Below are 57671 nucleotides of genomic sequence, written 5' to 3'. Positions count from 1 at the left end.
GATGGCGAGGTCATAGATCATCTGCGCGTAATCATGCACCGCAAAGGCACTGATCGAGGCACCCGCCAGCTTGACCAGATAAGCGGGGCCACCCAGTTCTTTCAGGCCCTCATCTTCGGCCATGAAGGATTTCAGCGTCACCGGAGAGGCCAGCGCATTCTTGGCTATGCGGTTGGCTGCGACCTCGTAGATGCGGGCATGGACCGGGTCATAGAAATGCTCGGACCCGATGATCGAGGCCACTCGGTCATACAGGTCATTATTGGTCAGGATCGCACCCAGAAGCTGCTGCTCGGCCTCAATAGAATGCGGCATGGTTTCGGCATTCTGAATCTGTGCTGCTGCCTGCTCGATGCTGCTAATCTCGTTCATTTTGTTCCCGCTGCCCGTTCCGAGGTTCTACACGCGAAATATCACTGCAATCCATCTGGAAATCCCTGTGGCTAACTTGGGGTAAGACCTTGGGATAACTTTCCAGATGGGTTGGATATCTGAATGTGTATAGCTTATTATGTATGAATTGGAGGAAAAGTCACCAGATATCGTGCGCACTTCGCCGATTCTTCTGGTCTTATCCCCAACTTGTCCACAAGAAGTTTACGTGGGTTTATGTGCTTCCTGCCAGCCGCGCGGGTCGTTCAAGAAGGCTTCGACGCCCTCAAGTGTCTCCTGATCAAAGGCTTTCTGCGCTTTGGCTTCGGCCAGAACGTCCCACCAGGTGCACAGGTGGTGCAATTGCACGCCGTGGTCGCCCAGGGTCTTCTCGGTCTCGGGGAAGATGCCATAGTAGAAAATCACCGCCGTATGCCCACAGGAGGCACCGGTTTCGCGGATCGCATCCACAAAGGACAGCTTCGAACCGCCATCGGTGGTCAGATCCTCGACCAGTAGCACACGCTCGCCTTCGCTCATAGCGCCTTCGATGCGGGCGTTGCGGCCGTAACCTTTGGGTTTTTTGCGCACATAAGTCATCGGCAGGGCCATGCGTTCGGCGACCATGGCGGCGAACGGGATGCCCGCAGTCTCACCACCTGCAATATTGTCGAACGCCTCGAAGCCTGCGTCACGCAGCACGGTGACGGTCAGGAAATCCATCAGGGTCGAGCGGATGCGCGGGTACGAGATCAGCTTGCGGCAGTCGATATAGGTCGGGCTGGGCAGACCGCTCGCCAAAGTAAAGGGCTCGCGCGAATTGAAGTGCACGGCCTTGATCTCCAGCAGCATCCGCGCGGTCAGGCGGGCGATTTCGGTGCTATCGGGGAAAGAACTGGGGATCATGTTGCAACCTCGGGACAAAATGGCGTTGCGGGCTGATAGCGCGACCCTTGGCCCAGAGTCGAGAGGCTTGCGTGCAAAAGAAAAGCGGACCCCGTCAAGAGGTCCGCTTTGGCCCTTGCGGGCGCATGGCAGCCAAGGTGGGCTCAGCTGCTCATGTCATAGGCGCGCTCACCATGGACCGAAAGATCGAGCCCGTTTGTCTCGGTCTCGGCGTCCACGCGGAGCGGCGTTACAAGCGCAATAGCCTTGATCAGGATGAACGTCACGATTGACGTAAAGGCACCCACGATCACAAGCCCGCCTAGCTGTGCGGTCCAGCTGCCCAGACCAAAGACAGCGATCATGATGGTGCCAAAGATTCCACCGACGCCGTGCACCGCGAAAACGTCGAGCGTATCGTCGATGTTCAGCATGTTGCGGATGACGTTGACGGCCTCCTGACACAGGACACCGGCCACGGCACCGATGATCAGCGCCTGAACCGGATCGACATAGCCCGAAGCCGGGGTGATCGAGGCCAGGCCGGCGATCGTACCAGTCACCAAGCCGACCATCGAGGCCTTGCCGTATTTGATGCGTTCGTACAGCGCCCAGCTCAGCGACGCGGTCGCGGCCGAGATATGTGTCACGGTCATTGCCATCGCGGCGCCGCCATCAGCGGCCAGTTGCGAACCGCCGTTGAAGCCGAACCAGCCAACCCACAGCATCGCGGCCCCGATCATCACATAGCCGGGATTGTGCGGAGGGGTGGTGCGGTTGCGGCGCGGGCCGAGGACTACGGCGATGATCAGCGCGGCCAGCCCGGCGGTTTCGTGCACAACGAGGCCACCTGCAAAGTCGCGAACACCGATTTCTCCCAGAATGCCGCCGTCAGTCAGAATGCCGCCGCCCCAGATCCAATGGACGACCGGTGCATAACACAGCAGCATCCACAGGGCAGAGAAGGTGAGCACAAAGCCAAAGCCCACACGTTCCACATAGGCACCGACGATCAGCGCCGGGGTGATGATGGCGAAGGTCATCTGGAACGCAAAGAACAGAACCTCGGGCAGGGTGCCCGACAGGCTGTCGGCATTGACACCGTTCATAAAGGCCTTGCCCAGACCGCCCCAAAGGCCCGAGGTGCCCTCACCAAAAGCGATGGAATAGCCTGCGACCAACCACAGGATGCTCATCAGACAGGCGATGCTGAAGCAGTGCATGAAGACGCTTAGCACGTTGCGGGCACGCACGAGGCCGCCGTAAAACAGGGCTAGACCCGGCAATGTCATGAACAGGACCAGGGCAGTTGCCACTATGATCCAGGCGGTATCGGCTCCATTCATCGGCCGTTCTCCTCTTCAGCTTGGGTGGCGCGGCTTGAAGCGGAGAGCGGGCGCGGAAAAAAGAGGCAAGTGCGATTGTTAGCGCCCGTTTTGGTGGCTTTTTGTTAACCGGTGATTAAATGTGCGCCAAATAGCAAGGTGTGCCGAATTTTTAGGCGATAGTGAAAAGCCCCTGCGACAGCAGTTCCAGCGCGTGATCCCGCGCCGCCTGGCGGACCTTTTCGCGACCAAGCGCGCCGAAATCGACCGTTTCGGTGCGGGTCGGTGCGCCTTCCACAGCCAGCCCAAAGCAGACTCGGCCTTCGGGCTTGAACTCGGATCCGCCGGGGCCCGCGATACCGGTGACAGAGACGGTTAGCTGCGCGTCCGAGTTCCGCAGCGCGCCTTCGGCCATTTCGCCCGCGACCTGTTCCGAGACGGCGCCATGTGCGGCCAGAGTCTCGGCTCGTACTTCCACCATCTGCTGCTTGGCGGTGTTAGTGTAGGTCACAAATCCACGTTCAACGACCGCGGAACTTCCGGGGATATCGGTCAGCGCCGCAGCGACCATACCACCAGTGCAGCTTTCGGCGGTGGCAATCATCACGCCTTGCGCTTTGGCCCGGTCGAGAAGCGCGGCGACGGTCATAGTCCCATGATCCCATGTGCGATACCGGCAAGGATCAGCACGCCGATCCCGGCAAAGGCACCCGCGATCACATCGTCCAGCATGACGCCCATCGCATCGTTGCGCCGGTCGGCCCAGCCTACGGGGCCGGGTTTGGTAATATCGAACAGGCGGAACAGCAGAAACCCCGCGACCCAGCCGGGCCACAGCGCCGTGATCTCGATCCCATGTGCCCAAGACGGATAGGAAATCGCCCACAGCGCGATCAACTGCCCGGCGACTTCGTCAATTACGATTTCAGACGGGTCATGATTGTCCTGACCCTCAGTCATCACGCGGGTGGCCCAAAGTCCGCCGAAAAACACTGCGATGGTCGCGATCACCAGCAACGGGAAACCACCGATAGTATGCAAGACCCAAACGAGGGGCAGGGCGGCCAGCGATCCCCATGTCCCCGGTGCCGGGCGCAGGTATCCGACGCCACAGACGGTTCCGATCAGACGCGCGGCAATCATGATTTCACCAGACAGGCTGTGGCCAGCGAGGCAATCCCCTCACTGCGCCCGGTGAACCCCAGCCGTTCAGACGTGGTCGCCTTGACCGAAACCTGATCGGCGCGCAGCCCCATGATCCGCGCCATCTCGTCCCGCATGGCAGGCGCGTGGGGGCCAATCTTGGGGTATTCGCAGACCAGCGTGCAGTCGACATTCGAGATGGCGTATCCCATCTTCCCGGCCAATTCGACTGCGTGGCGCAGAAAAATCTCGCTGTCGGCGCCCTTCCATTGCGGGTCCGAGGGTGGGAAGTGCTGTCCGATATCGCCCTGCGCCAGCGCGCCATAGATCGCGTCGGTCACTGCGTGCATTCCTACGTCGGCATCCGAATGCCCTTGCAGTCCACGATCATGCGGCACCTTCACGCCGCACAGGATCACGTGATCCCCGTCGCCAAACCGATGCACATCGTACCCGTTGCCCAGCCTTACATCCATTTCTATTCCTAATATGCGTTCCGCCCGTGCAAAATCCTCGGGCCGTGTGATTTTGATGTTGTCTGCATCGCCCGACACGATGGCCACCTCCAGCCCTAAGGCGCGAGCGACCTCGACGTCATCTGCGGCCCCTCCGGGATGGGCGGCATGGGCTGCGACAATGGCATCATAGTGAAAACCCTGCGGTGTCTGTGCGGCAAACAGGCCAGAGCGATCCTGCGTTCCGGTCACAATGGCGCCGTCCCCAGTCCAAAGCGCGTCGGTCACCGCCAGACTCGGCGCCGCCGCCGGGTGCGCATTCAGCGCGGCCAGAACTTGCTGAATGGTCTGCAGTCCGACACAGGGGCGGGCGACGTCATGTATAAGGACATGATCGACCGCCAGCTCTGCTAGGGCGGCAAGGCCGTTACGGACCGAACCGGCCCGGTCGTTCCCTCCTGCGGCCAGAATCAGGTCTGCGTTTTCAAATTCGACCCATGCGGGGCCATCATCTTCGGACAGGACCAGCACAATGTGGTCGACGTGGCCACGAAATCGATCAATGGTCCAGTCCGCGACGCGGCGTTCGCCTAGAGAGCGCCACTGTTTCGGAGTACCTCCTCCGGCGCGCAGCCCGCGTCCTGCGGCGACGATGATGGCGGCGGTGGTCATGGGGGCATTATCTCCGGTGTTTCGGGGGCAATGTTTAGGGTGCGGTGAATGCAGAGGCAATCACCCGCGTTAAGCTGCCTAAAAAATAGGCATGTGATGATTTTGCGGGCTTGATGGCCGCCGATTTGTTGTTCATATGCGCTCAATTCGATATCACAGCCGCAACTGCCCAAGGATTAAGCACGTTGACTCTTCAACTCGCCGACAAAGACCTGAACCCGCCGGTGCTGCTGGCTCCGATGGCCGGAATCACCGACCGGCCGTTCCGTGATCTGGTGATGCGCTTTGGCGCGGGCATGGTCGTCAGCGAGATGGTCGCCAGCCAGGAAATGGTTCAGGCCAAGCCGGGCGTGCGCGAGCGGGCCGAGCTGTCGGCGGACGTGGAAAACACCGCTGTACAACTGGCCGGACGCGAGGCGCACTGGATGGCCGAGGCTGCACGTCAGGTGGCAGATCGCGGCGCGCGCGTAATTGATATCAACATGGGCTGCCCGGCTAAAAAGGTGACCAACGGCTACTCCGGATCGGCCCTGCTGAAAACGCCGGATCACGCGCTGACCCTGATCGAAGCGGTGGTTGAGGCCGTCGATGTGCCAGTTACGCTGAAGACCCGGTTGGGTTGGGACGATGCCCTGTTGAATGCGCCGGACGTGGCGCGGCGTGCGCAAGAGGCCGGTATTCGCATGGTCACGATCCATGGTCGTACTCGCTGTCAGTTCTATAAAGGGCAAGCCGATTGGAACGCGATCCGGGCTGTGAAAGAGGCGGTTTCGATCCCTGTCATCGCCAATGGTGACATTGTGGACACGGGCACCGCGCGCACTGCTTTGGATCAGTCGGGGGCCGACGGCGTCATGGTCGGACGCGGGGCACAGGGCAAGCCTTGGCTGCTGGCGCAGATTTGCCACGATCTTTACGGCGCCGCGGCCCCTGACATTCCGACAGGCGACGATCTGATCGATATGATGTGCGCGCATTATCAGGCGATGCTGGTATTCTACGGCTCTGATTTGGGATTGCGCGTCGCACGCAAGCATCTGGGCTGGTATATGGATGAGGCCGGGACGTCGCCCGCACTACGCCGCGCGGTTCTGACCTCGCGCGATACGGATGAGGTGCTGCGCCTGCTTGGCGATGCGTTGAGTGCCGATGCGGAGGTGGCAGCATGACCTCGGATCAAAGCATCTGGACCTCGCTGCCGGTTCCGGCCTTCATCATCGACGCCGAGGATCGGATTGCCGATGTGAACTCGGCTGGCGAAGGGTTTCTGAACGCCTCGCGCAAATCGGTGATCGGACACCCGGTCTGGGACCAAATCGCCGTGGACGCGCCGCTGGAAGAGTCTTTTGAAAGAGCGCGCGCGCAGGGCACGCCGCTGTTCGTCAACGACGTGGATGCCGGGTCGGGCAACCGGGCACCGCTGCAATGCGCGTTGCAGATCGCTCCGCTGGTTGGGCATCCGGGGTCAATGATCATGATCATCTCACCACGCGAGTTGGCGGGGCGGATGACGCGGGGCAACACGGTGAAATCTGCCGCGCAATCGGCCATTGGCATGGCCGAAATGCTGGCGCATGAGATCAAGAACCCGTTGGCTGGTATCACAGGCGCGGCACAGTTGTTGAGCATGAATATTCCGCAGCAAGACCTAGAACTCACTGACCTTATTGTGGCCGAAAGCCGCCGTATCGTGAAGCTGCTGGAGCAGGTTGAGCAGTTCGGGAACCTCTCGCAACCCGATTTCAAGCCGGTCAACATTCACGACGTTTTGGACCGCGCGCGCCGCTCGGCGCTGCTGGGGTTCGGCGCGCATATGAAGATCATCGAAGAGTATGACCCGTCTCTGCCCTTGGCCTACGGTGACCCGGATCAGTTCCTGCAGGTGATCCTGAACCTGCTTAAGAACGCCTCGGAAGCCGCTGATCCCAATGGTGGAACCATCCGCCTGAGGACCTATTTCGAACATTCCTTCCGCCTGCGCCGCAGTGATGGTTCCGGCCATTCTCTGCCACTGCAGATCGAGATCATCGACGACGGGCCGGGTCTGCCCGAGAAAATACGCAGCGACATCTTCGACCCTTTCGTGTCGGGCAAGGAAAACGGCACCGGCCTTGGGCTGGCGCTGGTCAGCAAGATCATCTCGGACCATGACGGCTGGATTTCCGCTGACTCGGTTCCGGGCCGCACAGTGTTCCGCATCTCGCTGAGGCGGGCACCGAAAGACGCAACATAAACAGCCGATAAGAGCAAAGATATAAGGAGAGCACCCGATGGATGGCACAGTACTGGTCGCAGATGACGACCGCACGATCCGCACCGTTCTGACTCAAGCCCTGACGCGGGCGGGGTGCAAGGTGCATGCCACGTCCTCGCTGACCACGCTGATGCGCTGGGTTGGCGAAGGCAAGGGCGATGTGGTGATCTCGGACGTGGTCATGCCGGATGGTAATGGCCTTGAGATGCTGCCCAAGATTGCGCAGGATCGGCCCGGTTTGCCGGTCATCGTAATCTCGGCCCAGAACACCATCATGACGGCGATTCAGGCGGCTGAGGCAGATGCCTATGACTATCTGCCTAAACCCTTCGATTTGCCCGATCTGATGAAGCGCACCGCGAGGGCGTTGGAGCAGAAACAACGCGCGCCTGCCGAAGTGGTCGAGACCAGTGATGACCGCCCCGAAGAACTTCCTCTGGTCGGGCGGACCCCGGTGATGCAAGCGCTGTATAGGTTGGTCGCACGGGTGATGAATACCGATTTGTCGGTGATGATATCCGGTGAAAGCGGCACCGGTAAGTCGCTGATAGCACGTGCCATTCACGATTTCTCGGATCGCCGTACATTGCCGTTTGTAACGGCCACTGCTGCGGACCTTCGCGATCTGGAAGGACCTGCGCGGGTGATGGCGCGGGTACGCGGCGGCACGCTGCTGATCGATGAGATCGCCGATATCGAAGACGAATTGCAGGCCCGCATCGTGCGCATGATGGACACGCCGGGCGATCACGTACCGCGCTTTATGGCCACCAGCCAATCGGACCTGACCGAAGCGATGGAGAGTGGGCGGGTGCGTCAGGATCTCTACTATCGTCTATGTGGTGCCACCGTACACGTGCCAGCTCTGCGGGAACGGGTAGATGACATCACTCTGCTGGCCGATCATTTCCTTGCGCGAGAAGAACGCGAGCACGGCACCAAACGCTGGCTCAGCCCCGATGCGGTGGAATTGGTGCGGCGCTATTCTTGGCCGGGCAACGTGCGGCAGTTGGAAAACGCCATCCGCCGCCTGAGCCTGACAAGCCGCGCTGACGAAATCTCCAAAGCCGAGGTCGAGATGGTGCTGGGCAGCCAGCCCGAGGCAGAACCGGTTCTGGGTGATGGCGAGCGGGAAAAACTGTCGGCCTCGGTGGCGCGCCATCTGCGTCGGTATTTCGACCTGCACGGTAACCTTCTGCCGCCTCCGGGCCTTTATCAACGCATTCTGCGCGAAGTTGAGGCGCCGCTGATCGAACTGGCGCTGGACGCAACCGGCGGAAATCAGGCGAAATGTGCGGATCTTCTGGGGATCAACCGAAATACGTTGCGGAAAAAGATTACAGATCTCGATATTCAGGTGACACGCCGACGCAAACTGATGTAATATCGCCACACAAACCGTGGCATCCGAGTTCGTACTCGGCAAGGACCACGACATATGGCGGTACGTCGCGCAAGCGACACATCAGGATGAGGGCAGACGGTGGCAACCCGGGCACAGAGCGGGCCGATTCCAGCGATCAATCGGTGGCGGAAATCCCGAAAACTGCGCAATTTCGGCACCTTGGGGCTGGTTCTTCTAGGCCCTGCCTTGGCGCTGGCCACCTACCTTGTCATCGGTCCATTTGATCTGGGGGCATCGGCTCCCACATTGCGCCTAATCTTGCTTGCAGACCTTGTTTATGTGCTGGTCGTTGCGGCGCTGGTTCTTGGGCAGGTCGGTAGTCTGATCGCGGCCCGTCGGGCAAAGTCGGCGGGTTCTCGTTTGCACCTTCGTCTGATCGGCGCATTTACGCTGTTAGCGCTGGTGCCAACCGTAACAGTCGCGATTTTTGCTGGCCTGACGGTGAATATCGGCCTCGAAGGGTGGTTTTCGGACCGCGTTCGCGAAGTTGTGGGCTCGTCCCTGACTGCGGCCGAGGCTTATGAACAGGAACACCGCGAGGGCCTGACGCAGGACGCGGTTGTTCTAGCGCGATTTCTGGATAATGCCCGTGCGCGGGACTACTATATTTCGGACGCGGAACTGCGCGAAGTTTTGGCGCAGGGGCAGGCGCAGATTCAGCGCGGCCTACGCGAGGCCTATGTAATTGACGGCATTGGTGAAATTCGGTCCCGCGGTGATCGGTCTTACCTGTTCGATTACGAGGCTCCGACACCCGAACAGTTCGTTGAAGCCACGGACAATGGGTATCTGATCATAGCCGACTGGCAAAACAGTGAATTCCGCGCGCTGGTGCCTTTGCAGGCCTATCTCGACCGGTATCTCTATGTCAGCCGCGAGGTGGATGGCCAGTTGCTGACGCTGCTGGATGATACCAAGGAAACGGTGCAATTCTACCAACAGCTCGAGAGCGATCGGGGCCGGGTGCTGTTCGAATTTGGTCTGTTGTATCTGGGCTTTGCGGTGATCCTGATTCTGGCTGCGATGTCACTGGGCATGTGGTTCGCCGAGCGCCTATCGCGCCCGGTTGGGCGATTGACCACTGCGGCGCAGCGAGTCGGCGCAGGCGACCTGAGCGTGCAGGTGATCGAAGAAGCCAGCGATGACGAGATCGCGATGTTAGGGCGTTATTTCAATCAGATGACCCGACAACTTAAAGGACAGCGCGACACCCTGCTAGAGAACACTCGCCAGATCGAACGCCGTCGGCGCTTGTTCGATTCGGTACTTAGCTCGGTGACCTCCGGCGTGGTCGGTGTTGATCCGGATGGCTGCGTGACCTTTGTGAACCGATCGGCTGAACGTCTGCTGGATTGGGCGCAAGTCGACGAGAAGCTGTCGATCGGCATCGCAGTACCCGAGTTCCTGCCGCTGTTCGAAAGCCTTAAGGAAAGTGGGCAGGAGGCGGTTCAGGGTGAGATCAAGGTCACCCGCAAGGGGCGCTTGGAAAACCTGCTGGTTCGCATGGCGACGCGACGCGGCGAAGATGGTGGGCTGGAAGGGTACGTGGTCGCCTTTGACGACGTGACTGATCTGGTCAGCGCACAACGAATGGCCGCGTGGGGTGACGTAGCGCGGCGCATCGCGCATGAGATCAAGAACCCGCTGACCCCGATTCAGTTGAGCGCTGAACGGATTAAACGGAAATTCTCTCGCAAACTGAATGAAGAGGACTGCGACAGCCTCGAATCCATGACCGATGTGATCGTGCGGCAGACCAATGATCTGCGGCGGATCGTGGACGAGTTTTCGAAGTTCGCGCGAATGCCGGAACCGGATCGGCGTGAGGAGGACGTGGTCGGGTTGGTGCGTGAAGCCGTACTGTTGCAACAGGCCGGGCAGCCGGATGTGCAGATCGATGCCTCACTGCCAGATTATCCAATTCTGGCGGACCTGGATGCCACGATGCTGAATCAGGCGCTGACAAACCTGATCAAAAATGCGGGCGAGGCCATTGAAACCCTTAAGAAAAAAGGCCCGCCAGATAACCTGAAGCCACAGATCAAAGTGGACGTAACCAGCGACGATGCGGGTACGGTTATCACTATTGCAGACAACGGCATCGGGCTGCCCGAAGACCGGGCGCGCCTGTTTGAACCGTATGTGACCACACGGGACGAGGGCACCGGATTGGGCCTGCCCATCGTCAAGAAAATCATCGAAGAACATGGCGGAGCGCTCACACTGGAAGATGCGCCCGTCTTTGACGGACAGGACCATTTCGGTGCGATGGCCGTGATCCGTTTGCCCGGGGGCAGTCTTTCCCCGACCGCAGCGCCAGAAAAGCAGGCAATTCATATAAACAAACTGAAAGCAGGCCAAAGATGAGCGACATTCTGATCGTAGATGACGAACGCGATATTCGCGAGCTGGTGTCCGACATTCTGGAGGACGAAGGCTATTCAACCCGGCGGGCCGGCAACTCGGATGAGTGCATGGCCGAAATCAATTCCGAGCCGCCAGGGCTGTTGATTCTGGACATCTGGCTGAAGGACAGCCGCATGGACGGGATCGATATCCTGAAGGCAGTGAAGCGCGACAACCCAGACGTGCCGGTGGTGATTATTTCCGGTCACGGCAATATTGAAATCGCGGTGGCTGCAATCAAGCAGGGCGCTTACGACTTTATCGAGAAGCCCTTCAATATCGACCAACTGATGGTGGTGATCCGCCGTGCGATGGAGACCTCTCGCCTGCGCCGCGAGAATGCCTCGCTGAAACGCAAGGAGGTCACCAGTTCCGACATGATCGGCAAATCTGCTTCCTTCCGGGCGATGCAGAGCCAGTTGGACAAGGTCACCAAATCGAACGGCCGCGTGATGCTGAGCGGACCGGCGGGATCAGGCAAGGAAATCGCCGCACGTTACATCCATGCCCATTCCAACCGCGCCAACGCGCCCTTCGTGACCGTGAACTGTGCCGGGATCGAACCGGAACGTGTCGAAGAAGTGCTGTTTGGTCGGGAATCCTCGGAGCGGGGCGTCGAGTCCGGTTTGCTGGAAGAGGCCCACGGCGGCGTCGTCTACTTCGATGAGGTCGCAGATATGCCTCTTGGTACGCAATCCAAAATCCTGCGTGTACTGGTAGATCAGCAATTCCAGCGCGTTGGTGGATCGGACAAGGTGCGGGTTGATCTGCGAGTGATCTCTTCGACCAATCGCGATCTGGAAGAGGAAATCGCTGCCGACCGGTTCCGTGAGGAGCTGTATCACCGGCTGAACGTTGTACCGATCGCGGTTCCGTCGCTGGAGGAACGGCGCGAGGATATCCCAGTTCTGGCTCAGCATTTCATAGAAATGTGCAACGAATCTCAGGGTCTGACCCTACGTGAAATCTCGGAAGAGGCGGTGGCGTTGCTGCAGACCATGACTTGGCCGGGCAACGTGCGTCAACTCAAGAACCTCATTGAGCGGGTGCTGATTCTGGGTGATGGGACCGGGCCGATTGAGGCCAGGGAACTGCCGACTGAGGAGGAAAAGACCGACGATTCGGGCCGTGTGGTACTGTCGGGCGCCCTTGCGACCTTGCCACTGCGCGAAGCACGCGAGGCGTTCGAGCGTGAGTATCTGCTGACCCAGATCAACCGTTTTGGCGGCAATATCAGCCGCACCGCCAGCTTTGTGGGAATGGAGCGCAGCGCGCTGCATCGCAAGCTCAAGTCGCTGGGAGTTGTAACCTCGAACAAATCCGGCGCACGGGTGGCGCAACTGGACGAACCGGAACCGGCGGAATAATCCGCCGGGTCGTTACCCGGCCTGGCCGGGTGTGATGATCTGGAACGACCCGTTGTCGAATTTCACGTAACAGGACTCGGTGCTCAGCGGCGGCAGTTTTGTTGTCGGCACTGCGGCGACCCGCGAACTTACGTTTTGCTTGCAGGGCGGAAGGCTGACCGGGCGAAAACCCTTTTTAGCCATGCACTGAGCCTCGACTTGTTCGCGCAGCCCTTGATTGACATCAACGGTATACACCCGCCCCGGTTGCCACCAGCCGCCAGAACGGTAACACCGTCCACGGCCATCGCAATAAGTGCGACCGGGCCAGTAAGTGGGTGGGCTTTGTCGCACCTGATTGGCGACCGGAACCTCTTTAAGCGCCAGAACCTGACATTGCGTGGTCTCTGATTGTGCACGCGATACGCTTTCACCCTCGCGGTAATACAGCGAAAGCGGGCCGCTGCATGCGGACAGGGCGACCATCGGAATAAGCAAACGAAGCACTGTTTTCATGGGCTTATCTTGCCGTAGCTTTACGGGTATGACAATTTAATTGACCGCTATCGGGGCATCTGTCATTCAAAGATTTCAGGCAGAAGGGCCAGAAACATGAAGGTCATAATATGCGGTGCCGGTCAGGTTGGCTGGCAGATTGCACGGCACCTGTCGGGCGAACTCAACGACGTAACGGTGGTGGACAACAACCCCGATCTGGTGCGTCGCGCAACCGAGACGCTGGATGTGCAGGGGATCGCCGGGTTTGCCAGCTACCCGGATGTGCTGGACCGGGCAGGGGCTCGGGATGCCGATATGATCATCGCCGCGACCCATTCGGACGAGGTGAACATGGTCACCTGTCAGATGGCGCATTCGGTTTTCTCGATCCAGCGCAAGATCGCGCGCCTGCGATCCAAGTCTTACCTTCAAGCGATCCACTCGGACCTGTACCGCCGCGATCACTTGCCCATCGACGTGGTGATCAGCCCAGAACGCGAGGTGGCCGCTGCTGCCATGCGCCGACTGTCGGCGCCGTCGGCCTTCGACACCGAGATGTTCATGGATGGTAAGGCACAACTGCTGGGCATCCGCATTGACGAAGACTGCCCCATCATAAACACGCCGCTGCGCCAGCTGACGGATCTGTTTTCGACGCTCAGCTCAATTGTTGTAGGGGTTCGACGCGACGGCAGCCTGTTTGCTCCGGAATCCGAGGATCAGCTGTTTGTCGGCGATGAATGCTATGTCTTTACCAATGTCAAAGACGTGGACCGCACGATGGAGGTCTTTGGCAAGACGCAAAAGAAACAGGACCGCGTGGTGATCGTGGGCGGCGGAAACGTCGGGCTTGAGGTCGCGCGGACGCTGGAAGAACGTGAAAGCCGGGTGCGTGCCAAGATCATTGAGCGGGATCGCCATTGCGCTGAACTGGCCGCCGAAGCGCTGGAACGCACCATCGTCCTGAACGGGGACGGTCTGGATGCGGCCTTGTTGCGCGAGGCCGGGATCGAACGTGCCGACGCGATGCTGGCGGTCACCGATGACGACCGCGCCAACATGCTGGCTGCTGTACGTGCCAAGGCCGAAGGCTGCGCGCTGGCGATTGCGTTGATCAATGACCCAAGTATGGTCGCTTTGATGGGGCCGCTTGGGATCGACGCCTATATTAACCCGCGTGCCACCACGGTTAGCTCGATCCTGCGACACATTCGCCACGGACGGGTACGGCAGGTATACTCAATCGGAGATGCCGAGGCTGAAGTGATTGAGGCCGAGGTTCTCTCGACCTCTCCTATGGCCGGGCAGAAATTGCGTGACATTGATTTCCCCGAAGGCGTTTTGGTGGGCGCGGTTCGCAAGGGCGATGAGCTGCTGCGTCCCACGGGCAGCCTGAGGATCGAGGAGAAAGATGTGGTGGCAATCTTTGCCATGACCAAGGACGTCCCTGAGGTTGAACGGCTGATGCAGGTTTCGATCGATTTCTTCTGATGATGCGCGCGCGAACACAACGGATCGGTCTGGTGCGGCGCTTGCCGTTGTTTCTACTGATCTGGGGCGTCGTCTCGGTAGCCATGTGGATCCCCGCTATCTACGCACTGGCACTGGATGACCACGACACTTCGCGGTCGTTCTTCTATTCAGGGTTGCTGGGTTTGTTCGTGGTGGCGACAATTGCGATGGCGTCATCGAGCCGAGTGCCGCGCCGCGGGACACTGGGGCAACTGGCGGTGTTATTGGGGTGCTTTACCGTCCTTCCGCTGTTCCTCGCCATCCCTCTGCATGACGCATTGGGAAACACGACTTTTCTGAATGCCTACTTCGATATGGTCAGCGCACTTACGACTACAGGTGCCGACATTTTCCCTGATCCTGACCGTCTGACGGCACCTCTGCATTTGTGGCGCGCGCTGGTGGGTTGGATGGGCGGTTTGCTGATGTGGATTTCTGCAGCAGCAATCCTTGCACCACTGGCGCTTGGAGGGTTCGAAGTGACAGCGCGGGGGCAGCCCGGTCGCCCTGTCTCGGGCGTGGCGCAAAGCGAAAAGGTCGACCCGCGCGGGCGTTTGATCCGGGTGACATTGACGCTGACACCGGTTTATGCAGGCCTGACGGGGGTGATCTGGTTATTGCTGCTGATCGCGGGAGAGCAAGGATTGACCGCCATCTGCCATGCCATGTCCACGATGGCCACGTCCGGTATTTCGCCCGTAGGGGGGCTTGAAGGGGCGCAGGCCGGTATCACCGGTGAAGCGATTCTATTTCTGTTTCTGTTCTTTGCCTTGTCGCGGCTGACCTTTTCCACCGACACTGCCACGACAGGGTATTCGCGGCTGGACAAGGACCCCGAGTTTCGTATCGGCCTGTCGATCGTGATTGCTGTTGCAACGCTGTTGTTCTTCCGCGTTTGGGCTGGAGTCAACGAAATCGGTGGTACGCTGCATCCGGTTGAAGCCATGCACGTGTTTTGGGGGATGACGTTTACTGCGCTGTCTTTTCTAACCACTGCAGGGTTCGAAAGCTCCAATTGGAACGATGCACAGCAACTTTCGGGGTTGGGAACTCCAGGGCTGATCCTGATGGGGATGGCCCTGATTGGTGGCGGTGTCGCGACCACTGCGGGTGGTGTCAAACTGTTGCGCGTGTTTGCTCTGTACCTGAACGGTGCACGCGAGATTGACCGCCTGATCTATCCTTCGTCTGTCAGTGGCGTCGGCGGTGGCAACCGACGCATTCAAAGCGACGGTGCCTTTATCGCGTGGATTTTCCTGATGATGTTCGCACTGACGGCGGCGTTGTTCAATCTGCTGCTTGCAATGATGGGGGCAGGGTTCGAACAGGCGATGGTACTTACCGTGGCGTCACTTAGTACGACGGGTCCGCTCATCGAACTGGCTACGGATATCCCGATCCGGATCGTTGACCTGTCCGTCGGGGCCAAGCTGACCATGTGCGCGGCGATGGTAATTGGGCGTTTGGAAACATTGGCGATCATCGCGTTGATTACGCCAAGCCTCTGGCGAGACTAAGATTCAACAGTCTTGCAAAGACTGATTTTTGATCTGGAAACTCGGTTAACTCCACTCCATACTCAGCCAGAGGGAGCGCGTTGGTCCGCAGCGCGTAGCAAGAACAATGGCGAGATAAATAAATATGGCTTCGGACAGACAGAATCTGCAGGACGCGTTCCTGAACAATGTACGGAAAGCAAAGGTCCCGGTCACAATATTCCTGATCAACGGCGTGAAATTGCAGGGTGTAATCACCTGGTTCGACAATTTCTGCGTATTGTTGCGCCGCGACGGACAGTCGCAGCTGGTCTACAAACATGCGATTTCGACGATCATGCCGTCGCAGCCGATCAGCCTGTATGAGGGCGAAGACGCCTCTTGATGGAACATGACAGGACGCGCACCCGGGCCTGGGTGCTGCATCCGGAAATCAAATCTGATGAACAGCGCCGTGTTCCCGAACCAGCGCTGGAAGAGGCGGTGGCACTGGCTGCCGCTTTGCCCGATCTGGATGTGATCGGGTCCGAAATTGTGCGTCTACAACGTGCCCAGCCCGGGCTGTTGTTCGGCAGCGGCAAGATCGAAGAACTGGCCGAACGGCTGCACGACAGCGAAATCGAACTGGTTCTGATCGATGGGGCTGTGTCGCCTGTCCAGCAGCGCAACCTTGAGAAGGCGTGGAAGGTTAAAATCCTCGACCGCACCGGCCTGATTTTGGAGATTTTCAGCGATCGCGCCCGCACCCGCGAAGGCGTGCTGCAGGTCGAAATGGCGGCGCTCAGCTATCAGCGTACCCGTCTGGTGCGGGCCTGGACCCACCTTGAACGGCAACGGGGTGGATTGGGGTTTGTCGGTGGTCCCGGTGAAACCCAGATTGAGGCCGACCGCCGTGCCATTGACGAACAACTTGTCCGTCTGCGGCGGCAACTGCAGAAAGTGGTAAAGACCCGAACGCTGCACCGCGCCGCACGTGCTAAGGTACCATATCCGATTGTTGCTTTGGTCGGCTATACCAACGCTGGAAAATCCACGCTGTTCAACCGCCTGACCGGGGCCGAGGTAATGGCCAAGGACATGCTGTTCGCCACGTTAGACCCAACCATGCGCCGGGTCGAATTGCCCGACGGCCCCGAGGTGATCCTGTCGGACACCGTGGGTTTCATCTCAAACCTGCCGACCGAACTGGTTGCGGCCTTCCGGGCGACGCTCGAAGAAGTTCTGGGCGCCGATATCGTGGTCCATGTGCGCGACATCAGCCACGAGGATACCGACGCACAAGCGCGAGATGTCGAGGCGATTTTGACCTCACTGGGTGTAGACGAAGAACGCCCCCGGCTTGAGGTGTGGAACAAGATCGACCTGCTGAACGGCGATGAGCGTGAGGCTGCCTTTAAGCGGGCGGACCGTGACCCGTCGATTTTCGCCATATCGGCGGTGACCGGCGAAGGGGTCGAACCTCTGCTCGCCGAGATTGCAGCCAAGCTGCAAGGCGCGCGCCACCAAGAGACACTGTCTTTGGATTTTGCCGAGGGGAACAAGCGGGCATGGCTGTTCCGGCAGGATGTGGTGCGGTCCGAAAAGCAGACCGAGGATGGATTTGAGATCACCGTTCTGTGGACAGACAAGCAGGCGGCGCAGTTCGCGGCGCTTTAAAGATCAAGCTCCGTCAATCTGTCTTTGATGGTCGTCCGTGTCGAACCACTCGGATGAGGACTGGATCTTGTGGTCCGGGGTCAGCTCCCATTCGGCCCAGCCTCGGGTGACCACAAGGTTGCCGGTTTCCGCGTGATGGCCTTCCAGCGTCCAGACAAAAATTGCGTGCGCTCCGGCCCATCGCAGCATATCGCATCTTAATTCCAGATCGGGAAAGTCGGCAAAGAATCCCCGCGCCACGTCGGCAATAGCCTCGCGGCCGACCATGGGTTCCTTCCGGTTGATCGAAATCTGCCCGTCACGCGCAAAGAATTCGGCCACCGCGTTCGGGTCTCCCGAGCTCCAGGCGATTGCGTAGTCGCGTGCGAGATTGTTCAACCTATCCCGTATACTTGCCATTTGTGCCCCCGGTCCCAACTTGTTGGTCCCCAGATCGTAGGCGAAAAGACGGGTGCGCGTCCACGGTACCCAAAAAAAGGGGCAAGGTCCTGCCGAAACAGGCGAAATCAGCGCGGGATCAAGTTCGTCACACCAACAGCAGCAGCCCGTGCCAGATCGAGGTCCAGCGACATCGGAATGTACTCTCCCCGCCGCCACAGCTGCGCCTGATCGTCATAATAGCGCGACAGGAAATGGCCGGACTGGCCGGTGGCGGTGATAAAGACTGAACTGTCCGGATCAGCGAAGTCATAGACACCGCGGTAACCCGCGCCGTGTACGTTGCGGAACGGGTGCTTGCCTTCGCCTGAGGTGCGACCGCGCAGAAGGGTGTTGTCTCCACCGCTGGTGGATTGGCGGATATTGACGAAGAACCTCAGAACCGGGACCGAGCCCAAAACCGGGTGGTCGTGGGTGGCCTGATGCGCATCGCCCCAGCGCAGGGATTCCAGTGCGCCACCGTAATTCTCGGAAATCCAGATGATTGCGTCGTCCAGTGCCAACCGCGCCATATCGGTGCAGGTCTCGGTCGGGGCGCTTTGGCGGACGTCACACCAGACCGATGCCCCGTCGATATCGCGGTAGACCCGTTCGATGAACAACGGCTCAACATGCTTGTATTCGGCAGCCAGCGGGCCCAATTCATCCGAGATCAGCCGGATCTGCAGCGCCCGCAACCATGCAGCATAGATCAGCGGTTCGGGGAGGTGTTCGTTCATCTCACCATTCCACTCGGCCAGCAGGGACAGGGCGATCTGGCGTTGGCGTTCGGGTGTGCCCTCGGGGGCCGAGGCGCCGGTGAACCACAGGTCTGCACCGATCAGCGGCAACAGTGAGCGGGCAGTGAAACTGACGGTGTCCAGCTGCGCCTCGATAAAGCTGTCGCGGGTGTGGACCTCGCGCGACTGCATCAGGCGTTCCCAACGGTGCACGCGCTGGGTGTCGCCCCATTCATAGGATACATGCTCGGGGAAGGGACGGTTGATGATCTTGTTGTTGGTGTTGCCCAGAATACCCCCCGCTGGAGCCACGAATTCGGGGTTGTCTGCATAGGGCAGACGGCCCTGCCACAGGTTTTCGGCCAGCCAGCCGGGCGTCGGGATACGGCCACGGCTTTGGTTGCGCAGGTCGCGTTTCGGCATCGCTCCGATGAGCTTGAGGCCGATTGTGTCCTTGTCAACCAGCGACAGGTTTTGTGAGGGCGATATGAACAGCTCGGCCGCATCGATGCCCTGACGGACGCTGTCCGCATTCATCAGCGCCATCGACGCCGTCATCGATGTGTCACGCGGGCTGAGTGCCGTCCACGACAAGGAGGCGACGTGGCCGGGGGGTGTAATCGTTTCAAGATCATAGTGACTGCCGGGCAGGACCGGGCCGTTTTCCGTCCAGCGCAAGGTCAGGGTGATCGGCGCCTGGTCTTTGATCTCAATGATCGAAGGGCGAGTGCGGAATGTTTTGTAACCGTCCGGCGTCAGGTATTCTTCTGGGTTTTCAGGGTTCAACTGTTCGATATGTACGTCCTGATCGTCCAGATACGAAGACGTCAGACCCCAGCCCAACCGGTCGCTGCGCCCCGTCATGATGGCGGGAATGCCGGGGATGGTCGCGCCGATCACTCCGCCCTTGGCCAGTTCCAGTCGAGCCAGATACCAGACGCCCGGTGCCGTGAAGCCTAGATGGGGATCGTTGGCCAGCAATGTGCCACCGCTCGCTGAACGGGAAGGTGCGGCGGTCCATGCGTTCGAAGCTCCGGCCAATCCGCGTTTGGGGAAGGGGGACAGCGGGCTGTCGGGCGTCGGCGTGCCGCGAGCGTAGCGCGGCACATTCGGAAACAGCGCGGCATATTCGGGCAGGGCGGCGATACCTGCACCCGGCACGTCGGGCAGGATATCGGCCAGCCGTTCGGGGTTGTTCAGTATCAAGGACGTGCGCGCACGCAGCACTTCATCCTGCAGATGGCCAGACAGCTGCAAACCCATCAGTTTGATCACCGCGATACTGTCGCCGGGCTGCCACGGGGACACGGGTGCGTTGAACAGAAACATCTCGGGCGCACCACGGCCCAAGGCGGCCTCGTTGATCTCATCCAGCCTTGCATTCACCCCGGCAGCATAGGCACGCAGCGCGGCTTTGGTGTAATCATCCTGCACTTCGACCGAGCGGTGAGCCAGCCCGTACAAGTCCAACCGGCGCAGCAGCTTGTCGATATGAACAGTGCGGGTGCCGAATATTTCGGACAAACGGCCTTGGGCCGTGCGGCGCATGACGGTCATCTGCCACAGGCGATCCTGTGCATGGGCATAGCCAAGACCAAAGAACACATCCGGGTCGTTCTCGGCCAGAATATGAGGGACATTGGCAGTGTCGCGAATGATCTCTACAGGGGCCGTTAACCCGCTTACTTCAAACGTTTGATCATAGTCCGGTAGGGATTGGCTGGCCAGGAAATACACCAACCCAACAGCGGCCATGGCCAGCAGGATCAGACCCGTTGTAATGCGCACCAGCCAGCGAAAAACCAAACCCATTTGCGGCCTTTAATCCTGATCCATTTCCAATTGCGGCAAGACTAGTGGATGGTCGCATTGACCGAAAGAGGAACAGCCCGGGAATATTCGCGAATCCAGAGCCATAAGTAAAAAACCCGCCACAGCGGCGCTGTGACGGGGTCCATTCGAGGGGCGCGTGGTAGCCTGGAGTTATGGAATAATCCGCGTGTATTTGGTGCCTTCGACTGTTGCGCCGAATTTCAGTCCGGCCTGTCCGAATACGACGGCCAGCACCGGTGAACGCAGTGTCGTTGTGTCCGTGGATAGGGAACTTCCTGTTGCATCAACGACATAGCCAATATCGGCGCCGGCAGTCCATCCGCTGGAGCGGCGGAAATCATTCAGTGCATCCTGCGTCATGAAGAACAGGACATGTGCATATTGCTGAGCGCCGATTTGCAGGCCGGCAGTTCCGGAAATTGCGGAGTAGTAGTCAACTGTTGCGCCTTCTATGCGCAACGCGCCCTGACCGTAGGCGCCGCCAAAGAAGATTAGACCGGCGTCGGTGATCAGGGGCATAACCAACATGCCAGTGGCTTTATTGGCGATCTCAACCGTGTTGGGATATTTCGCATACATCTCGGCAAGCGTGGCATCGACGCGGGCGTCGATCTTGGCTGCGTTGGTGCTGCCGACGCCATTGCCGCAGGCTGCGGTTACCGTCAATCCGGCCATGCCAAAGGCAAAGCCACGACGGCTCAATTGGGGTGCATTGGAACTGCTCATGTTTTTTCTCTGTATAACTGCCTGATATGTCGGGTGATCCCGATCTTATGTGCAAGAATACGCCGATTGCGGCTGCGTGTCACGGGAAAGCTGAGTGACCGCAGGCTTCAATCGGCAAAAAATCGCGACAATTAGGGGTTTTAGCTCTGAAGGATGCGTGCGACCTCGGGCGCGAAGTAGGTTAAGATGCCATCACAGCCCGCGCGTTTGAATGCCAGCAGGCTTTCTAGCATCACCTTCTCACCATCAATCCAGCCATTCTGTGCGGCGGCCTGAATCATCGCGTATTCGCCCGACACCTGATAGGCATAGGTCGGCGCTCCAAAAGCGTCTTTCACCCGGCGGCAGATATCCAAATAAGGCATCCCCGGCTTGATCATCACCATGTCAGCGCCCTCGGTCAGGTCGCGTTCGATCAGGCGCAGCGCTTCGTTCGAATTGGCCGGGTCCATCTGATAGGTTTTCTTGTCTCCGATCAGTGCGCCCGACGCGCCAACCGCATCGCGGAACGGCCCGTAAAAGGCGCTGGCGTATTTTGCGGCATAGCTGAGGATCATCACGTTCTGATGCCCGGCCGTTTCCAGTGCTTGGCGCATCGCGCCGATGCGGCCGTCCATCATGTCGGAAGGGCCGATGATATCAGCACCGGCCTCGGCCTGAGCGAGGGTCATCTTGACCAGTGCCTCGACCGTTTTGTCGTTCACAATTTCGCCATCGTCCACATACCCGTCATGCCCGTTGATGTTGTAGGGGTCCAGTGCCACGTCGGTCATCACCGCGATGTCCGGAGCTGCCGCTTTGATCGCGCGGATGGCACGGTTGGACAGGTTGTCGGGATTCCAGGCCTCGGCGCAGTCTTCGGTTTTCAGGCTGGGGTCGGTGTAAGGAAAGATGCAAATCGCCGGGATTCCAAGTGCCTGCGCCTCGACCGCGGCCTTGGCGATCAGATCAACCGAGCGGCGCACAACGCCGGGCATCGAGGGTACGGGTTCCTCCACACCTTCGCCGTCTCGTACGAAAACCGGCCAGATCAGATCATCGGTGGTCAGCGTGTTTTCCCGGACAAGACCGCGCACGGCCTGCGATTGGCGCGCCCGGCGAAAGCGGGTCAGGGGATAGGGGGCGATGGTCGGTTTCATGTCGCGCTCTCCTTGAATATTCCCGCATTGGGTGGCATGAATTCCATGTGGTCTCAAGGGTCAGGATGATCGCACCCGTGCGAAACAGCCCATCAAGACTGGGAACAAAGGGCTGACGCTTGGACTTATACTCTTCGCTTTTCGAAATCATCGACATGCGCAGCTTTTCGAATCTGTGGTACTGGATCATGCTGGCCGTGTTGTGGTCGTCGGCCAGCCACTGGGCGATGGGGGTTCCGTTCGATCTGCTGGTGCGGGCCCGACGGGTCGGCGGGCAGGCCGAGCGCGACTTGCTGGACATCGTGCGAATAAACGGAAATCGCATTCTTTTCATCGTTGACAAATCCGGGCTGGTCCTACTTGGGCTGAGCTGTTTTTTCTTTACCGGCTTGGCGATGCTTGGGTTCTATTATGGTGTCGAATTTGCACAGGCCGTGTTTTTGTTGTTGTTTCCGGTCTGTCTGGTGATGCTAATCAACATCCGGGCGGCGCGGAAATTGCGGCAGGGCGAGGAGACGCTGAAATTTACCGGCAAGGTTTTGACCCGCTGCCGGATCTATACGCAGATCATTGGGATGATCTCGATCTTGATCACGTCGCTTTGGGGTATGTATCAGAACTTCTCGATCGGGGTTTTGGGGTAGGAAATTCGGAAAGGCTAGGCGATGACGGCTCCGAACCACGTAACAGTTGGCGGCGCTCCCGAGGGTTTTGACGCGCAGCTTGTCCTGAACGAGATTGCGCGTTCCGGCGGGCCGGTTTGCCATGTGGCGCGAGACGACAAGCGGATGGAGGCGATGCGTGCAGCACTCGCCTTCTTTGCGCCGGATATGCCGGTGTTTGTCTTTCCGGGTTGGGATTGTCTGCCTTACGACCGAGTCTCGCCTAATGCCGATATCGCTGCTGCCCGAGTGGCAACACTGGCGGCGCTGGTGCATCAGATGCCGGACCGATTTGTTCTGCTGACTACGCTGAACGCCGCGACTCAGCGTGTACCCGCGCGGGAAGTGCTGCGAGAGGCTGCTTTTACCGCACGCGTGGACCATCGCGTTGACGAAACCGCGCTGCGGAACTTTCTGGTGCGGATGGGGTTCACACAAAGCCCAACGGTGATGGAGCCCGGTGACTACGCGATCAGGGGCGGAATCATCGACATCTTCCCTCCGGGCGAATCCGGCCCCGTAAGGCTGGACCTGTTCGGAGACGTTCTGGATGGGGCGCGCCGGTTCGATCCGGTCTCACAACGCACCACCGAGAAGCTGGACGTGGTGGAATTGGCCCCGGTCTCCGAAGTCATTCTGGACGACGCCGCGATCACCCGGTTCCGTCAGAACTATCGCATCGAATTCGGCGCCGCAGGCACCGACGATCCGCTGTATGAGGCCATTAGTGCAGGTCGCAAGCATCAAGGGATCGAGCACTGGCTGCCCTTTTTCCACGAGAAATTGGAAACCCTGTTCGATTATCTGCCGGATGCGACCATCACGGTTGACGATCAGGTCACGCCCGCGCGGCTTGCGCGATGGGATACAATCGCCGATCAGTACGAAACCCGGCGGCTGGCGCTTGAAAACCGCTCGCGCATGGACACGGTGTATAAACCCACGCCGCCCGGTCTGCTCTATCTGGACGATGCCGCGTGGGATCAGGCGGTGGGCGACCGGCGGGTGCTGCAATTCAGCCCTCTGCCGCAAGCCAGCGGTCCCGGAGTGATTGACGCCGGTGGTCGGATCGGACGCAACTTTGCCCCGGAACGGCAGCAGGAAAGCATCAGCCTGTTTGGTGCTTTGGCCGGGCATATCACGGACAAGATGTCAAAAGGGCCAGTGCTGATTGCATCTTATTCCGAAGGCGCGCGCGAACGTCTGACTGGGCTGATCGAGGATGAAGGTCTGGCCGAGGCGATCCCCGTCACCGATGGGACTCGCGTGGGCAAGCGAGGTCTACATCTGGCTGTTTGGGCGCTGGAACACGGGTTTGAGACCCCCGATCTGACGGTCATAGCCGAACAAGACGTGCTGGGCGACCGTCTGATCCGCCAGCCCAAGAAACGCCGCAAGGCCGAGAACTTTCTGACCGAGACGCAATCGCTCAGCCCCGGTGATCTGGTGGTGCATGTCGACCATGGCATCGGGCGCTACATGGGGATGGAGGTCGTCACGGCCGCAGGTGCCGCCCATGAATGCCTACTGCTGGAATATGCCGAACAGGCCAAGCTGTATCTGCCAGTCGAAAACATCGAATTGCTGTCGAAATACGGCCACGACGAAGGTCTGCTGGACCGACTGGGCGGCGGTGCATGGCAGGCCAAAAAGGCCAAGCTGAAAGAACGCATCCGCGAGATGGCGGACAAGCTGATCCGCATCGCCGCCGAACGCGCCTTACGCAAAGCCCCGGTGATGGACCCGCCCCCACACGCTTGGGAGGAGTTCAGCGCGCGCTTTCCGTACCAGGAAACTGATGACCAATTGCGTGCCATCTCGGAAGTAATGGAAGACATGCACTCTGGCGCGCCAATGGATCGTCTGATCTGCGGCGATGTGGGCTTTGGCAAGACCGAAGTGGCGATGCGTGCGGCTTTCGTTGCCGCCATGTCCGGGGTACAGGTGGCGGTTGTCGCGCCGACCACGCTGCTGGCGCGCCAACACGCGGCGTCGTTCAAGGAACGCTTCCGGGGCTTCCCACTGGAGGTTCGGCAACTGTCGCGCTTTGTCTCGACCAAAGAGGCGCAGCAAACCCGCGACGGGCTGGCGCGTGGCACGGTGGATATTGTCATCGGCACCCATGCGCTGTTGGCTAAGGGGATACGCTTCAATAACCTCGGCCTGCTGATCATCGACGAAGAACAGCATTTCGGCGTCGGCCATAAGGAGCGCCTGAAACAACTGCGCTCGGACATTCATGTGCTGACCCTGACCGCCACGCCGATCCCTAGGACGTTGCAACTGTCGCTGACCGGTGTGCGCGATCTGTCGATCATCGGCACTCCGCCCATCGACCGTTTGGCCATACGCACCTATGTCAGTGAGTTCGATGCAGTTACCATCCGCGAGGCGCTGCTGCGCGAACACTATCGCGGCGGACAGAGCTTCTATGTGGTCCCGCGCATCTCGGACCTGCCCGAGATCGAGGAATTCCTGAAAGAGCAACTGCCGGAACTGACCTATGTGGTGGCGCACGGGCAGATGGCGGCGGGGGAGCTCGACGACCGGATGAACGCTTTTTATGACGGCAAGTATGATGTGCTGCTGGCCACGACGATTGTGGAAAGCGGGTTGGATATTCCCACGGCCAACACGATGGTTGTGCACCGGGCGGATATGTTCGGCCTTGCGCAGCTCTATCAAATTCGCGGCCGGGTGGGGCGGTCGAAAACCCGCGCCTATGCCTATCTGACCACGAAACCCCGCCAGAAACTAACCGCCACGGCCGAGAAGCGCCTGCGCGTGCTGGGTTCGCTGGATACTTTGGGCGCCGGGTTCACGCTGGCTTCGCAGGATTTGGACATTCGCGGCGCCGGCAACCTGTTGGGCGAAGAACAGTCCGGTCAGATGCGCGACGTGGGCTATGAACTCTACCAGTCGATGCTGGAAGAGGCGATTGCCAAGATCAAAGCCGGTGAGATGGAGGGGCTGTCGGATGCCGATGACCAATGGGCACCGCAGATCAATCTGGGCGTTCCGGTTCTGATCCCCGAGGACTACGTGCCAGACTTGGACGTGCGTCTGGGCCTCTATCGCCGCCTTTCGTCACTTTCGACCAAGGTCGAACTGGAAGGCTTTGCCGCCGAATTGATCGACCGTTTCGGCACTCTGCCGAAAGAAGTGAACACCCTGATGCTGGTCGTGCGTATCAAGGCCATGTGCAAACGCGCGGGCATTGCCAAGCTGGACGGCGGACCGAAAGGTGCCACGATCCAGTTCCACAATGACAAGTTCGCGTCGCCTCAGGGGCTGGTCGAATTCATCCAGAACCAGCGCGGGCTGGCCAAGGTCAAGGACAATAAAATCGTCGTACGCCGCGACTGGAAAAAGGACAGCGACAAGATCAAGGGAGCCTTCGCGATCGCCCGAGATCTGGCCGAAAAAGTGATGGCCGAGAAGAAAAGGGCCAAGGCCTGAGCAGCAACTCCAAAGTCGTGCTAAACTGGGAACATTGATTGACAGTATTGGAGGACTTGCATGCGTTGGCTTATGTCGACAGTTATTCTTGCCGCTCTCCCGGCTTTTGCTGAATCGCCCAAATCGCTGAATGTCACAGGAACATTTGAAGAGTACGAAGAACATGGCGATGAAATCGAACGAGGCGCGTCGGTGAATGTCAGCGGTGTGGCCTGTATGGCCGACGGGTTGTGTTTTGCTGCCGCCGATGAGGGGCGTTTTGTTCAGACCTTTAAGCTTGAGAAGGACGCTCTGTTCGTCGGGCAGCGGGTTTACATGGCCGAAACCAAGGACAAGAAGAAGTCCGAGCTGAAGGACTTTGATCTGGAGGGGGTGACGGTCGCGGGCGATAACCTGATCGTGGTGGGTTCGCATTCGCGCGGGCGGAAAAGCTGCAAATCGCCAACGCGCAACACGCGTATTTTCTGGGGCGAGGTTACGCCGCAGCATATCGGCACCCGGGTACCGTTGTCGCAACAAGAGGTATCGCTTGAGCCGCTGTTTGGGAAATTCGATCAGTTGAGCGCAGCCTTCAATGTTCCATTGCAGCAAAATGGATTGAATATCGAAGCCGTCGGCGCCGTGGGTGATCGCTTGTTTATCGGCTTCCGCGCCCCTTATCCCGAAGTTGAACCAACCCGTGTACTGATTGCCGAAACTACGCTCGACGCGTTGGAGAATGAGGATTTTTCTGGTGCCAAGCTACACGAAGTGCAGCTCAACGCCGAACCCGGACGCGGTATTCGTGGTATGGAAGCCCAAGGCGATGATCTTCTTTTGCTGGTGGGGGACGCTGGAGTTGCCGCGGGTGAGGGAGACGAGGAAGGTTGCGATCAGAACAGCCCGCATAGGTTCGACACGTTTTCGTTGCACCGCTGGACGCCCGGCCCCGATGCCGCCGAGCGTGTGATGGACATCGTACCTCCGGAGGCCGACTGGAAAGCCGAAGGGTTATTACCTCTTGATGAAAACCGGGTGGTGGTCTTTTTTGACGGTCCAGAAAACGGTTCTCCGCAGATTTAGGAGTTACCTTAATCGCCGCTGACAAAGGTACATAGTTGCCAATCGCCCGCGTCCGATTTCACAAACGCGACGCGGTAACCGACCATCGACCAGAGATAGTCGCTGTGAATGTAACCTTGTGTTCCATCGGTGAGCAGAACGCGTTGGTATTCCGCATCTTCCTGGTAGTCGCGAATGATTGCGATCTCATGGCTGATGAGACCCAAGGTTGGCGCGTCGCGGTCAGCCGATTGCCGCAGAGCCACATTTGATCCGGTGACGAAATAGGCCATGAACGGGTCCAGTGAGGCGGGCAGGGTGATCTGCCACTGATGCGGCATCCAAAACTCACCCTCATCATCGAAATAACCGGGCTGGGAGAGTGTGTTTTCCAGATCGGTCCAATACGCGTCCCGCAGGGTGTCCGCGTTTTCGCGGTACTCTTCAGACAAGGTCTCGGGGTCGAGGGTCAGATTGGCCCGCAACTCTTCCGGGCCGCCATCTCCACCGTGACTCAGGTAAATGTCGGGGCAGGCTGCCGCAACAACAGCATCGGTATCCCGCGCAGCCACATTGGCCAGCAGAGCATCGCGAAAGGCCACCAGAGACGGGTCCTGCGTGGCCTGATCGACCGGAGGGAAAGACTGCCGATCCGCCTGGGCGGGGCCGCTTAGCAGGGCGACCAACAGCAGGGCGTATCTCATTCGGCGGCCCTCATCGCCGCCTGAGCGCAGAAGCACGACGCGCCGACTGCACGGTCGGCGCGTGCCAGCGCTAGGTCGAGCCGTTGTTTGATCTGAACGATCTCGACGGTTTCAGCACGGGCTTTCAGGCAGTCATGCAGGCCCTTGAGGCTCCAGACATTGTCAGGATGGATCGAGGCGCGGCTGAGCGTCCCGCCCAATCCCAGATCTTCACGATAGACTGTTTCGGCCTCGGCCACATGCCCCTGTTCGAACAGCAACGCCCCTAGCGCATGGCGGGTGGGCTGCATCCACCCCCATGGTTCGTCATAGGGCAGCGTGTCGTCCAACTCGACCGAGCGGCGCAGGTGGGCATAGGCAATCTCATAGTTACCTTTGCGGTATTCGATCTCACCACGCAGCATTTCGCCGGCGATTTCTAACAGATCGATCACGCGGTTGTTGTGCAGCAGGCGGGTTTCGGGGACGCAGGCCTTGGCAGACAGGAACAGTTGTTCCTCGGCCTCGGCCTCGGCGACCTGATCCGTGGCGGCATGGGCGATGGCACGGGCGTAATGGGTGGTCGCCGTCAACGTGCGATAGAGATCAGGGTCCGAGGGCAGTTCAAGCGCCTTGGCCTCTTCCCACCGGCCAAAGCGTATCAGGATGTGCGGGCCCATCGACATGTAACTTTCGAAGTAATCCGCCATCGGAGGGCTTTCGATGCGCAGCATATCTTCGGGCGTGGTGTCCCACATCCCCTGATTTGCGCGCAGGGCTGGTTCCATCTGCCCAAGGAACAACGCGCCGTAGATGACAAAGTGATAATCGTGCTGGCGATAGCCGGTATAGATGTTGAACGCGCCTTCGCGCTCATAATACTTCAGATCAGCCTCAATGGCCTTTTCGTTCCAGTAAACAACGTTGTGATAGTGCCCGCACAGCACGTCGATATGGGTGGGCATATGCACCAGATGGCCTGCGTCAGGCACCAGCGTACGTAACACATCCCCGGCCTTGAGCGCCTTTTCCGGTGTCGGCGACATCTCCATCAGATGTACATAAAGGTGCAGCAGACCCGGGTGAGACATGGCAGCGGGGTCGTTGGCCATCGCGTCTTCCAGCGCCCTCTGCGCCTCAAGCGTGGCGGCGCCTTCGGCGGGCTGACCAGATTTAAGATCCCACATTTGCCAAGGGGTCAGGTTCAGCAATGACTCGACATAGATTGTGCGCAGGTCCAGATGGTCGGGCTGTTCGGCAAAGGCCGTGCGCATGGCATCCGCGAAATCGTGATCCCAGCGGTGCATCTCCGGGATCGGGTCGCGCTGCGGGTATCGGGCGGGCAGGGCGCGGATCAGGGCCTGTTCGACCGGGGTGCAACTGTCGAGCAAAGCCGTGGCCTGCTGCGTTGCGTCATAGGCTTGTGCCAACGCTTTTTGCTGCCCGCGCGCGTCGCGCAAATCCCAAGGCAGGTTATAGTTCGGGCCGGCGGCGTAAGCGATCCCCCAGTAGGCCATGGCACAACCCGGGTCATGTTCAGCCGCGCGCTGGAAACAGACAACGGCCTCTTCGTGGTTATAGCCGTAGGTCCAGACCAAGCCCCGGTCGAACCAGAGCTGCGCCTCGGGCGAGGATGTGGTGACCGGACAGGAATGGGACCCCAGATCGTAATCGTAACGCATTGAAAACCTCCGCTCGGATCAAGGGAAGGTTAGCGGGATTCGCGCTGTCTGCACAGGTCAGGCGGGCAGTCTGTTTTCGATCCGGCCCATATGCAGCATCAGGCCAAAGCCGGTTACGCTCATGACCAGAATGCCGGTGGTGAGCGGGGTCAGCGAGCCGTCAAACAGTAACCCGATGGGGGCTGCGATGGCTGCGGCCAGAACGGTTGAGACCGCACCGATGACAGAGGCCGCCATGCCGGCGATATGGCCCATCGGCTCCATCGCGATGGCGTTCAGGTTGCCCATCGTCATGCCCGCCATGAAAAAGATCGAGGTCTGCCAAAAGACAAACACTGCAAAGGACAGGTTCGGCGACAGGGGCATCGCATTCAGGCTGATGACGCCCAAGGTGATGACGATCTGCGCGCCCAAAGCCCAGGTCACCAGCCGCCGCATCCCCACGCGGATCACCAGCGCCGCGTTCAGCAGGCTGGCGGAACCGGACATCAGAGCGACAAAACCAAACCAGAAAGGAAAGCTGTCGGCGCTGTCGTGAATCACGTCATAGACCGGTTGCACCATGGTCAGTGTGGTGAACAACATGCCCAGGCACAGGGTCTGCACAAAAATCGACACCCGGACGGTGGGATGTGTGAACATCTCACGAGCGGAGGAGGCCATCAGGGGCAGGCGCAGCGGCCTGCGGTTCGCGGGCTTCAGGGATTCCGGCAGGCGCAGGCCCATCCAGACGATAGTTATCATTGAGAACAGGATGAACGAGACGAAGATTCCGCGCCAGCCGGTTAAGGCGATCATCCCGGCCCCCAGCATCGGCGCCACGGCAGGCACCAGTGTAAAGATCATCATGGCGATGGACACGATCCGCGCCATTTCACGGCCCGAGTACAAATCGCGGATGATCGCCATGGCAACCACGCGCGGCGCGGCGCACCCGACACCTTGCGCAACCCGGGCGATCAGCAGCAGTTCCAGCGAAGAACTGGCCCAGGCAACGGCGGCTGAAACTATGTACAAAGCCGAACCGACATAGATTACCGGCTTGCGACCAAACGCGTCGGACAGCGGCCCCATGAAGAACGTGCCAATCCCCATGCCCAACACGAACGAGGTCAGAATCAGCTGAGCCCGGTTGATGTCATCGGGGCTGAGTTGCGCGCCGATTTCGGGCAGCGCTGGCAGCATCGAGTCTATAGAAAACGCAATAGTCGCAAACATCATTGCGACAAGTGCGATGAACTCACCTTTTGACATGCGATTGGCCATTGCGCCCTCCTGACCTGATCGCGCTATCACGACATGTCAGGCGGTGCTAGGTCTCAATGCGCACAGACCCCTGTGCTAATTTGCAGGGAAAGCCTCAAGTTGAGACATGATCTCACCGATCACTTTTTCCCACATTTCAGGCGGTTGCGCGCCCGGAACAGCATGTTGATTGGCTACGATGAAGGTCGGCACCGAGGTCACGCCCATCTGGCGCGAATGGGTGTCGCGCGTACGAATGTCCTCGCGGTCGGCGTCGGATTTCAGCAGTTTCTGCACGACAGCTGCGTCCATGCCGACACTGTCGGCGATATCGGCCAGTACTTCGTGGTCGCCGATATCGCGGGCCTGCACGAAATAGGCGTCGAACAGGGCGTCCACGACCTCATTCTGTTTGCCCTCAATCCCGGCCCAGTGAATCAGACGGTGGGCGTCCAGCGTGTTGGGGGTGCGTTTCATGCCTTCGAAATCAATGCTCAGCCCGGCATTCTCGGCATGTTCAACCACCGGCGCGTAGGCCTGCACGGCACCGTCCTTACCGCCGAACTTGCGTTCCAGATACTGGCGCCGGTCCATGCCTTCGTCCGGCATGTCGGGGTTCAGCTGGAACGGGTGCCATTCGATCACCATCGGATGATCCGGGATCGCAGCCAGCGCCTTGTCCAGATGGGTCTTGCCGATATAGCACCATGGGCAGATCGGGTCTGACATGATGTCGAGTTTGACGGTCTGGGTCATGGTGTGGTCGCCTTGAAATAGGCCGGCAGCGCCCGGCGCAGGAGTTTTCCGTTCCCGCCGGTTGGCAGTTCAGGCAGGTGAATGAACGCGCGTGGCTGTTTGTACCGCGCCAAGTTTGCCTCCACATAGGTTTGCAAGGCGGAATCGTCCAGCTTTTCCGGCCCGGTATAGAAAGCGGCGATCACGAATGTGTCTTCTTTGACCTCAACCGCCGCCGCGCCGACCTGTGTGATGCCGGGGAATTTGGACAAGGTGGCCTCGACCTCGACCGGAGAGACGCGATAGCCGCCCGCATTCATCATGTCATCGTCGCGGCCCAGATAGGTGATCTGCCCGTCGACAGCCATGGCACCCTGATCGCCGGTCAGGAACCAATCGCCCTGCATCCGCGCCTCGGCCTCGTCCGGTGCGTTCAGATAGGTCAGCATCAGGCCGGGGTCTGAGCGGTGAATGGCGATGGTGCCCTCTTGCCCCTGAGGTACAGGGCCTTCCGGCCCAAGGATCGCAATCCGGCGGCCCGGTTGTGGCTGCCCCAGCGACTCGCCCCGCGCCGGATGAGCCGGGCTTGACGAGATGAAGGTGGAACACTCGGACATGCCGTAGGCTTCGTAGAGTTCGGTCCCGGTCGCCTCGACCCATTGCGCGTGCAGGTGCCGCGACAGCTTCTCACCAGCACAGAGGCCGTGGCGGAGCGCCGGCAGGTGCAGGTCATCCGGTGTTTTCAGCAGCTTGCGAAACACGCCGGGGGCCGCCGCAAAGATCGTGGCTCGATGCTGCCGCAGCAAGCCGGGCAGGGCGTCCGGGTCGGTTCCGGGTTCAGGGATCAGGGCGGTTGCGCCGATGGTCCAAGGGTCCATCAAACCAGTGCCCAGCGTATAGGTCCAGTTGAATGCGCCCGCATGGCACAAGCGATCCGTATCCCGCAGCCCGTACCAGCCATCGACCATCATCTGGCGTGCCCAGATCGCGCGATGCGCATGGGCCACGGCGCGCGGCTTGCCGGACGTGCCCGAGGTATAGACGACATAAGCCAGCCGCTCGGGGTCGCCCATTTGAAACGCGGCCGGGGGTAGGGTGCGCATTTCGGTCAATTCGGACAACTTGATCTGCAGTGGATGTGGCGCGCAGGCGGCGGCCGGGTCCCTCAAAATGGCGGCCGGTTGCAGATCTGCGATCATGCGCGCCGTTTCCGGCTCGGTCAGTTGCGAGGATGTCGGGACGGGCACGATCCCCGCCGCAATCGCCCCAAGATAGGCAATCGGAAAATCGACCGTGTTCCCCAACCGCATCAGCGCAATGCCACCGGGTTTCAACCCTGCGTACAGCAACCCGGTGGCGGTGCCCAGAATGGCCGATTTGAGCGCGCGATAGCTCCAGTCCTCAGCCCCGTCGGACCGCAGCACCGACAGCGCGATCTTATCGGGATCTTCGTCCGTGCGCCGCAGCACATGTGCGGCCAGATTGAAGGGCGCGGGGCAGGGCAAAGGTGGCCCCTGATCAAAAACAGACAGCATGGCAACTGGCTACCTTGGTGCTTGGCGCGTTGCAAGCAGGACGGGCTGGGCCTATAGAGTTGACCCATGAGCACCAATGAACAGCCTTCCCTGATCCGTATTGCCCGGGACTCGGGCGACCATGCCGAGCTTGAACCGCTTGATTTAGGCGCGCGCGTGCGCCAATTGCGCAAGGCGCGGAACTGGACACTGGAACAGGCGGCCACGCAGGCCGGGCTTGCACGCTCGACCCTCAGCAAGATTGAAAACGGTCAGATGTCGCCCACCTATGACGCGCTGAAAAAGCTGGCGATCGGGTTGGAGATCTCGGTGCCGCAGCTGTTTACGCCGCCGCAACGGGATCAGGTGATCGGGCGCATGTCGGTAACACGGATGGGCGAAGGCGCCGCACATCCCACAACGACGTACGAACATGAACTGCTGGCCGAAAACCTGACGAAAAAGCAGATGTTGCCCTATCGCGCCCGCGTACGCGCGCGGTCAATGGATGAGTTTGAAGGCTGGGTTCGCCACGATGGCGAAGAATTCCTGTATGTGCTGACGGGGGTTGTCCAGCTATATACCGAGTTTTACGAACCCGTCGAAATGCGTCGGGGGGACAGCGCTTATTACGACGGCAGCATGGGGCACAACGTGATTTCGGTCAGTGACGAGGATGCAACGATCCTCTGGGTCACGTCACTTGCTTAAAGACCGGCTGAACTCGCGGTTCAGGCCTTCGGTAAACAGAAAATCCTCAAGCTCTTCGTGTGCTTCATTCACGGTCAGGTGATGGCGTTCGGCCAAATATGCTTCGAACCCTTTTCGATCTTTACTCAGCCGCACCTTGTCCTGATCGCGCAGGTTCGGAAAACGCCGTTTTGCACGGGAATACATAGCGTCCCAGTCTTGCGTCAGGTCAGTCCAGTTCAACATTAGTCAGCTTTCCGTAGTTCGGGTTTCACGGCTGCTCGGCCCTCAATTCAGGGTACGGACGGTGTCGGAATCCGAGCGCATGACAAAATGTCGCACCTTATCTTGGCTTACGTTGGGTAAAAGAGGCCCGCCACGCTGGTCGCGCGACGGGCCTACGGACCTGAGGTGTGAGTGAGTGGAGGCCGGTCCGTGAAGCCTTGGTATGACGCGCCTATTGATCCGCTATCTATCTATTTTCTTTAAGTTAATTCGGTCAAATGGAACGCCTGATTTCTGATAGGCTACATCGCGAGGATACGATCCGTAAAGCTTTTGTAGGTAAGATTTGGGGCTTAGCTGGAAATAGGTAAGCACACTATATATGGTTATCCAGTATTTTGTTGGCATATTATCTTGTGCGACCTGATGCTTGTGCCGAAATCCGCCGAAAGGTGCGACCATTTGGCTGGGAATCTGCTCGTAAACTAAATCAGCAGATATAGGGAATCGTCGTGCCCAAGGACCACGTGCGCGTCGGGCCGACGATCAGCCTTTTTTGGTCAATTTTCGTACCACCAAACTTGCGGCATAAACTCTGGTCCATCTCCGTAGATCGGCAAAGTCTGGGGCCGCATTAGCTCTTTGGCATGCGCGATGCGCCCGACATCGAAATTCCAAATCGGTATGACGTAGCGCCCGGAAGTCAGGACACGGTCGAGCGCGCGTGTCGCTGCGACGAAATCTTCGTGAGACTCTGAGGCCAACATCGCGTCGATCAGCCCATCTACGGCCGGGGAAGCGACGCCCATCAGGTTCCGCGTACCTGGTGTGTCGGAATTTTCACTTCCCCAGTACAAGCGTTGCTCATTGCCGGGAGACAAGGACAGGGCGCGACGGAAGAATGTCATATCAAAATCCAACTCGGCATTGCGGCCGGTGAACTGGGCGCTGTCCACCTGGTCTACGGTGACCTGTATGCCCAGCCGTTCAAGCGCACGTGTATAAATTTCAATTGCCGTTTGACCTTCGGTATCACCCTGTTGAAGCAGCACAGTGATAGTGAAGTCTTCGCCGTTCTGATTGCGCAGCACACCGTCCTGAACGGTCCAGCCAGCCTCGGTCAACAGCTGGTTCGCCTTGCGGATATTGGCTCGGTTTCGAGCCGAGCCGTCGCCCACAGGCAGAGCATACCCATCAAGTGCGCCGTGTGGCAGGTCTTCGGCATAGGGTTGTAAAAGTTCGGAAACGCGGCCGGTGGCTGGGCCAGGCTGCATTCCAAGATCAGAGCCCGAGAAATACGATGTGATCCGGGATTGCGCGCCGCCTGTAATCGTGTCGTTGATATATTCGAAGTTGAACGCCAGCAGCATCGCCTCTCGCACACGCCAATCATCAAATGGTGCCTTGCGTGTGTTCATGACAAACCCGGTCATACCGGAGGGCTTGCCATGTGGGATTTCGGTTTTGATGACATCACCGCGTTGAACTGCTGGGAAATTGTATTGGTTGTCCCATTTGTCGGCGTTGAATTCACGTATCGCAGTTAATTCGCCGGCTTTGAAGGCCTCGAAAAGAACGGTGCCGTCGCCGTAGAACTCGATCCGCATCTCATCCAGATTCATAGTGCCGCGGCGAAAGGGGACACCAGCGCCCCAATAGTCTGGGTTTCTGCGCAGGGTCACATAACGACCAGCCTCATAGTCGTCGATCACATAAGGTCCCGATCCGACAGGTATATCGTGCAGCGCAGCGTTGGCGAAATCCTTCCCCTCCCATTGCGCTTTCTGCAAGATCGGACGCAGGCCAGTGATCAACGCAAGTTCCCGATCTGGTTCGTTAAAGGTAATGCGAACCGAGCGTGGACCGGTCTGGTCAATGCTCTCGATCTTACCCCACAATCCGCGATAACGCAGGTGACCTTCGGTGCCCAATGTCTCATATGACCAGATGACATCGTCGATGGTGACCGGGTTACCATCCGAAAACCGGGCGTCTTCGCGCAGGGTGAATTCGACCCAAGAACGGTCCGGCGCAGTCTCAACTGATTCGGCTAACAACCCGTAAAGAGTGAAAGGTTCGTCCCAAGACCGGCCCATCAGGCTTTCGTGGGTCCAGAAACGTAGCTGCCACGGAGAGGTGCCTTTTTGCACAAACGGGTTCAAACTGTTATAGCCGCCGGTGTTTCCAAAAACAACTCGACCGCCTTTGGGTGCCTCGGGGTTCGCGTAGGGTAGCGACACAAAATCCGGTGGTAGGGCAGGGTCTCCGTACATAGCTATGCCATGAGCCGATTCTGCTTGGGCAATTGCGGCGGCAAAAACAGAGGCGATTCCCGCGATCACAGGGCGAACGGGGCGTAGAAAATCGGGGCGCATTTTGGAAACAATCCTGCTCTGGCCTTATTTTGTTGGGATTCACCGTACCGATGATTTTTCTTATTTTCAAACTTTTAGCTTGGACGGATGCAAGGAATTGCGTATAAAGGGTGCACTGCTCGATAGGTTTCTTGCCTGTATGAAACCTGCCTCAATAACTTAACGCCCGCTTCGTGCGGGCGTTTTTTTTTGGCGGCTTTTCTCTCGGACGAAGAACACGGATGTTTCCCCGTTCCCTTTGCAGTTGCAGCATGGCACTGTGCGACCAAACTGGATTTTGAGGGAGAGAGTTCATGAACCTTTCAGGAAAAACAGCGATCATCACGGGATCGAATTCGGGGATCGGTTTGGGTGTCGCACGCGAGTTGGCGAAGGCCGGAGCCGATGTGGTTCTGAACTCGTTCACCGACCGGGAAGAGGATCACGCGCTTGCCGCAGAGATCGCGCAAGAGACCGGCACCAAGGCACGATACATCAAGGCGGATATGTCTGTTGGCGGTGAATGCCGCGCGTTGATCGAAAAGGCGGGTGCCTGCGATATTCTGGTGAACAACGCCGGCATTCAGCATGTCGCGCCGATTGATCAGTTCCCGGTTGATAAATGGGACGCGATCATCGCGATTAACATGAACTCGGCTTATCACACTATGGCGGCAGCACTGCCGATGATGCGGGCGGCCGGATGGGGGCGGATCGTGAATATCGCCTCGGCGCATGGATTGACGGCGTCGCCGTATAAGGCGGCTTACATTGCGGCGAAGCACGGTGTTGTTGGGATGACCAAAACCGTGGCGCTTGAAACCGCGCAAGAGCCGATCACCTGCAACGCAATCTGTCCGGGTTATGTACTGACACCGCTGGTCGAGGCGCAGATCCCCGACACGATGAAAGAATACGACATGAGCCGCGAAGACGTGATCAAGAACGTCATGCTGGAGCGTCAGCCCTCGAAAGAGTTTGCGACCGTCGAACAACTGGGTGGCACCACTGTGTTCCTGTGCTCGGATGCTGCCGCGCAGATTACAGGGACCACGATTTCCGTGGATGGCGGCTGGACGGCACTTTGACCTAGGAGGTCCACAGTGAAACGGATCAATCTGGCTTTGCAAGGTGGGGGAGCGCATGGGGCGTTCACCTGGGGTGTTCTGGACCGGCTGCTGGATGAGGAAGACATCGAGGTTGCGGCAATCACCGGAACCTCGGCCGGAGCTCTGAATGGAGCAGCCTTCAAATCAGGGATGGTCCGAGATGGGCGTGACGGAGCACGCGCCAATCTGAACGGGCTGTGGGAAAGGATGGGCGCGGTCGGTGACATGCGCCTTGCCAATTGGATGCAGGCGATTGAGCCGGCTCAGGTTGCGCAGGCGATGGAGTACTCCTTGCCCTTTTCAATAGGGGATGCGTGGTCGCGGCTAGTGTCGCCTTACGCCTACGGGCCGTTCTATCGCAATCCGCTGGAGCCGGTGGTGGACCGGTTCAACTTTGATGAGATATGTGCCGACGAAGGTCCGCGTTTGTATGTCTGCGCGACCTGTGTGCGTAGCGGCAAGATCCGGGTGTTCGCCGGGGAGGAGATTTCGACGGATGCGATTCTGGCATCAGCCTGCTTGCCGACCTTGTTTCAGGCGGTTGAGATATTTGATCCCAAATCGGGCCGCACCGAGGCCTACTGGGATGGCGGCTATACCGGCAACCCGGCGCTTTACCCGCTGTTCAACAATGACCTGCCCGATGACGTCGTGATCGTGAACATCAATCCGTTGGAACGCGACGAGGTGCCCAAAACGCCTCAGCAGATCCAGAACCGGATTAACGAGATCAGCTTTAACTCATCGCTGTTCCGCGAGCTGCGCGCGATCAGTTTTGTTCAGCGGCTGTTGGCTGAGGGCAAGCTGAAGGTGGGTGAAATGAGCCGCGTTCTGATCCACATGATCGCGGATGACGAGCTGATGAACGATCTGTCGGTGGCGACAAAGACCGTGCCAAACCCGATGATCCTGCACAAGCTTAAAGAGGCCGGACGTGCGGCGGCTCATCGGTTCATATACAATCACAAAGCCGACCTGGGTGAACGCAGCACCGTCGACCTGCCTGAAATGTTTGGCTGATTATTCCGGCGGCTGCGTTGGGTCTTTTTCGTTCGGATAGACAAGCCCAGCGGAAATCACCAGCTTAGCGGCCTCTTCAATCGACATGTCCAGCAGGATCACGTCCTCTTCGGGGAAGAACAGTAGAAAGCCCGAGGTCGGGTTGGGCGTGGTCGGGACGAAGATGCTGAGTAGTTCACCGCCGGTTTCAGCACGCTCGCTGACTTCGCCTCTGGCGGTGGTCGAGACAAATCCAATCGCCCAGATGCCACGGCGGGGGTACTGGATCAGGCAGGCTTTTTCGAACGACCGTTCCGTCTGAGCAAATACCGTTTCCGATATTTGCTTGATTCCGGAATAGACCGAGCGGACCACGGGCATTCTGTCGACGACGCTTTCGGCGAAGTGGATCAGTGAACGGCCAAGGATGCCCTTGGCGATCCAGCCAACGAGAACGGTGAAGATCAGGAAGATCACTACACCGACGCCGCGCAGGTTGACCCCCACATATTCCTCGGGCTGGAACTGCTGCGGGATCAGCGGCAACACCGCGCTATCGACCCATCCCACCACGGACCAGATTAGCCAGATCGTCAGCCACACAGGCGCAATGACGACGATACCCGTCAGAAATGACGCGCGCAGACGGGAAAACAGACCCGGTCGGCGGTGAGGTTCTTCGTCAAAAGGCGTATTCATTGCAGTCCTGAGTGATTTGCCGAATTAGTTAAGCAGTCCGGTGCCTTGGTACAATAGGTTTATGTCACTCTGACCGTTCTGTGAGCGCACGCGCGATCCCGGCGGCCAGTTTCGCGTTGTTGCGCACCAGTGCGATGTTCGCGGTTAGCGAACGCCCCTCGGTCTGCTCGTAAATACGTTGTAGCAGGTAAGGCGTTACGCCTTTACCGGTGATCCGGTGCGTGTTGGCGTCGGCCTGGGCTGAGGCGATGATGGGGGCCAGTTCTTCGGCCGGGATCTGATCCGCGGCGGGAATTGGGTTGGCGATGAGTTGCCCTCCGGGCAAACCCAGCGCGCGGCGGGTTGCGTGGGCCTTGGCGATGTCTTCAGCGTCGTCCATTCGCAAGGGCGCGGCGTAGGGCGATTTGGCCGACCAAAAGGCAGGGAATTCGTCCTGGCCATGGGCAATGACGGGAACCCCCAGTGTCTCCAAAACTTCCAGTGTTTTGGCGAGATCAAGGATCGCTTTCGCGCCCGCAGCCACTACGCTCACCGGCGTCTGCGCCAGTTCGTGCAAGTCGGCCGAGATATCGAATGATGTCTCCGCCCCCTGATGCACACCGCCGATGCCGCCGGTGGCGAACACCTCAATCCCGGCAAAGTTCGCGGCGATCATGGTCGCAGCAACTGTGGTAGCCCCGGTGCCGCCCGTGGCGATGCAGGCGGCCATGTCTGCGCGGGACAGTTTGGCAACGCCCTTCGCCTGACCCAATGCCTGCAACTGGTCGGATTCCAGACCAACATGCAGTTTGCCGTTGAGCACGGCGATAGTGGCCGGAATGGCCCCTGCATCGCGAATGTCCTGCTCGACCTGTGCCGCAACTTCGATGTTCTGAGGGTAGGGCATCCCATGGGTAATAATAGTGCTTTCCAGCGCGACGATGGGGTGGCCTGCGTCTTTGGCAGCGCGGACCTCAGCAGAGTATTGGATGTCGATCACAGTGGGGTTTCTCCGGAAACGTAGGTTGCGGCGGCGTTCAGGGCGCGAGTCAGGGCCTCGTCGCTGGATGCACCACCGGATTCTGAGGCGATATGGGCCGCCATAAAGGTATCCCCTGCGCCCGTCACGCGGGTGACCAGAACGGAGGGTGGGGTTAGGGTCAAAATTTCATCGGCGCTGCCAACCGTGGCCGAGTTGCCGCCATCCGTGACCAGCACCCGCAGCGCGCCGCGGTCCAGCAGGCCCTTGGCGGCAGCTTCGGAATCAGTGAACTCGCGCTGACACAGGATGCCGGCCTCTTCGAGGTTCACATAGAGCGTGGCGCGGGCGTGTTTCAGGAACGGCAGCAAGCGTTCAGCTTTACCGGGTGAGGCCGGAGCGACGCGCAGATCGGCCCGCGCGAAGGCCGGGCTTTGGGCGATTTCTTCCAGCAGCGTCAGCGTCAGGTTGCCGTCCAGCGCGATGGGGCCGTTGAATGGCGCATTCTCATTGCCCAAAGGACCTTGCATCAGCGGGCGCAGGATTTTAGCTCCGGCGGCTTCGAGAGAATGTGCATCCGCAATCGCCGCGATCAGGCCATTGGCGCCTTCAACGGCCATATACCGATCAGTCGGCAAATCCTGCGAGCGATAGATGTGGTCTGTCACCATTCCCAAGCGGGCGCAGGCGTTGACCAACTCGTCGCCTTCGGGGTCGCGGCCAATGGCGGTCAACAGGGTCGGAGTCATGCCGAACCGCACCAGAGTCATGGCGATGTTCATAGCTACGCCACCGGGCAGGCGGGTGATCCGCCCCGGCACATCGGAACCTTGCCGCATTGCGCTGGCCGAGCGCCCGATCACGTCCCACAGGACCGAGCCGATACACAGGATTTCGCTTTTCTGAGTCATGACGAACTCATGCCGCAGCCCCGGGGTGGGTGCAAGGGTTAACGCTCACATCGCGTCGGTCAGGGTCTTCAACGCGGCGACCGGGTCATCCTGTGACCAGATTTCGTCGCCAATGCCGAAGAAATCGGTATGGGGTGCGAGTTCGCGGATCAGGTCAGTGGTTAGGCCACCTTCGGCGACGACCGGAACCTCAATCATCTCGGACCACCACTGGAACAGGTCCTTTTCGGCGATGGTGCCATCGCCCAGAGCCGACGCACCCACCGGGCCGAAAGCCACGTAATCCGCGCCAGCCTCTCCGGCGCTCATACCGTCATGGCTGGACGCACCGCAGAAGCTGCCGACGATGGCATCCGCACCCAATTCCTTGCGCGCGGCCCGAATGGAACGGGCTGCGTCATCCAAATGCACCCCGTCCAGACCCAACCGTTGCGCCAGCAGGACGTGGTTCGAGATCACAATAGCCACATCCCGCGCATGGGCCGCTTCGCGGCACGCATCAGCGGCGCGAGCGATGGTGTCTTCGTCGTTGCCCGCCAGCGCCAGACGGATGCAGGCGATGTCAGCACTGTCCAGCACGCGGCCAAGCTGGTCGGGAAATGTGCTTAGGGAGATCGTGGGCGGGGTGATCAGGTAAATCTGCGGCTGCTCGGGGGTGTCCATTGGCGCGTCCTTCGCTTTCAGTCTTTGGCGCGGTTTAGCGGATTGCGCCGGGGAAGCAAACTTTTATGCGGGATAATGGCGCAATTGGCCGCTCGGACGCCTTGCCCTGCGCCAGCGTGCCGATTACAGCAAGCGGAACTTTCGGAGACAGCCATGCCCAGCGACAAATCTCAGCCCTCCTTTGTGCTCGTGCGCCCGCAGATGGGCGAAAACATCGGCGCCGCCGCGCGGGCGATGTGGAACTTCGGGCTGGACCGGATGCGGATCGTGGCGCCCCGCGACGGATGGCCGAACCCCAAGGCGGTGGCGATGTCCAGCGGGGCGGGGCGGCTGCTGGATGAGGCGCAGCTGTTCGACGATTTGGCTGGGGCTTTGGCCGATAGCACATTTGTGTTTGCCACCACAGCGCGGCAACGGGGGCTGACGAAACCAGTCTACAGCCCTGAACGCGCGATGCAGATCGCGGCCGAAAAGGTTGCTGCGGGCGAGAAGGTAGCGGTGCTGTTTGGCCCGGAACGCGCAGGACTCGAGAACGAAGATATCGCCAAGGCCAACGCTATCATCTCGGTGCCGGTCAACCCAGAATATGCCTCGCTGAACCTTGGCCAATGCGTGTTGCTGACCGCTTATGAGTGGATGCGCCAGACCGGAGACGTAGTGCATGAGGCCACCGATCTGGGCAAAGGCGACTGGGCCACGGGGATTGAGGTCGAAAAGCTGGTCGAACACTACGAGGACCGGCTGGAAGAGGCCGGCTTCTTCTACCCGCCCGAAAAGGCCGAGGGCATGAAGACCAACCTACGCAACCTGTGGTCCCGGATGCGGATGACACGGGCGGATGTGCAGATGTTGCACGGGATCATGCGGCAGATGGTCCGCTGGAAGGAAAAGGGCTGAGGCTGGACCTCGGCCCGTCATGGCCCTAGCTTGCGACGAAAATCAGGACATGAGGACGGCATGAGCGGTAAGCGCAGCATCTTCGAAGAGGTCTCGGACACCGAGAAACAACAGGCGGTGCAACCGGGCATGATCGACCGGGGCCGCGGCGGCGCGCGCGGCGCGATCCGCATTTGGCTGATGATCCTGTTTGCGTTGGTCGTTGTGATGATCGCCGTTGGTGGTCTGACCCGTCTGACAGATAGCGGGTTGTCGATAACCGAATGGCGTCCGATCACCGGAGCCATCCCACCGATGACCGAAGCCGACTGGCAGGCCGAGTTCGACAAGTACAAAGAGATCGATCAGTGGCGCATCCAGAACCAGTGGATGGAGCTGGAGGATTTCAAGACAATCTACTGGTGGGAATGGGGTCACCGCCAACTGGGCCGCGTGATCGGTCTTGTCTGGGCACTGGGGTTCCTTGGCTTTCTCGTGGCGCGAAAAATCCCGACCGGTTGGACCGGCAAGCTGTTGATTCCCGGCGTTTTGGGCGGTGTACAAGGTGCCGTCGGCTGGTGGATGGTCGCCTCGGGCGTGACACAGGGTGAGGGCATGATCGCCGTCGCCAGCTATCGCCTGGCGGTGCATTTAGGGCTGGCCTTCGTGATCCTCGGCTTCCTTGCGTGGTACATTTTTGAACTTGGCCGCGAAGAACGCGACCTGATGCAGGCCCGCCGTGCGAAAGAGGCGAAACTGTTCTCGCTGTCCACTGGTCTGATGCACTTCGCCTTTTTACAAATACTCATTGGCGCGCTCGTTGCCGGGATCGACGCCGGGCGGTCTTACACCGACTGGCCGCTGATCGGTGGGCAACTGCTGCCGCCTGACGCTGCGATGTTGGAACCAATGTGGCGCAACTTCTTTGAAAGCCCAGGGCTGGTGCAATTTATCCACCGGTGTGTGGGTTACCTGCTGTTCATCTTCGCCATCATCGTATGGCGGCGCGGCAGCACCAGCGCCCACCCACAGACGCGCTTTGCCTTCAACGCAGCCTTTGCGGCGCTGTCGCTGCAAGTGGTTATCGGCATCCTGACCGTGGTCTACGCAGCACCGTGGCAGCTTGCCATCTTCCACCAGTTCATGGCCGTTGTTGTCTGGACCCTAATCCTGCGCGCTCGGTTCCTGACTGCGTATCCAATCGCCACTTCAATCCGCGGAGCCTGACGCCGATGACCGCCTATGACGACCTGATGGCCTTTCAACGCGAAACTTCGGCCCTTGGGCAGATTGCCGGTCGGCTGGGGTGGGATCAGGAAACGGTGATGCCGCGCGGCGCGGCCCCGCAGCGCGCAGAGGAAATGGCCGCGATCGAAGCCGTTTTGCACGCGCGTCGTTCCGATCCGCGCGTGGCTGAGTGGTTGGCCCAAGCCGCCCCTCAGGACGAAGTGGGCAAGGCTCAGATTCGTGAAATCCGCCGGTCTTACGAGCGGACAATCAAGGTGCCTGCCGATCTGGCCAAGGCTATTGCGCGTGTAACTTCTGCCGCACAGGGTACCTGGGCGCAGGCACGCGCCGATGAGGACGTGGCGGCGTTCCTGCCTGTGCTGCAAGAGGTCGTTTCCCTAAAACGCGAAGAAGGTGTGGCGCTGGCGCAAGGCGGAGATGTCTATGATGCCATGGTCGAAGACTATGAGCCGTACACAACGGGGGCTCAGATCGCCGAAATTTTCGACCAGATGCGCCCGCGTCTGGTGGCCCTGCGGGCGGCCGTTCTGGATAAACCTGCACCGCAAGCACTGACCGGAAAGTTCGAAGAACTGGCGCAGATGCAGCTGTCGCAGAAACTGGCGACCACCTTCGGCTATGACCTGAACACCGGTCGCGTGGACAAAGCCGTACACCCGTTCAGCTCGGGCAGCGGGTTGGATGTGCGCATCACCACCCGCACCAGCGAGACTGATCCGTTCAACTGCTTCTATTCGACCATTCACGAGGTCGGCCACGCCGCTTACGAACAAGGCATCAACCCGGCCTTTGCACTGTCGCCGCTGGGACAGGGCGTGTCGATGGGAGTGCATGAAAGCCAAAGCCGGATTTATGAAAACCAGTTGGGCCGTTCACGTGCCTTTACCGGCTGGCTCTATAGTCAGATGGTCGAGACGTTCGGAGATTTCGGGATAGCGGATGCTGATGCCTTCTATGCCACGGTCAACGGAGTCCACAACGGCTATATCCGCGCCGAGGCGGATGAGGTGCAGTACAACCTGCACATCATGCTTCGCTTTGATCTGGAGCGCGCTCTGATGAGCGGGGACCTGCAGGTCAGCGATCTGGAGGCCGCGTGGAACGACCGGTTCAAAGCCGATTTCGGCTATGTGGTCGACAAGCCCTCGAACGGGTGCCTGCAGGATGTGCACTGGTCGGTCGGGCTGTTCGGTTATTTCCCGACCTATTCGCTGGGCAATGTCTATGCCGGGTGCCTCAATCAGGCGCTGCGCGCCGCGGTGCCGGATCTGGACACCCAACTGGCCGAAGGCGATACGTCCGGTGCAACCGGTTGGCTGCGGGAAAATCTGCAACAGTTCGGCGGGCTCTACGCGCCACGCGAAACCATCCGACGGGCCAGTGGGGTGGAGCCGGGGCCAGAGCCCCTGTTGGCATATCTTGAAGAGAAATTTGGCGAGCTTTACGCTCTTTGAACAGAACCCGACTTAAACTCACTAAGTATGCGGGTTTTCAGCGCTAAAAGACTGCTCAATCTGCAACAAGTTGCGGTTGAGCGTAGAGATTCTGCTATTCTTTAGATTGAGCTTATTTAGGGATTGTGATGTAAAAATCTTAAGAAATGAATTAGATAAGATTAGGTGAGTTTAACATGCCTCCGGTCAATTCAGGTTTAGGTGGTTCCGAGGGGTACGGAGAAAACAGTTTTCTGGCTTCGTCTCTGGATGCGGGCAATTATGACGATGGCGCAATTGAGGTCGATATCACCTCTGTGTTTTCCGGTGGTATGAATTTCTTTGGCACGACCTATAACAGCATCTTTATCAACACCAATGGTCTAATCACTTTTGACGGACCAAACCTGACGTATAATGGGACGGATTTATCGCAGTTGTCCGAACCAGCCATCGCGCCGTTCTGGACGGATATCGATATCAGCAATAATGCTGGAACCGGCGTTAACGACATCTTTTGGGACATTGATCCGGCCAATGGAAAGGTAACGATTACCTGGTATGAAGTTGCAGCGTATAGTGCGACCGGTAACAACACCTTTCAGGTTGTGCTGACCGAGCTTAACAATGGAACGATTGGAATTGAGTATATCTATGAAAACATAGAGTTTTCCAATGGGTTTGGGGCGCAAGCACAGGTTGGCGTCACGGATGGCGCAGGCAATGATATAATCGTCCCGGGGTCTGGGAATGCCACGGACCTGCTGAACTTACCATACTCAGACCTTGATCCCAATCGTCCCGATGGCATTTTCGACCTCTATGTCAACGATGATGACGTGGTGTGCTTTGTTGAAGATACCCTAATCACCACAAAGGATGGCCTAAAGCCAGTACAATGGCTGCGCAAAGGTGACCAGATATTGACCGCTAGCGGGTGTTTCAAACCCATGATCGCATTGCTGCGATCCAGATTTGTTGCCTGTGGTGACGCTTTGCCGGTCAAGATATCGAAAAACATACTCGACAATGATCAGGATCTTTACGTTTCACCCCTGCATCACGTCGTTTTCTCGCATCACATTTGTGAGCTTCTTTTTGGTGTATCAGAGGTTCTTGTCGCCGCTAAGGACCTGATCAGGATGCCCGGTATTGAGCATATATCAAAGCCGCAACTGGTCTCTTACTACCATCTGCTTATGGAAGAACATGAGATTGTGTATTCCAATGGTCATCCCAGTGAGAGCTTCTTTGTTGGAGATGTGGCACTGCTGACGCTGGAAATCACCCGCAATGAGATGCGGAATGAGATTTCGCAACATCAACTTGAAACGACCACCGCCCGGCGGCGGCTTCGTCATTTCGAAGCGAAGGTGCTTGTGGATGCTCTTCTCAAGAAAAGCGGCACTTCAGCGGTAGAATATCAGTTGGTCGAATACGCCTAGTTCGGCTGGCCAAAATTTCAGAGAAAAACCCGAGATCTGCCGATCTCGGGTTTTTCTGGTTTTATTCTTCGGTCTCGTCTTCATCAGCCTGATCAGCGATCCAGGCGACGCTGACAACCTCTTCACGCTTGCCCGTGTTGAACACTTTCACGCCGCCCGCGCTGCGGGACCTGAAGGAAATGCCATCGACCGGCACCCGGATCGACTGGCCTTTGGAAGTGGCCAGCATGATCTGGTCGTCGATCTCAACCGGGAATGAGGCCACAAGTTCGCCGCCGCGCATCGCCTTGTCCATGGCCGCGACACCCATGCCACCGCGTCCGCGAACGGGGTAATCGTGGCTGGAGCTGAGCTTGCCCGAACCGCCCGATGTGATCGTCAGGATCAGGTTTTCGGCAGCCGACATTTCGGCATAGCGTTCCTGCGTGATGGTGCCGGGGGTTGCTTCATCCTCATCGGTCTCGCCATCATCGGCGATACCCGCTACGGCGCGGCGCATTTTCAGATACGCGGCGCGTTCATCCGGCCCGGCCTCAAAGTGGCGGATGACGGACATGGAAACGACACGGTCTCCATTGGTCAGCTTGATGCCACGCACACCGGTGGATTCGCGCGAGTTGAAGACACGCACATCGGTGGTCCGGAAACGGATCGCGCGGCCGGAATTGGTAACCAGCATCACGTCTTCGTCTTCCGAACAGATGCGAGCGTTCACCAGTTCCACGTCTTCCGGCAGCTTCATCGCGATCTTGCCGTTGCGGCGGACATTGGTGAAATCCGACAGACGGTTTCGGCGCACGTCACCGGCGCTGGTGGCGAAGACGATCTGCAGGTTTTCCCACTCTTCGTCTGGCACATCCACGGGCATGATCGCCGCGATGGAAACACCGGTCGGGATCGGCAGGATGTTGACGATCGCCTTGCCCTTACCGGTCCGGCTGGACTGCGGCAGGCGCCAGGTCTTGAGCTTGTAGACCATCCCTTCGGTGGTGAAGAACAGCAGCTGCGTGTGGGTGTTCGCAACGAAGAGGTTGGTGACGACATCCTCTTCTTTGGTCTGCATTCCCGACAGGCCTTTGCCGCCACGCTTCTGGGCCCGGAAATCGGCCAGCGGCGTGCGCTTGATGTAGCCACCCGAAGTGACGGTCACGACCATGTCTTCACGTTCGATCAGGTCTTCGTCTTCCATGTCACCGGACCAGTCGACGATCTCGGTACGACGGGGCACGGCGAACTGCTCGCGCACGGTGCGTAATTCATCGCCGATGATCGACATGATGCGCTCGCGCGAGGAAAGAATATCGAGGTATTCTTTAATCTTGGCGGCCAGTTCTTCCAGCTCGTCCGTGACCTCTTTGACGCCAATCTGGGTCAGGCGCTGCAGGCGCAGGTCGAGGATGGCGCGGGCCTGAACCTCGGTCAGGTTATAGGTGCCATCGTCGTTCATCTTGGACAGAGGATCGTCGATCAGACGCAGATAGCCTTCGATCTCGGCTGCGGGCCAGCGGCGGGTCATCAGCTTTTCGCGTGCTTCGGCAGCGTCAGCGGAGGATCGGATCGTGGCAACCACCTCGTCGACGTTCGAGACCGCCACGGCCAGACCACACAGGATATGGCTGCGCTCGCGCGCTTTGCGCAGGTCGTAGGCGGTGCGGCGGGCGACTACGTCTTCGCGGAAGTCGATAAACGACGTCAGGAACCGGCGAAGGGTCAGTTGCTCAGGTCGGCCCCCGTTCAGGGCAAGCATGTTGCAGCCGAACGAGGTCTGCATCGGCGAGAAACGATAAAGCTGGTTCAGCACCACTTCTGGCGTTGCGTCACGTTTCAATTCAACGACCACGCGCACCCCGTTACGGTCGGATTCGTCCTGAACGTGGGCAACGCCTTCGATCCGCTTCTCGCGCACGGCTTCAGCGATCTTTTCGATCATCGAGGCCTTGTTCACCTGATAGGGAATCTCGTCCACGACGATGGCGTAACGGTCCCTGCGGATCTCTTCCACGCGGGTCTTGGCACGGATGATGACGCTGCCACGCCCCTCCAGATAGGCTTTGCGCGCACCGGATCGGCCCAACATCACGCCGCCGGTTGGAAAGTCGGGGCCAGGGACGTATTCGATCAACTGCTCGGATGTCAGGTCCGGGTCGTCGATCAGCGCCAGCGTGGCATCGACCACTTCGCCCAGGTTGTGCGGTGGAATGTTCGTCGCCATACCCACGGCGATACCACCGGCACCATTGACCAGCATGTTCGGGAAGCGGGCGGGCAGAACGGTCGGTTCTTTATCCTTGCCGTCGTAGTTGTCCTGAAAATCGACCGTTTCTTTTTCGATATCGGCCAGCAGGGCGGCGGCGGGTTTGTCCATCCGCACTTCGGTGTAACGCATGGCCGCCGGGTTATCGCCGTCCATCGAACCAAAGTTGCCCTGACCATCCAGCAGTGGCAGCGACATCGAGAAATCCTGCGCCATCCGCACCAGCGCGTCATAGATCGCGCTGTCACCATGCGGGTGGTACTTACCCATCACATCGCCTACCGGACGGGCCGATTTGCGGTACGCTTTGTCGTGCGTGTTCCCGGTTTCGTGCATCGCATAAAGAATGCGTCGATGGACCGGTTTCAAGCCGTCGCGCAAATCAGGGATCGCGCGGGAGACGATGACCGACATGGCATAGTCCAGATAGGACGTGCGCATTTCGGATTCGATGGACACCGTCGGGCCGTCATAGACGGGGCGCTCGGGCGGTGTTTCATCCATGTTTTCTGGGGTTTCTGGCGTATCGCTCACGTAAACTGCCCGTTCTTTGTGCAGGGTCTATATCTTGTGGATGTACCTTATCAGACCCGGCACATAAGGTGCAAGCAAGCAGCGCAATTCACGCGAAAAACCCCGGTAACACCAGAGTAACATATTGTTAACTAAGGATTAGGGGGTTTTTGTGCTACCCTGAAGGGACCTTGCAACAAAATTGGAGGTCTGCATGGAGCAAAGCGAAACCGAATTGATGCTTAAGGGGTACGGGCTGACAACGGCGGAATTCTTCTACCACATGCCCGACTACATCCACGTTCTGAACACGTTCATCTGGCAGGATTACGATCTGGCGCCGGACCATCCAAAGCTCTTTGAATTCGTCGAGTTTTGGCAGCGCGAGATTGAAGGTCCGCTGCATTCGGTCCGGTTCACGCATCGCAAGATGATCGCGCCCGGAGAATGGCGCAACGTCGTGGGTGAATTCAGAGTAAATTGAGTATCAGGCCATTTTTTTCGGCCAGTAACGATTGAGACGCATTATTTTTTTGATGCTTGGGTTAAGGTGTCGGCCAACTCATATGGCCACATACGGAATCGCTTTATGTCCCGGGTATTGTTTCTTGCTGCTGCCTTGTTGATCGGTGGACCTGCCGTCGCTGAGGGCGTTCTGGATAAAATCAAAAAAGGTGCGGAAAACGCGGCCAATGCCATCGGGCAGGGGGCCGAAAAGGTGGGCAGCACCGTGGAAAAAGGCGCGGATGTCGTCGATGGGACCATCAACTCGACTGCCGATCTGGTGACGAATGAGGCCACACCGGAAGAGACCCGCGCCAAGCTTGATCTGATGGCCAGCGAGATTCTGACCCAACTTCTTGCGGAAAACTCTGAGGCTGACGAGTTGTTCGGAATAAGCGCAGGCTACGCGGTGTTCGACTCGCGCAAGGTGACGGTGTTTCCGGTCTCGGCCGGGTATGGGCGCGGTGTGGCGGTTTCAAACGACACCGGCCAGCACACCTATATGAACATGGGAACGGGCGGCGTTGGCGCGGCCGTGGGTATCGGCGGGTTCGAGACCAAATTCGTGATCCTGTTCGAAACCCCCGCCGATCTGGAGAAATTCATCGAAAACGGCTATGACGCGACCGCAGAAACCGGTGCCATGTATGGGGAAGATCGCAAAGGAGAAACCGTGCGGTTCACCGATGGCCGGTCGTTCTTTGTTCTGGGTAAAAAAGGCTGGCGGGTCTCGGCCGGAGCATCCGGTACGAAATTCTGGAAATCCCCTGAACTGAACTGATCAGCCCGAGCAGCTGGCCCCACCCAGTACGCAGAACTTGGCGCAATGGGGGTGGTTCAGGTGCACATCTGCTTCGGCCTCGGCCAGAGTGTTTCCCATCTCGAATTCAGGTGCGTAGGGTAGCAGGGTGCAGGCCAGAACCGCCGGACGGTCAGCGCCTTTGCGTTTCACGACCATGCGTGCGCTGGCGCACATCACAGCGTCAGGAGATTTGTTCAGAATACCCCAGCAGGCGGTGGTGATTTCAGGGACTTCGACGGTCTCATCCATCTCGGGGAACAGAACGGTCTGGCCGGGGTTTTGCGCGTCGATCTTGAACCCATGTTCCGCAAAAAAGGTGCCATATCCGACCCGGCTGTCGGCGTCACTGTCGCCCCAGACGGTGCGCCCGGCGACGGCCATGTTGAACCCATGGTCGCGCAGCCACTCCATCCCGGTCAGAGTCTTTGCGAAACTGCCTTTGCCGCGTTCTTCGTCATGCAATTCAGGACGGTAGTGATCGACCGAGATTCGCAGCGTCAGCTTGTCGCCAAAATCGCGCTGTAACTCCACCAGACCGTCCTGCACCCGACGGCGCATCATCGGCTGCATCGCGTTGGTCAGGATCAGCACCTCATAGCCGCGCTCAAGACAGGCGCGGGTCATGTCGATCATTTCGGGGTTCATGAAAGGCTCACCGCCGGTGAACCCGATTTCGTGAACCTGCCAGGTGCGGTCCTCGATCTGGTCCAGATAATCCCGCACCTCATCAGCGGTGATATAAACCAGCGCGTCATTGGTCGGGCTGCTGTCGATATAGCAGTTGACGCATTCGATGTTGCACAAGGTTCCGGTGTTGAACCAAAGCGTTTGAGGGTTGTTAAGCGACACCGAGGCCCGCGTTTGCCCGTCAGCTGTCACCAATTTGTCCTGAAACTTGCCGATATTGGCGCTCTGAGGGGCGTTGTCTTTCATTCCGGTGTCCGGTTCTTTGATATCGTAAAAATGACTTAGCCCTTCAACACTGTTTAGTTAAGAGCATCACGCTGCACCTGACAGAGTTTTGATGATAGGAAAAAAACCCGACTATGATTGCGCTAACATTGGACATGCCCGCAAGGGTAAGGTAGGGAAAACGCATGGTTTCTCGTGTCATACCTGTTGACCCGTTCGATCTGGTCATCTTCGGCAGTACCGGCGATCTTGCGCAGCGTAAGATCCTTCCGGCGCTGTTCCGGAGGTTTTGTGCCGGGCAGTGGCCCGAAGACGTGCAGATCATCGGGGCTGCCCGTGCCGTGTATGGCCGGGATGCCTTCCGGGACATGGTTGCCGAATCGTTGCGCACCCACGCGGCCAAGCAGTGCCGCGACACCGATGCGCTGAATTCCTTTCTCCAACGGGTCGACTATGTCCCGCTGGACGCGCTGTCGGATGAGGGATGGGATCATCTGGCGGCAAAGCTGACTGTCGATCGGGTGCGGGCCTTCTACTTCTCGGTCGGGCCGCGCCTGTTTGGTCCTTTGGCTGAAAGCATCCAATCGCATAAGCTTGCGACGGATCAGACACGAATTGTCGTGGAAAAACCCTTCGGTCACGATCTGGAAAGTGCCCGGACGTTGAATGCAACGTTGGCCAAACACTTCTCGGAAGGTCAGATTTACCGGATTGATCACTATCTGGGCAAGGAAACCGTCCAGAACCTTATGGCGGTCCGGTTTGGCAACATGCTGTTCGAGCCGCTTTGGAACAGCCAGTATGTCGATCACATCCAGATCACGGTGGCCGAATCTGTTGGTATAGACGGGCGCGAGGAGTACTATGATCGCGCGGGTGCCATGCGCGACATGATGCAGAACCATCTGATGCAGCTGCTCTGTCTGATTGCGATGGAGCCTCCGGCCAAATTTGACCCCGACGCGGTGCGGGATGAAAAGCTCAAGGTGATCCGCGCTTTGGACTCGGTTGAACCGCACCACATTGTGCGTGGCCAGTTTGAAGGTGACGGCCCCAGCTATCGCGAGGTTGTAGGCAATCCACGTTCGACCACGGAAAGCTATGTGGCGCTGAAGGCACATGTCAGCAACTGGCGATGGGCGGGAACGCCGTTCTATCTGCGAACGGGTAAGCGGCTGGTGGCGCGATCCTCGGTCATCAACGTGATGTTCAAGGATGCACCGCATTCGATTTTCGGCGAAGATGCCGGGCGCCATGCCAACGTGTTGTCGATCCGCCTGCAACCCAACGAAGGCATCACGCTGAAGGTAACGATCAAGGAGCCGGGACCGGGCGGGATGCGTCTGGTCGATGTTCCCCTGGACATGAGCTTTGCCGAGGCGCTGGGGCCGGAAAACCAGGATCCGCCGGACGCGTATGAGCGGCTGGTCATGGATGTGATCCGCGGCAACCAGACCCTATTCATGCGCGGCGATGAGGTTGAGGCCGCCTGGGCTTGGACCGATCCCATCATCGCGGGCTGGCAGGCACGTGGGGATGTCCCCAAACCGTATGAAAGTGGCAGCACAGGTCCGGGCGACGCCGAGCTGCTGATGAAACGAGACGGTCGCCGCTGGCAAGGGATAAACCCATGAAAATACAGGAATACGCCGACAGGGACATGCTGGCCATCGACGTTGCAAACGTGTTGGCGGGCGAGTTGGAATCTGCCCTGCTGCATCATGACATGGTCTCGATGGCGGTTCCCGGCGGCACCACACCCGGCCCTATTTTTGACGTTCTGTGCGCGGCAAATCTGGAATGGGATCGGGTGCACGTGTTGCCCACGGACGAGCGCTGTGTACCGGGCGACCATGAGCGTTCGAACGAACGCCTGATCCGCGAGCGGTTGCTGACCAACCGCGCCTCGGCGGCGAAGTACATCCCGCTCTACGTGCCCGGCAAAGAGCCCGAAGACGTGCTGCCCGAACTCGAAAGCCTGATCACGCCGATCCGCCCCTTGTCGGTTGTCGTGCTGGGGATGGGCGAGGACATGCACACTGCGTCTCTGTTTCCTGGCATGGAAGGTCTTGAGGCCGCGCTGGATTCACACGCGCGCCCGCTGGCGGTGGCTCGGACCGAAGTGCAGCCCGAGCCGCGGATCACGCTGACCGCTCCGGTGTTGGACGGTGCCTTGTCGAAACACCTGATCATCTTAGGAACCGCCAAGCGCGACGCGTTGGAGCGGGCGATGTCTCTGCCACCGGAAGAAGCGCCCATCGCGGCGGTCCTCGGCGGTATGACGGTTCACTGGGCGGAGTAAACGCGATGCAACTGGACAATCTCACCGCTTTGGCCGCTGAACGGAATGATCAGACCATCCTTGACCTTTTTGGCAAGGATGCAGACCGGGCCGGGGCGTTTTCGGCCTCGACCGGTGATCTGCTGTTCGACTACTCGAAAACACAGATCGACGCGGATATCCGTGACGCGCTGATTGAGCTATGCGACGCAGCCGGGCTGGCCGAGCGGCGCGAGGCGATGTTCTCGGGTGCCAAGATCAACGAAACTGAAGGGCGTGCAGTGCTGCACACAGCGCTGCGTAACCTTGACGGTGGCCCGGTTGCGGTTGACGGTCTGGATGTGATGCCCGAGGTGCTGGACACGTTGCAACGGATGCGGGTCTTTGCCGAAGAGGTGCGCGGCGGTGCCATCGCCGGGGCAGGGGGCAGCTTTACCGATGTGGTGAATATCGGCATTGGCGGGTCTGATCTGGGGCCGGTGATGGCGACCCATGCTCTGTCTCCGTATCACGACGGCCCAAGGCTGCACTACGTGTCCAATGTGGACGGTGCCCATATCGCCGATACGCTGCGCCAGCTTGATCCGACGCGGACGCTTGTGATCGTGGCGTCCAAGACGTTCACCACCATTGAGACCATGACCAACGCCCGTACCGCGCGAGCTTGGATGGTGGATGGCGGTGGCGACCCAGCCAGACAATTCGCCGCCGTGTCCAGCGCTGTGGACAAAACCGAAGCTTTTGGCATCCCCGAAGACCGTGTGTTTGGTTTTGCAGACTGGGTCGGCGGGCGCTATTCGGTCTGGGGCCCTGTAGGCCTGCCGGTGATGATCGCGGTAGGTTCGAACGCTTTTGACGCGTTTCTGCGCGGCGGACAGGCGATGGATGTACACTTCCGGGCCGCGAACTGGGTCGAGAATATGCCGGTGATGCTGGCGCTGGTCGGCATCTGGCACCGGCAAGTTCTGGGGCACACCAGTCGCGCGGTTCTGCCTTATGACCAACGCCTGTTGCGTCTTCCGGCTTATTTTCAACAGCTTGAGATGGAATCGAACGGCAAATCCGTTGCCATGGATGGCAGTTCGCTGAAAATGCCCTCTGGCCCAGTTGTCTGGGGCGAGCCCGGCACCAACGGCCAGCACGCATTTTATCAACTGATCCATCAGGGCACCGATGTCATACCCTGCGAGTTTATGGTCGCCGCCGAGGGGCATGAGCCTGAACTCGCCCACCACCATCGCCTGCTGTTGGCCAATTGCCTAGCCCAGTCCGAGGCGCTGATGTGTGGTCGGTCTCTGGACGAGGCGCGGCAGCGCATGGCGGACAAAGGCCTGCAAGGCGACGAGCTGGAACGGCAGGCCCGTCATCGCGTGTTCTCGGGCGATCGACCGTCCACCACCCTGATCTACCCGAAGTTGACGCCATTTGTGCTGGGCCAGATCATTGCGCTTTACGAGCACCGCGTGTTTGTCGAAGGGGTGCTGTTGGGGATCAACTCGTTCGACCAGTGGGGTGTGGAGCTAGGCAAAGAGCTGGCAACCTCGCTTGGCCCGATTGTGGACGGCGAGGAAAGCGCGGACGAAAAGGATGGCTCGACCGCCGCGTTGGTTGCCTATGCGATGCGTCACCGGGATTAAGTTCGGGTATATCAGCGGCCTGCCGCAGCGGTGGGCGGTAATCTTTTGTTGTCAGAAAATTAAATGATTGGCAGGATTCGTCTCAAGGAAAAGCCTTTAGACCCGGGGCATTCATAAACTCCGGGGCAGGTAATAAATGGCGCCGCCACGGGGCCACCAAAGGGAGGATGCCCATGCTGGGACAGATGATGACGCAGCCATTGCTGATCTCGTCGCTGATCAATCACGCCGAAAATTACCATGGTCAGACAGAGATCTACTCGGTCGAAACCGACAATACGGTGACCGAGACAAATTGGTCGGAAGTGGCGAAGAACGCGCGGAATCTGGCCTCTGCCCTGACCAAGCTGGGGCTGGAGCCACAGGCGCGGATCGGGACCTTGGCCTGGAACAACCGGCGGCATCTTGAGATCTATTTCGCCACTTCGGGTGCAGGGTTCGTCTGCCACACGGTCAACCCGCGCCTGTTCCCCGAGCAGCTGACTTATATCATCAACCATGCGCAGGATCGGGTGCTGTTCTTCGATGCGACCTTCATCCCGTTGGTGGCCGCGTTGCAGGAGAATCTGACTGAAGTTCAACATTTTGTCCTGATGGGGCCGCGGAATGAAGACGCGGTTGCTCAGATCCCCGGTGTTCAGTTTTATGACGACCTGATCGAAACCGGTGACGCGAATTTCCAATGGCCCAGCTTTGACGAAAACACTGCGTCCAGCCTGTGCTACACGTCCGGCACGACTGGGAATCCCAAGGGGGTGCTTTATTCGCACCGCTCGACCGTGCTGCACAGTTTCGGCGCAAACACCCGTGACGTTATCGGGTTTTCCGCGCTGGATGTGGTTTTGCCAGTGGTCCCAATGTTCCATGTCAACGCCTGGGGGTCACCATATGCCTGCGCCATGTCGGGTTCTCGAATGGTTCTGCCGGGGCCGGATTTGCATGGTGAGGCACTGGTGAATCTGATCGACACTTACCGAGTCACTTTGGCTATGGGTGTGCCAACGATCTGGCAGGGTCTGCTCACGTTTGCCGAGCAGTCTGGCAGTAAACTCGACAGTCTTGAACGCACGGTGATTGGCGGGGCCGCATGTCCGCCGTCTATGATCGAAACATTCCGCGAAACCTATGGGGTGGATACCGTTCACGCATGGGGCATGAGCGAGATGAGCCCACTTGGCACCGCGAACCAGCCTCTGGCAAAGCACCGTGATCTGCCATTGAAAGAGCAATACAAGCTCAGAGAAAGCCAAGGGCGACCTTGCTATGGTGTCGAGTTGAAGATCGTTGACGATAACGGCGATGACTTGCCGCATGACGGCGAAACTCAGGGCGATCTGTTGGTGCGCGGATACTGGGTTTTGGACAGTTATTTTCAAATGCAGGATCAGGAGCTATTGCAGGATGGTTGGTTCGCCACCGGAGATGTCGCCACTGTTGACCCCGATGGATACATGACGATACGCGACCGATCCAAGGACATCATCAAATCCGGGGGCGAGTGGATCAGTTCCGTTGAACTGGAAAATATTGCCGTTGCGCATCCCAGCTTAGCGACGGCTGCTGTGGTCGGCGTGCCCCACCCGAAATGGGATGAGCGCCCTTTACTGGTGGCGGTCAAGGCCGAAGGTGAAGAGCCGACCGAAGAGGAAGTGCTGGCCTTTTATGACGGCAAAATCGCCAAGTGGCAGGTGCCGGACAAGGTTGTGTTCGTAGATGCACTGCCGTTGAACGCCACTGGCAAGGTTCTGAAGCGAAGCTTGCGGGCAGATTTCAAGGATGCCTTGGTGGGCTGATCTAAAGATTTTGGCTCCGGCGGTAGGGATCGAACCTACGACCAATTGATTAACAGTCAACTGC

49 protein-coding genes (1 of these 49 running past the window's edge) are annotated in these 57671 nt (G+C 59.0%); 25 read left to right on the top strand and 24 right to left on the bottom strand.

Annotation, left to right across the window (positions count from 1 at the left end):
• From GOW98_RS00245 to GOW98_RS00220, 6 genes are all read right to left on the bottom strand, one after another.
• Nucleotides 1–372, bottom strand: the 5' portion of a protein-coding gene (locus tag GOW98_RS00245) for a replicative DNA helicase (RefSeq protein ID WP_170328881.1). It extends 1119 nt beyond the left edge of the window; 372 of the gene's 1491 nt are visible here — the first part of the coding sequence; it begins with the start codon at nt 370–372; its stop codon lies beyond the left edge, outside the window.
• A 225-nt stretch (nt 373–597) separates the two neighbouring features.
• On the bottom strand, nt 598–1278 hold the full coding sequence (locus GOW98_RS00240) for an orotate phosphoribosyltransferase (protein WP_170328879.1): 681 nt from the start codon (nt 1276–1278) through the stop codon (nt 598–600).
• Between the two features lie 143 nt (nt 1279–1421).
• Nucleotides 1422–2603, bottom strand: a complete 1182-nt coding sequence (locus GOW98_RS00235; RefSeq protein ID WP_170328878.1) for an ammonium transporter — start codon at nt 2601–2603, stop codon at nt 1422–1424.
• Between the two features lie 151 nt (nt 2604–2754).
• Nucleotides 2755–3231, bottom strand: coding sequence for a CinA family protein (locus GOW98_RS00230; protein WP_170328877.1), 477 nt, complete (start codon nt 3229–3231; stop codon nt 2755–2757).
• On the bottom strand, nt 3228–3725 hold the full coding sequence (locus GOW98_RS00225) for a phosphatidylglycerophosphatase A family protein (RefSeq protein WP_170328876.1): 498 nt from the start codon (nt 3723–3725) through the stop codon (nt 3228–3230). The genes GOW98_RS00230 and GOW98_RS00225 overlap by 4 nt, the downstream gene beginning before the upstream one ends.
• Entirely contained in the window at nt 3722–4852 is a 1131-nt protein-coding gene (locus tag GOW98_RS00220; protein WP_170328875.1) for a bifunctional 2-C-methyl-D-erythritol 4-phosphate cytidylyltransferase/2-C-methyl-D-erythritol 2,4-cyclodiphosphate synthase, read from the bottom strand. Before GOW98_RS00220 ends, GOW98_RS00225 begins: the two co-directional genes overlap by 4 nt.
• Before the next feature lie 185 nt (nt 4853–5037).
• Between GOW98_RS00220 and dusB the strand changes: the two genes are divergently transcribed.
• The 5 genes from dusB (at nt 5038) to ntrX (ending at nt 12284) form a co-directional block, all read left to right on the top strand.
• The gene (dusB, locus tag GOW98_RS00215; RefSeq protein ID WP_437436843.1) at nt 5038–6021 is read left to right on the top strand and encodes a tRNA dihydrouridine synthase DusB; all 984 of its coding nucleotides are present in this window, start codon (nt 5038–5040) and stop codon (nt 6019–6021) included.
• Nucleotides 6018–7085, top strand: coding sequence for a two-component system sensor histidine kinase NtrB (locus tag GOW98_RS00210; protein WP_170328873.1), 1068 nt, complete (start codon nt 6018–6020; stop codon nt 7083–7085). The genes dusB and GOW98_RS00210 overlap by 4 nt, the downstream gene beginning before the upstream one ends.
• 37 nt (nt 7086–7122) lie before the next feature.
• The gene (locus tag GOW98_RS00205; protein ID WP_170328872.1) at nt 7123–8490 is read left to right on the top strand and encodes a response regulator; all 1368 of its coding nucleotides are present in this window, start codon (nt 7123–7125) and stop codon (nt 8488–8490) included.
• A 99-nt stretch (nt 8491–8589) separates the two neighbouring features.
• Nucleotides 8590–10878, top strand: a complete 2289-nt coding sequence (locus GOW98_RS00200) for a sensor histidine kinase NtrY-like (RefSeq protein WP_170328871.1) — start codon at nt 8590–8592, stop codon at nt 10876–10878.
• Nucleotides 10875–12284, top strand: a complete 1410-nt coding sequence (gene ntrX, locus GOW98_RS00195; protein WP_170328870.1) for a nitrogen assimilation response regulator NtrX — start codon at nt 10875–10877, stop codon at nt 12282–12284. Before GOW98_RS00200 ends, ntrX begins: the two co-directional genes overlap by 4 nt.
• 12 nt (nt 12285–12296) lie before the next feature.
• Here ntrX and GOW98_RS00190 read toward each other — a convergent pair whose 3' ends face one another.
• Entirely contained in the window at nt 12297–12779 is a 483-nt protein-coding gene (locus GOW98_RS00190; protein WP_170328869.1) for a hypothetical protein, read from the bottom strand.
• Between the two features lie 96 nt (nt 12780–12875).
• Here GOW98_RS00190 and trkA point away from each other — a divergent pair, with 96 nt between their 5' ends.
• The 4 genes from trkA (at nt 12876) to hflX (ending at nt 17425) form a co-directional block, all read left to right on the top strand.
• The gene (gene trkA, locus GOW98_RS00185; RefSeq protein WP_170328868.1) at nt 12876–14252 is read left to right on the top strand and encodes a Trk system potassium transporter TrkA; all 1377 of its coding nucleotides are present in this window, start codon (nt 12876–12878) and stop codon (nt 14250–14252) included.
• Nucleotides 14252–15790, top strand: a complete 1539-nt coding sequence (locus tag GOW98_RS00180) for a TrkH family potassium uptake protein (RefSeq protein ID WP_170328867.1) — start codon at nt 14252–14254, stop codon at nt 15788–15790. The genes trkA and GOW98_RS00180 overlap by 1 nt, the downstream gene beginning before the upstream one ends.
• A gap of 124 nt (nt 15791–15914) precedes the next feature.
• Nucleotides 15915–16154: an RNA chaperone Hfq gene (gene hfq / locus GOW98_RS00175; protein WP_010440340.1), complete on the top strand. Its 240-nt coding sequence runs from the start codon at nt 15915–15917 to the stop codon at nt 16152–16154.
• Complete coding sequence (gene hflX / locus GOW98_RS00170; RefSeq protein WP_170328865.1) at nt 16154–17425, top strand: GTPase HflX; 1272 nt, start codon at nt 16154–16156, stop codon at nt 17423–17425. Before hfq ends, hflX begins: the two co-directional genes overlap by 1 nt.
• Before the next feature lie 3 nt (nt 17426–17428).
• Here hflX and GOW98_RS00165 read toward each other — a convergent pair whose 3' ends face one another.
• The 4 genes from GOW98_RS00165 to hemB all read right to left on the bottom strand — a co-directional run bounded on the left by GOW98_RS00165 (nt 17429) and on the right by hemB (nt 22280).
• Nucleotides 17429–17824 (bottom strand): nuclear transport factor 2 family protein, encoded by a 396-nt coding sequence (locus tag GOW98_RS00165; protein ID WP_170328863.1) that lies wholly within the window; start codon nt 17822–17824, stop codon nt 17429–17431.
• A 107-nt stretch (nt 17825–17931) separates the two neighbouring features.
• Complete coding sequence (locus tag GOW98_RS00160) at nt 17932–20394, bottom strand: penicillin acylase family protein (protein WP_170328861.1); 2463 nt, start codon at nt 20392–20394, stop codon at nt 17932–17934.
• Nucleotides 20395–20565: 171 nt separating this feature from the next.
• Nucleotides 20566–21141: a YSC84-related protein gene (locus GOW98_RS00155; RefSeq protein WP_170328858.1), complete on the bottom strand. Its 576-nt coding sequence runs from the start codon at nt 21139–21141 to the stop codon at nt 20566–20568.
• Between the two features lie 140 nt (nt 21142–21281).
• Nucleotides 21282–22280, bottom strand: coding sequence for a porphobilinogen synthase (gene hemB, locus GOW98_RS00150; protein WP_170328856.1), 999 nt, complete (start codon nt 22278–22280; stop codon nt 21282–21284).
• 119 nt (nt 22281–22399) lie between these two features.
• Here hemB and GOW98_RS00145 point away from each other — a divergent pair, with 119 nt between their 5' ends.
• From GOW98_RS00145 to GOW98_RS00135, 3 genes are read left to right on the top strand one after another with little or no spacing between them, the layout of a single operon-like run.
• Nucleotides 22400–22924: a component of SufBCD complex gene (locus GOW98_RS00145; RefSeq protein ID WP_170328854.1), complete on the top strand. Its 525-nt coding sequence runs from the start codon at nt 22400–22402 to the stop codon at nt 22922–22924.
• Nucleotides 22925–22945: 21 nt separating this feature from the next.
• Complete coding sequence (mfd, locus tag GOW98_RS00140) at nt 22946–26401, top strand: transcription-repair coupling factor (protein ID WP_170328852.1); 3456 nt, start codon at nt 22946–22948, stop codon at nt 26399–26401.
• A gap of 60 nt (nt 26402–26461) precedes the next feature.
• Nucleotides 26462–27463, top strand: coding sequence for a DUF3616 domain-containing protein (locus GOW98_RS00135; RefSeq protein WP_170328850.1), 1002 nt, complete (start codon nt 26462–26464; stop codon nt 27461–27463).
• An 8-nt stretch (nt 27464–27471) separates the two neighbouring features.
• On the opposite strand, the gene GOW98_RS00130 is transcribed toward GOW98_RS00135, so the two are convergent.
• From GOW98_RS00130 to GOW98_RS00110, 5 genes are all read right to left on the bottom strand, one after another.
• Nucleotides 27472–28146: an SH3 domain-containing protein gene (locus GOW98_RS00130; protein WP_170328848.1), complete on the bottom strand. Its 675-nt coding sequence runs from the start codon at nt 28144–28146 to the stop codon at nt 27472–27474.
• Nucleotides 28143–29807 carry a hypothetical protein gene (locus GOW98_RS00125; protein WP_170328845.1) on the bottom strand — a complete coding sequence of 555 codons (1665 nt, stop codon included), beginning with the start codon at nt 29805–29807 and terminating at the stop codon, nt 28143–28145. The genes GOW98_RS00130 and GOW98_RS00125 overlap by 4 nt, the downstream gene beginning before the upstream one ends.
• Before the next feature lie 57 nt (nt 29808–29864).
• Nucleotides 29865–31073 (bottom strand): multidrug effflux MFS transporter, encoded by a 1209-nt coding sequence (locus tag GOW98_RS00120; protein WP_170328843.1) that lies wholly within the window; start codon nt 31071–31073, stop codon nt 29865–29867.
• A gap of 75 nt (nt 31074–31148) precedes the next feature.
• Nucleotides 31149–31808, bottom strand: coding sequence for a DsbA family oxidoreductase (locus GOW98_RS00115; RefSeq protein ID WP_170328841.1), 660 nt, complete (start codon nt 31806–31808; stop codon nt 31149–31151).
• Nucleotides 31805–33322 carry a class I adenylate-forming enzyme family protein gene (locus GOW98_RS00110; RefSeq protein WP_170328839.1) on the bottom strand — a complete coding sequence of 506 codons (1518 nt, stop codon included), beginning with the start codon at nt 33320–33322 and terminating at the stop codon, nt 31805–31807. The genes GOW98_RS00115 and GOW98_RS00110 overlap by 4 nt, the downstream gene beginning before the upstream one ends.
• 66 nt (nt 33323–33388) lie before the next feature.
• Here GOW98_RS00110 and GOW98_RS00105 point away from each other — a divergent pair, with 66 nt between their 5' ends.
• On the top strand, nt 33389–34012 hold the full coding sequence (locus tag GOW98_RS00105; RefSeq protein WP_170328837.1) for a helix-turn-helix domain-containing protein: 624 nt from the start codon (nt 33389–33391) through the stop codon (nt 34010–34012).
• Here GOW98_RS00105 and GOW98_RS00100 read toward each other — a convergent pair.
• Together GOW98_RS00100 and GOW98_RS00095 are read right to left on the bottom strand one after the other, a co-directional pair.
• Nucleotides 34001–34237 carry a hypothetical protein gene (locus GOW98_RS00100; RefSeq protein ID WP_170325112.1) on the bottom strand — a complete coding sequence of 79 codons (237 nt, stop codon included), beginning with the start codon at nt 34235–34237 and terminating at the stop codon, nt 34001–34003. The genes GOW98_RS00105 and GOW98_RS00100 overlap by 12 nt on opposite strands.
• A 539-nt stretch (nt 34238–34776) precedes the next feature.
• Nucleotides 34777–36591 (bottom strand): extracellular solute-binding protein, encoded by a 1815-nt coding sequence (locus tag GOW98_RS00095; RefSeq protein WP_170328835.1) that lies wholly within the window; start codon nt 36589–36591, stop codon nt 34777–34779.
• Between the two features lie 293 nt (nt 36592–36884).
• Here GOW98_RS00095 and GOW98_RS00090 point away from each other — a divergent pair, with 293 nt between their 5' ends.
• Both GOW98_RS00090 and GOW98_RS00085 read left to right on the top strand, forming a co-directional pair.
• Nucleotides 36885–37658, top strand: a complete 774-nt coding sequence (locus GOW98_RS00090) for a 3-hydroxybutyrate dehydrogenase (protein ID WP_170328833.1) — start codon at nt 36885–36887, stop codon at nt 37656–37658.
• A gap of 15 nt (nt 37659–37673) precedes the next feature.
• Entirely contained in the window at nt 37674–38699 is a 1026-nt protein-coding gene (locus GOW98_RS00085) for a patatin-like phospholipase family protein (protein WP_170328831.1), read from the top strand.
• Here GOW98_RS00085 and GOW98_RS00080 read toward each other — a convergent pair whose 3' ends face one another.
• The 4 genes from GOW98_RS00080 to GOW98_RS00065 all read right to left on the bottom strand — a co-directional run bounded on the left by GOW98_RS00080 (nt 38700) and on the right by GOW98_RS00065 (nt 41909).
• Nucleotides 38700–39377: a DUF502 domain-containing protein gene (locus GOW98_RS00080; RefSeq protein WP_170328830.1), complete on the bottom strand. Its 678-nt coding sequence runs from the start codon at nt 39375–39377 to the stop codon at nt 38700–38702.
• A 64-nt stretch (nt 39378–39441) separates the two neighbouring features.
• Nucleotides 39442–40356, bottom strand: a complete 915-nt coding sequence (locus GOW98_RS00075; protein WP_170328827.1) for a pseudouridine-5'-phosphate glycosidase — start codon at nt 40354–40356, stop codon at nt 39442–39444.
• Entirely contained in the window at nt 40353–41246 is an 894-nt protein-coding gene (locus GOW98_RS00070; protein WP_170328825.1) for a PfkB family carbohydrate kinase, read from the bottom strand. The genes GOW98_RS00075 and GOW98_RS00070 overlap by 4 nt, the downstream gene beginning before the upstream one ends.
• Before the next feature lie 45 nt (nt 41247–41291).
• Nucleotides 41292–41909: a thiamine phosphate synthase gene (locus tag GOW98_RS00065; protein ID WP_170328823.1), complete on the bottom strand. Its 618-nt coding sequence runs from the start codon at nt 41907–41909 to the stop codon at nt 41292–41294.
• 153 nt (nt 41910–42062) lie between these two features.
• Here GOW98_RS00065 and GOW98_RS00060 point away from each other — a divergent pair, with 153 nt between their 5' ends.
• The 4 genes from GOW98_RS00060 (at nt 42063) to GOW98_RS00045 (ending at nt 46911) form a co-directional block, all read left to right on the top strand.
• Nucleotides 42063–42806, top strand: coding sequence for an RNA methyltransferase (locus GOW98_RS00060; RefSeq protein ID WP_170328821.1), 744 nt, complete (start codon nt 42063–42065; stop codon nt 42804–42806).
• A gap of 60 nt (nt 42807–42866) precedes the next feature.
• Nucleotides 42867–44012 (top strand): heme A synthase, encoded by a 1146-nt coding sequence (gene ctaA / locus GOW98_RS00055; protein WP_170328819.1) that lies wholly within the window; start codon nt 42867–42869, stop codon nt 44010–44012.
• Nucleotides 44013–44017: 5 nt separating this feature from the next.
• Entirely contained in the window at nt 44018–45487 is a 1470-nt protein-coding gene (locus GOW98_RS00050) for a carboxypeptidase M32 (RefSeq protein ID WP_170328817.1), read from the top strand.
• Nucleotides 45488–45663: 176 nt separating this feature from the next.
• The gene (locus GOW98_RS00045) at nt 45664–46911 is read left to right on the top strand and encodes a Hint domain-containing protein (protein ID WP_170328815.1); all 1248 of its coding nucleotides are present in this window, start codon (nt 45664–45666) and stop codon (nt 46909–46911) included.
• Nucleotides 46912–46972: 61 nt separating this feature from the next.
• Here GOW98_RS00045 and gyrA read toward each other — a convergent pair whose 3' ends face one another.
• Nucleotides 46973–49699, bottom strand: a complete 2727-nt coding sequence (gyrA, locus tag GOW98_RS00040; protein ID WP_170328813.1) for a DNA gyrase subunit A — start codon at nt 49697–49699, stop codon at nt 46973–46975.
• A gap of 193 nt (nt 49700–49892) precedes the next feature.
• Between gyrA and GOW98_RS00035 the strand changes: the two genes are divergently transcribed.
• Together GOW98_RS00035 and GOW98_RS00030 are read left to right on the top strand one after the other, a co-directional pair.
• Complete coding sequence (locus tag GOW98_RS00035; RefSeq protein ID WP_170328811.1) at nt 49893–50162, top strand: usg protein; 270 nt, start codon at nt 49893–49895, stop codon at nt 50160–50162.
• 105 nt (nt 50163–50267) lie between these two features.
• Nucleotides 50268–50963, top strand: a complete 696-nt coding sequence (locus GOW98_RS00030; RefSeq protein WP_170328808.1) for a hypothetical protein — start codon at nt 50268–50270, stop codon at nt 50961–50963.
• Here GOW98_RS00030 and GOW98_RS00025 read toward each other — a convergent pair whose 3' ends face one another.
• Entirely contained in the window at nt 50964–51917 is a 954-nt protein-coding gene (locus GOW98_RS00025; protein ID WP_170328806.1) for a radical SAM protein, read from the bottom strand.
• A gap of 164 nt (nt 51918–52081) precedes the next feature.
• Here GOW98_RS00025 and zwf point away from each other — a divergent pair, with 164 nt between their 5' ends.
• The 4 genes from zwf (at nt 52082) to GOW98_RS00005 (ending at nt 57607) form a co-directional block, all read left to right on the top strand.
• On the top strand, nt 52082–53530 hold the full coding sequence (gene zwf / locus GOW98_RS00020) for a glucose-6-phosphate dehydrogenase (RefSeq protein WP_170328804.1): 1449 nt from the start codon (nt 52082–52084) through the stop codon (nt 53528–53530).
• Nucleotides 53527–54198: a 6-phosphogluconolactonase gene (gene pgl, locus GOW98_RS00015; RefSeq protein ID WP_170328802.1), complete on the top strand. Its 672-nt coding sequence runs from the start codon at nt 53527–53529 to the stop codon at nt 54196–54198. Before zwf ends, pgl begins: the two co-directional genes overlap by 4 nt.
• 5 nt (nt 54199–54203) lie before the next feature.
• Nucleotides 54204–55814 carry a glucose-6-phosphate isomerase gene (gene pgi, locus GOW98_RS00010; protein WP_170328800.1) on the top strand — a complete coding sequence of 537 codons (1611 nt, stop codon included), beginning with the start codon at nt 54204–54206 and terminating at the stop codon, nt 55812–55814.
• Nucleotides 55815–55987: 173 nt separating this feature from the next.
• A complete protein-coding gene (locus tag GOW98_RS00005) occupies nt 55988–57607 on the top strand; it encodes a long-chain-fatty-acid--CoA ligase (protein WP_170328798.1) in 1620 nt (539 codons plus the stop codon).
• Nucleotides 57608–57671: the final 64 nt, after the last annotated feature.

Source organism: Ruegeria arenilitoris (assembly GCF_013032445.1).
In the GTDB taxonomy this organism is placed as follows: Bacteria; Pseudomonadota; Alphaproteobacteria; order Rhodobacterales; family Rhodobacteraceae; genus Ruegeria; species Ruegeria arenilitoris_F.
The sequence above is the reverse complement of the archived record's forward strand: the minus strand, read 5'-3'. Positions and strand labels throughout refer to the sequence as shown.

What these genes read in the sequence shown, in the direction of transcription:
- GOW98_RS00165 (WP_170328863.1), bottom strand. Translation starts at nt 17,824, where the DNA reads ATGGCAAGTATACGGGATAGGTTGAACAATCTCGCACGCGACTACGCA.
- GOW98_RS00065 (WP_170328823.1), bottom strand. Translation starts at nt 41,909, where the DNA reads ATGGACACCCCCGAGCAGCCGCAGATTTACCTGATCACCCCGCCCACG.
- hemB (WP_170328856.1), bottom strand. Translation starts at nt 22,280, where the DNA reads ATGAAACCGACCATCGCCCCCTATCCCCTGACCCGCTTTCGCCGGGCG.
- GOW98_RS00110 (WP_170328839.1), bottom strand. Translation starts at nt 33,322, where the DNA reads ATGCTGTCTGTTTTTGATCAGGGGCCACCTTTGCCCTGCCCCGCGCCC.
- GOW98_RS00235 (WP_170328878.1), bottom strand. Translation starts at nt 2,603, where the DNA reads ATGAATGGAGCCGATACCGCCTGGATCATAGTGGCAACTGCCCTGGTC.
- GOW98_RS00120 (WP_170328843.1), bottom strand. Translation starts at nt 31,073, where the DNA reads ATGGCCAATCGCATGTCAAAAGGTGAGTTCATCGCACTTGTCGCAATG.
- ntrX (WP_170328870.1), top strand. Translation starts at nt 10,875, where the DNA reads ATGAGCGACATTCTGATCGTAGATGACGAACGCGATATTCGCGAGCTG.
- GOW98_RS00125 (WP_170328845.1), bottom strand. Translation starts at nt 29,807, where the DNA reads ATGCGTTACGATTACGATCTGGGGTCCCATTCCTGTCCGGTCACCACA.
- GOW98_RS00070 (WP_170328825.1), bottom strand. Translation starts at nt 41,246, where the DNA reads ATGACTCAGAAAAGCGAAATCCTGTGTATCGGCTCGGTCCTGTGGGAC.
- GOW98_RS00045 (WP_170328815.1), top strand. Translation starts at nt 45,664, where the DNA reads ATGCCTCCGGTCAATTCAGGTTTAGGTGGTTCCGAGGGGTACGGAGAA.
- hflX (WP_170328865.1), top strand. Translation starts at nt 16,154, where the DNA reads ATGGAACATGACAGGACGCGCACCCGGGCCTGGGTGCTGCATCCGGAA.
- GOW98_RS00240 (WP_170328879.1), bottom strand. Translation starts at nt 1,278, where the DNA reads ATGATCCCCAGTTCTTTCCCCGATAGCACCGAAATCGCCCGCCTGACC.
- GOW98_RS00130 (WP_170328848.1), bottom strand. Translation starts at nt 28,146, where the DNA reads ATGAGATACGCCCTGCTGTTGGTCGCCCTGCTAAGCGGCCCCGCCCAG.
- GOW98_RS00230 (WP_170328877.1), bottom strand. Translation starts at nt 3,231, where the DNA reads ATGACCGTCGCCGCGCTTCTCGACCGGGCCAAAGCGCAAGGCGTGATG.
- GOW98_RS00180 (WP_170328867.1), top strand. Translation starts at nt 14,252, where the DNA reads ATGATGCGCGCGCGAACACAACGGATCGGTCTGGTGCGGCGCTTGCCG.
- ctaA (WP_170328819.1), top strand. Translation starts at nt 42,867, where the DNA reads ATGAGCGGTAAGCGCAGCATCTTCGAAGAGGTCTCGGACACCGAGAAA.
- GOW98_RS00050 (WP_170328817.1), top strand. Translation starts at nt 44,018, where the DNA reads ATGACCGCCTATGACGACCTGATGGCCTTTCAACGCGAAACTTCGGCC.
- GOW98_RS00025 (WP_170328806.1), bottom strand. Translation starts at nt 51,917, where the DNA reads ATGAAAGACAACGCCCCTCAGAGCGCCAATATCGGCAAGTTTCAGGAC.
- pgi (WP_170328800.1), top strand. Translation starts at nt 54,204, where the DNA reads ATGCAACTGGACAATCTCACCGCTTTGGCCGCTGAACGGAATGATCAG.
- GOW98_RS00220 (WP_170328875.1), bottom strand. Translation starts at nt 4,852, where the DNA reads ATGACCACCGCCGCCATCATCGTCGCCGCAGGACGCGGGCTGCGCGCC.
- GOW98_RS00090 (WP_170328833.1), top strand. Translation starts at nt 36,885, where the DNA reads ATGAACCTTTCAGGAAAAACAGCGATCATCACGGGATCGAATTCGGGG.
- GOW98_RS00005 (WP_170328798.1), top strand. Translation starts at nt 55,988, where the DNA reads ATGCTGGGACAGATGATGACGCAGCCATTGCTGATCTCGTCGCTGATC.
- mfd (WP_170328852.1), top strand. Translation starts at nt 22,946, where the DNA reads ATGACGGCTCCGAACCACGTAACAGTTGGCGGCGCTCCCGAGGGTTTT.
- GOW98_RS00155 (WP_170328858.1), bottom strand. Translation starts at nt 21,141, where the DNA reads ATGAGCAGTTCCAATGCACCCCAATTGAGCCGTCGTGGCTTTGCCTTT.
- GOW98_RS00135 (WP_170328850.1), top strand. Translation starts at nt 26,462, where the DNA reads ATGCGTTGGCTTATGTCGACAGTTATTCTTGCCGCTCTCCCGGCTTTT.
- GOW98_RS00210 (WP_170328873.1), top strand. Translation starts at nt 6,018, where the DNA reads ATGACCTCGGATCAAAGCATCTGGACCTCGCTGCCGGTTCCGGCCTTC.
- GOW98_RS00225 (WP_170328876.1), bottom strand. Translation starts at nt 3,725, where the DNA reads ATGATTGCCGCGCGTCTGATCGGAACCGTCTGTGGCGTCGGATACCTG.
- GOW98_RS00030 (WP_170328808.1), top strand. Translation starts at nt 50,268, where the DNA reads ATGTCCCGGGTATTGTTTCTTGCTGCTGCCTTGTTGATCGGTGGACCT.
- GOW98_RS00080 (WP_170328830.1), bottom strand. Translation starts at nt 39,377, where the DNA reads ATGAATACGCCTTTTGACGAAGAACCTCACCGCCGACCGGGTCTGTTT.
- GOW98_RS00060 (WP_170328821.1), top strand. Translation starts at nt 42,063, where the DNA reads ATGCCCAGCGACAAATCTCAGCCCTCCTTTGTGCTCGTGCGCCCGCAG.
- pgl (WP_170328802.1), top strand. Translation starts at nt 53,527, where the DNA reads ATGAAAATACAGGAATACGCCGACAGGGACATGCTGGCCATCGACGTT.
- zwf (WP_170328804.1), top strand. Translation starts at nt 52,082, where the DNA reads ATGGTTTCTCGTGTCATACCTGTTGACCCGTTCGATCTGGTCATCTTC.
- GOW98_RS00115 (WP_170328841.1), bottom strand. Translation starts at nt 31,808, where the DNA reads ATGACCCAGACCGTCAAACTCGACATCATGTCAGACCCGATCTGCCCA.
- hfq (WP_010440340.1), top strand. Translation starts at nt 15,915, where the DNA reads ATGGCTTCGGACAGACAGAATCTGCAGGACGCGTTCCTGAACAATGTA.
- GOW98_RS00095 (WP_170328835.1), bottom strand. Translation starts at nt 36,591, where the DNA reads ATGCGCCCCGATTTTCTACGCCCCGTTCGCCCTGTGATCGCGGGAATC.
- GOW98_RS00100 (WP_170325112.1), bottom strand. Translation starts at nt 34,237, where the DNA reads ATGTTGAACTGGACTGACCTGACGCAAGACTGGGACGCTATGTATTCC.
- GOW98_RS00160 (WP_170328861.1), bottom strand. Translation starts at nt 20,394, where the DNA reads ATGGGTTTGGTTTTTCGCTGGCTGGTGCGCATTACAACGGGTCTGATC.
- GOW98_RS00035 (WP_170328811.1), top strand. Translation starts at nt 49,893, where the DNA reads ATGGAGCAAAGCGAAACCGAATTGATGCTTAAGGGGTACGGGCTGACA.
- trkA (WP_170328868.1), top strand. Translation starts at nt 12,876, where the DNA reads ATGAAGGTCATAATATGCGGTGCCGGTCAGGTTGGCTGGCAGATTGCA.
- GOW98_RS00105 (WP_170328837.1), top strand. Translation starts at nt 33,389, where the DNA reads ATGAGCACCAATGAACAGCCTTCCCTGATCCGTATTGCCCGGGACTCG.
- GOW98_RS00205 (WP_170328872.1), top strand. Translation starts at nt 7,123, where the DNA reads ATGGATGGCACAGTACTGGTCGCAGATGACGACCGCACGATCCGCACC.
- GOW98_RS00190 (WP_170328869.1), bottom strand. Translation starts at nt 12,779, where the DNA reads ATGAAAACAGTGCTTCGTTTGCTTATTCCGATGGTCGCCCTGTCCGCA.